Source organism: Pelomonas parva (assembly GCF_043555835.1).
Taxonomy (GTDB): Bacteria; Pseudomonadota; Gammaproteobacteria; order Burkholderiales; family Burkholderiaceae_C; genus Pelomonas; species Pelomonas parva.
Genome location: NZ_JBIGHV010000011.1, coordinates 1 through 54,637 on the forward strand (window position 1 = coordinate 1; position 54,637 = coordinate 54,637).

50 protein-coding genes and 3 pseudogenes (1 of these 53 cut by a window edge) are annotated in these 54,637 nt (G+C 68.4%); 27 read left to right on the top strand and 26 right to left on the bottom strand.

The window, feature by feature from the left end; translation table 11 throughout:
* The first annotated feature begins 86 nt into the window (after positions 1-86).
* From istB to ACG00Y_RS24315, 4 genes and pseudogenes are all read left to right on the top strand, one after another.
* Positions 87-911 (top strand): IS21-like element helper ATPase IstB, encoded by an 825-nt coding sequence (gene istB, locus ACG00Y_RS24300; protein ID WP_394483440.1) that lies wholly within the window; start codon positions 87-89, stop codon positions 909-911.
* A gap of 213 nt (positions 912-1,124) precedes the next feature.
* A complete protein-coding gene (locus ACG00Y_RS24305; protein WP_394483442.1) occupies positions 1,125-1,871 on the top strand; it encodes a site-specific integrase in 747 nt (248 codons plus the stop codon).
* Positions 1,872-1,959: 88 nt separating this feature from the next.
* The gene (locus ACG00Y_RS24310) at positions 1,960-3,207 is read left to right on the top strand and encodes a tyrosine-type recombinase/integrase (protein ID WP_394483444.1); all 1,248 of its coding nucleotides are present in this window, start codon (positions 1,960-1,962) and stop codon (positions 3,205-3,207) included.
* Positions 3,208-3,379: 172 nt separating this feature from the next.
* Positions 3,380-4,312 (top strand): annotated as a pseudogene (locus ACG00Y_RS24315) (IS91 family transposase); the annotation flags it as partial.
* An 839-nt stretch (positions 4,313-5,151) separates the two neighbouring features.
* On the opposite strand, the gene ACG00Y_RS24320 reads toward ACG00Y_RS24315, so the two are convergent.
* Complete coding sequence (locus ACG00Y_RS24320; RefSeq protein ID WP_394483446.1) at positions 5,152-6,624, bottom strand: MFS transporter; 1,473 nt, start codon at positions 6,622-6,624, stop codon at positions 5,152-5,154.
* Between the two features lie 100 nt (positions 6,625-6,724).
* Between ACG00Y_RS24320 and ACG00Y_RS24325 the strand changes: the two genes are divergently transcribed.
* The 5 genes and pseudogenes from ACG00Y_RS24325 to ACG00Y_RS24345 all read left to right on the top strand — a co-directional run.
* Positions 6,725-7,342, top strand: a complete 618-nt coding sequence (locus ACG00Y_RS24325) for a TetR/AcrR family transcriptional regulator (protein WP_394483448.1) — start codon at positions 6,725-6,727, stop codon at positions 7,340-7,342.
* A gap of 259 nt (positions 7,343-7,601) precedes the next feature.
* Positions 7,602-8,186: a TetR/AcrR family transcriptional regulator gene (locus ACG00Y_RS24330; protein ID WP_394483450.1), complete on the top strand. Its 585-nt coding sequence runs from the start codon at positions 7,602-7,604 to the stop codon at positions 8,184-8,186.
* Between the two features lie 109 nt (positions 8,187-8,295).
* On the top strand, positions 8,296-9,159 hold the full coding sequence (locus tag ACG00Y_RS24335) for an NAD(P)-dependent oxidoreductase (protein WP_394483452.1): 864 nt from the start codon (positions 8,296-8,298) through the stop codon (positions 9,157-9,159).
* 21 nt (positions 9,160-9,180) lie between these two features.
* Positions 9,181-10,398: an MFS transporter gene (locus ACG00Y_RS24340; RefSeq protein WP_394483454.1), complete on the top strand. Its 1,218-nt coding sequence runs from the start codon at positions 9,181-9,183 to the stop codon at positions 10,396-10,398.
* Between the two features lie 12 nt (positions 10,399-10,410).
* A pseudogene (locus ACG00Y_RS24345) lies at positions 10,411-10,597 on the top strand (EamA family transporter); the annotation flags it as partial.
* A gap of 36 nt (positions 10,598-10,633) precedes the next feature.
* Here the strand turns inward: ACG00Y_RS24345 and ACG00Y_RS24350 are convergent.
* Entirely contained in the window at positions 10,634-11,542 is a 909-nt protein-coding gene (locus ACG00Y_RS24350; protein ID WP_394483457.1) for a LysR family transcriptional regulator, read from the bottom strand.
* Between the two features lie 106 nt (positions 11,543-11,648).
* Between ACG00Y_RS24350 and ACG00Y_RS24355 the strand changes: the two genes are divergently transcribed.
* Positions 11,649-12,545, top strand: a complete 897-nt coding sequence (locus tag ACG00Y_RS24355) for a DMT family transporter (RefSeq protein WP_394483459.1) — start codon at positions 11,649-11,651, stop codon at positions 12,543-12,545.
* Here ACG00Y_RS24355 and ACG00Y_RS24360 read toward each other — a convergent pair.
* The gene (locus tag ACG00Y_RS24360) at positions 12,539-13,015 is read right to left on the bottom strand and encodes an ImmA/IrrE family metallo-endopeptidase (protein WP_394483461.1); all 477 of its coding nucleotides are present in this window, start codon (positions 13,013-13,015) and stop codon (positions 12,539-12,541) included. The two genes, ACG00Y_RS24355 and ACG00Y_RS24360, sit on opposite strands and share 7 nt — an antisense overlap.
* A gap of 309 nt (positions 13,016-13,324) precedes the next feature.
* Between ACG00Y_RS24360 and ppk2 the strand changes: the two genes are divergently transcribed.
* Both ppk2 and ACG00Y_RS24370 read left to right on the top strand, forming a co-directional pair.
* Positions 13,325-14,221, top strand: coding sequence for a polyphosphate kinase 2 (ppk2, locus tag ACG00Y_RS24365; protein ID WP_394483463.1), 897 nt, complete (start codon positions 13,325-13,327; stop codon positions 14,219-14,221).
* A 20-nt stretch (positions 14,222-14,241) separates the two neighbouring features.
* On the top strand, positions 14,242-14,610 hold the full coding sequence (locus ACG00Y_RS24370; RefSeq protein WP_394483465.1) for a glutaredoxin family protein: 369 nt from the start codon (positions 14,242-14,244) through the stop codon (positions 14,608-14,610).
* A 67-nt stretch (positions 14,611-14,677) separates the two neighbouring features.
* Here the strand turns inward: ACG00Y_RS24370 and ACG00Y_RS24375 are convergent, their stop codons facing one another.
* From ACG00Y_RS24375 to ACG00Y_RS24405, 7 genes are all read right to left on the bottom strand, one after another.
* Positions 14,678-14,965 carry a hypothetical protein gene (locus ACG00Y_RS24375; protein WP_394483467.1) on the bottom strand — a complete coding sequence of 96 codons (288 nt, stop codon included), beginning with the start codon at positions 14,963-14,965 and terminating at the stop codon, positions 14,678-14,680.
* Positions 14,966-15,261: 296 nt separating this feature from the next.
* Positions 15,262-15,897, bottom strand: coding sequence for an L-threonylcarbamoyladenylate synthase (locus ACG00Y_RS24380; protein ID WP_394483469.1), 636 nt, complete (start codon positions 15,895-15,897; stop codon positions 15,262-15,264).
* Entirely contained in the window at positions 15,897-16,760 is an 864-nt protein-coding gene (locus ACG00Y_RS24385) for a 3',5'-nucleoside bisphosphate phosphatase (RefSeq protein WP_394483471.1), read from the bottom strand. The genes ACG00Y_RS24380 and ACG00Y_RS24385 overlap by 1 nt, the downstream gene beginning before the upstream one ends.
* Before the next feature lie 22 nt (positions 16,761-16,782).
* A complete protein-coding gene (locus ACG00Y_RS24390; protein WP_394483473.1) occupies positions 16,783-18,693 on the bottom strand; it encodes a methyl-accepting chemotaxis protein in 1,911 nt (636 codons plus the stop codon).
* A gap of 15 nt (positions 18,694-18,708) precedes the next feature.
* The gene (locus ACG00Y_RS24395) at positions 18,709-20,523 is read right to left on the bottom strand and encodes a bifunctional diguanylate cyclase/phosphodiesterase (RefSeq protein WP_394483475.1); all 1,815 of its coding nucleotides are present in this window, start codon (positions 20,521-20,523) and stop codon (positions 18,709-18,711) included.
* Between the two features lie 124 nt (positions 20,524-20,647).
* Positions 20,648-22,369, bottom strand: a complete 1,722-nt coding sequence (gene recJ / locus ACG00Y_RS24400; protein WP_394483477.1) for a single-stranded-DNA-specific exonuclease RecJ — start codon at positions 22,367-22,369, stop codon at positions 20,648-20,650.
* On the bottom strand, positions 22,366-23,241 hold the full coding sequence (locus ACG00Y_RS24405; protein ID WP_394483479.1) for a hypothetical protein: 876 nt from the start codon (positions 23,239-23,241) through the stop codon (positions 22,366-22,368). Before ACG00Y_RS24405 ends, recJ begins: the two co-directional genes overlap by 4 nt.
* Positions 23,242-23,303: 62 nt before the next feature.
* On the opposite strand from ACG00Y_RS24405, the gene ppk1 reads away from it, so the two are divergent.
* Together ppk1 and sixA are read left to right on the top strand one after the other, a co-directional pair.
* Positions 23,304-25,352, top strand: coding sequence for a polyphosphate kinase 1 (ppk1, locus tag ACG00Y_RS24410; protein ID WP_394483480.1), 2,049 nt, complete (start codon positions 23,304-23,306; stop codon positions 25,350-25,352).
* Positions 25,353-25,361: 9 nt separating this feature from the next.
* Entirely contained in the window at positions 25,362-25,823 is a 462-nt protein-coding gene (sixA, locus tag ACG00Y_RS24415; protein ID WP_394483482.1) for a phosphohistidine phosphatase SixA, read from the top strand.
* Positions 25,824-25,831: 8 nt separating this feature from the next.
* Here the strand turns inward: sixA and ACG00Y_RS24420 are convergent, their stop codons facing one another.
* The 3 genes from ACG00Y_RS24420 to ACG00Y_RS24430 all read right to left on the bottom strand — a co-directional run bounded on the left by ACG00Y_RS24420 (position 25,832) and on the right by ACG00Y_RS24430 (position 27,940).
* The gene (locus ACG00Y_RS24420; protein WP_394483484.1) at positions 25,832-26,098 is read right to left on the bottom strand and encodes a BrnA antitoxin family protein; all 267 of its coding nucleotides are present in this window, start codon (positions 26,096-26,098) and stop codon (positions 25,832-25,834) included.
* Positions 26,099-26,114: 16 nt separating this feature from the next.
* A complete protein-coding gene (locus ACG00Y_RS24425; RefSeq protein WP_394483486.1) occupies positions 26,115-26,384 on the bottom strand; it encodes a BrnT family toxin in 270 nt (89 codons plus the stop codon).
* Between the two features lie 62 nt (positions 26,385-26,446).
* On the bottom strand, positions 26,447-27,940 hold the full coding sequence (locus tag ACG00Y_RS24430; RefSeq protein WP_394483488.1) for a Ppx/GppA phosphatase family protein: 1,494 nt from the start codon (positions 27,938-27,940) through the stop codon (positions 26,447-26,449).
* Between the two features lie 50 nt (positions 27,941-27,990).
* Between ACG00Y_RS24430 and ACG00Y_RS24435 the strand changes: the two genes are divergently transcribed.
* Both ACG00Y_RS24435 and ACG00Y_RS24440 read left to right on the top strand, forming a co-directional pair.
* The gene (locus ACG00Y_RS24435; protein ID WP_394483490.1) at positions 27,991-28,863 is read left to right on the top strand and encodes a dienelactone hydrolase family protein; all 873 of its coding nucleotides are present in this window, start codon (positions 27,991-27,993) and stop codon (positions 28,861-28,863) included.
* Between the two features lie 21 nt (positions 28,864-28,884).
* Positions 28,885-29,673, top strand: a complete 789-nt coding sequence (locus tag ACG00Y_RS24440; RefSeq protein ID WP_394483492.1) for a ZIP family metal transporter — start codon at positions 28,885-28,887, stop codon at positions 29,671-29,673.
* Between the two features lie 18 nt (positions 29,674-29,691).
* Here ACG00Y_RS24440 and ACG00Y_RS24445 read toward each other — a convergent pair whose 3' ends face one another.
* The 4 genes from ACG00Y_RS24445 to ACG00Y_RS24460 form a co-directional block, all read right to left on the bottom strand.
* The gene (locus tag ACG00Y_RS24445) at positions 29,692-30,126 is read right to left on the bottom strand and encodes a universal stress protein (protein WP_394483494.1); all 435 of its coding nucleotides are present in this window, start codon (positions 30,124-30,126) and stop codon (positions 29,692-29,694) included.
* A gap of 66 nt (positions 30,127-30,192) precedes the next feature.
* On the bottom strand, positions 30,193-31,005 hold the full coding sequence (locus ACG00Y_RS24450) for a sulfurtransferase (protein WP_394483496.1): 813 nt from the start codon (positions 31,003-31,005) through the stop codon (positions 30,193-30,195).
* The gene (locus ACG00Y_RS24455) at positions 31,002-31,904 is read right to left on the bottom strand and encodes a DMT family transporter (protein ID WP_394483498.1); all 903 of its coding nucleotides are present in this window, start codon (positions 31,902-31,904) and stop codon (positions 31,002-31,004) included. Before ACG00Y_RS24455 ends, ACG00Y_RS24450 begins: the two co-directional genes overlap by 4 nt.
* Entirely contained in the window at positions 31,904-33,016 is a 1,113-nt protein-coding gene (locus ACG00Y_RS24460; RefSeq protein ID WP_394483500.1) for an aromatic ring-hydroxylating oxygenase subunit alpha, read from the bottom strand. The genes ACG00Y_RS24455 and ACG00Y_RS24460 overlap by 1 nt, the downstream gene beginning before the upstream one ends.
* A gap of 226 nt (positions 33,017-33,242) precedes the next feature.
* On the opposite strand from ACG00Y_RS24460, the gene xseB reads away from it, so the two are divergent.
* Genes xseB through dxs form a run of 3 tightly spaced genes read left to right on the top strand, consistent with a single transcriptional unit; the run spans position 33,243 to position 36,289 of the window.
* Positions 33,243-33,494, top strand: a complete 252-nt coding sequence (gene xseB, locus ACG00Y_RS24465; protein ID WP_394483502.1) for an exodeoxyribonuclease VII small subunit — start codon at positions 33,243-33,245, stop codon at positions 33,492-33,494.
* A gap of 3 nt (positions 33,495-33,497) precedes the next feature.
* Positions 33,498-34,385, top strand: a complete 888-nt coding sequence (locus tag ACG00Y_RS24470; protein ID WP_394483504.1) for a polyprenyl synthetase family protein — start codon at positions 33,498-33,500, stop codon at positions 34,383-34,385.
* An 11-nt stretch (positions 34,386-34,396) separates the two neighbouring features.
* Positions 34,397-36,289: a 1-deoxy-D-xylulose-5-phosphate synthase gene (gene dxs, locus ACG00Y_RS24475; RefSeq protein WP_394483506.1), complete on the top strand. Its 1,893-nt coding sequence runs from the start codon at positions 34,397-34,399 to the stop codon at positions 36,287-36,289.
* Here the strand turns inward: dxs and ACG00Y_RS24480 are convergent.
* Complete coding sequence (locus tag ACG00Y_RS24480; RefSeq protein ID WP_394483508.1) at positions 36,261-37,145, bottom strand: LysR family transcriptional regulator; 885 nt, start codon at positions 37,143-37,145, stop codon at positions 36,261-36,263. The genes dxs and ACG00Y_RS24480 overlap by 29 nt on opposite strands.
* A gap of 70 nt (positions 37,146-37,215) precedes the next feature.
* On the opposite strand from ACG00Y_RS24480, the gene lysA reads away from it, so the two are divergent.
* The 5 genes from lysA to ACG00Y_RS24505 all read left to right on the top strand — a co-directional run bounded on the left by lysA (position 37,216) and on the right by ACG00Y_RS24505 (position 43,143).
* The gene (gene lysA, locus ACG00Y_RS24485; protein ID WP_394483510.1) at positions 37,216-38,460 is read left to right on the top strand and encodes a diaminopimelate decarboxylase; all 1,245 of its coding nucleotides are present in this window, start codon (positions 37,216-37,218) and stop codon (positions 38,458-38,460) included.
* A 60-nt stretch (positions 38,461-38,520) separates the two neighbouring features.
* Complete coding sequence (locus tag ACG00Y_RS24490; RefSeq protein WP_394483511.1) at positions 38,521-39,651, top strand: HD-GYP domain-containing protein; 1,131 nt, start codon at positions 38,521-38,523, stop codon at positions 39,649-39,651.
* Between the two features lie 115 nt (positions 39,652-39,766).
* Positions 39,767-40,330 (top strand): alkyl hydroperoxide reductase subunit C, encoded by a 564-nt coding sequence (gene ahpC / locus ACG00Y_RS24495; protein ID WP_394483512.1) that lies wholly within the window; start codon positions 39,767-39,769, stop codon positions 40,328-40,330.
* A gap of 139 nt (positions 40,331-40,469) precedes the next feature.
* A complete protein-coding gene (gene ahpF, locus ACG00Y_RS24500) occupies positions 40,470-42,023 on the top strand; it encodes an alkyl hydroperoxide reductase subunit F (protein WP_394483513.1) in 1,554 nt (517 codons plus the stop codon).
* 67 nt (positions 42,024-42,090) lie between these two features.
* A complete protein-coding gene (locus tag ACG00Y_RS24505; protein ID WP_394483515.1) occupies positions 42,091-43,143 on the top strand; it encodes a hypothetical protein in 1,053 nt (350 codons plus the stop codon).
* Positions 43,144-43,160: 17 nt separating this feature from the next.
* On the opposite strand, the gene ACG00Y_RS24510 is transcribed toward ACG00Y_RS24505, so the two are convergent.
* Positions 43,161-43,607 (bottom strand): hypothetical protein, encoded by a 447-nt coding sequence (locus ACG00Y_RS24510; RefSeq protein WP_394483517.1) that lies wholly within the window; start codon positions 43,605-43,607, stop codon positions 43,161-43,163.
* 50 nt (positions 43,608-43,657) lie between these two features.
* A complete protein-coding gene (gene rarD / locus ACG00Y_RS24515; RefSeq protein WP_394483519.1) occupies positions 43,658-44,542 on the bottom strand; it encodes an EamA family transporter RarD in 885 nt (294 codons plus the stop codon).
* 86 nt (positions 44,543-44,628) lie between these two features.
* Between rarD and ACG00Y_RS24520 the strand changes: the two genes are divergently transcribed.
* From ACG00Y_RS24520 to ACG00Y_RS24530, 3 genes and pseudogenes are all read left to right on the top strand, one after another.
* Positions 44,629-44,898, top strand: a complete 270-nt coding sequence (locus tag ACG00Y_RS24520; protein WP_394483521.1) for a MoaD/ThiS family protein — start codon at positions 44,629-44,631, stop codon at positions 44,896-44,898.
* A gap of 3 nt (positions 44,899-44,901) precedes the next feature.
* Positions 44,902-45,972 (top strand): WD40/YVTN/BNR-like repeat-containing protein, encoded by a 1,071-nt coding sequence (locus tag ACG00Y_RS24525; RefSeq protein WP_394483523.1) that lies wholly within the window; start codon positions 44,902-44,904, stop codon positions 45,970-45,972.
* Positions 45,973-46,161: 189 nt separating this feature from the next.
* Positions 46,162-46,701, top strand: a pseudogene (locus ACG00Y_RS24530) (substrate-binding periplasmic protein); the annotation flags it as partial.
* On the opposite strand, the gene ACG00Y_RS24535 reads toward ACG00Y_RS24530, so the two are convergent.
* From ACG00Y_RS24535 to ACG00Y_RS24560, 6 genes are all read right to left on the bottom strand, one after another.
* Positions 46,694-47,461 (bottom strand): pseudouridine synthase, encoded by a 768-nt coding sequence (locus ACG00Y_RS24535; protein ID WP_394483525.1) that lies wholly within the window; start codon positions 47,459-47,461, stop codon positions 46,694-46,696. The pseudogene ACG00Y_RS24530 and the gene ACG00Y_RS24535 sit on opposite strands and share 8 nt — an antisense overlap.
* A complete protein-coding gene (locus tag ACG00Y_RS24540; RefSeq protein ID WP_394483527.1) occupies positions 47,458-47,859 on the bottom strand; it encodes a YchJ family protein in 402 nt (133 codons plus the stop codon). Before ACG00Y_RS24540 ends, ACG00Y_RS24535 begins: the two co-directional genes overlap by 4 nt.
* 8 nt (positions 47,860-47,867) lie before the next feature.
* On the bottom strand, positions 47,868-49,502 hold the full coding sequence (locus tag ACG00Y_RS24545) for a tetratricopeptide repeat protein (protein ID WP_394483529.1): 1,635 nt from the start codon (positions 49,500-49,502) through the stop codon (positions 47,868-47,870).
* A complete protein-coding gene (locus ACG00Y_RS24550) occupies positions 49,499-50,197 on the bottom strand; it encodes a sensor histidine kinase (RefSeq protein WP_394483531.1) in 699 nt (232 codons plus the stop codon). The genes ACG00Y_RS24545 and ACG00Y_RS24550 overlap by 4 nt, the downstream gene beginning before the upstream one ends.
* A gap of 98 nt (positions 50,198-50,295) precedes the next feature.
* Complete coding sequence (locus tag ACG00Y_RS24555; RefSeq protein WP_394483533.1) at positions 50,296-52,572, bottom strand: putative bifunctional diguanylate cyclase/phosphodiesterase; 2,277 nt, start codon at positions 52,570-52,572, stop codon at positions 50,296-50,298.
* A gap of 170 nt (positions 52,573-52,742) precedes the next feature.
* On the bottom strand, positions 52,743-54,637 hold the 3' portion of the coding sequence (locus ACG00Y_RS24560) for a hypothetical protein (RefSeq protein WP_394483534.1). 439 nt of this gene lie beyond the right edge of the window; only the last 1,895 of its 2,334 coding nucleotides appear in the window; the start codon falls outside the window, past its right edge; its stop codon occupies positions 52,743-52,745.

Genomic DNA, 54,637 nt, shown 5'->3' on the forward strand with positions numbered 1-54,637 from the left:
CGGTTCGCGCCCCGGCCAGCACAGATGCCCCAGGTGGTCGTGGTGCTGCCCTCGGCGGCGGTGTACGACGAACTGCTGGAGGCCGCATGAGCGCCGACGCCAATGCATCGGGCGCTGCGGTGCCGCTAATGCTCACCGAGCTGCGCCTGCCGACCATCAAGCGGCTGTGGGCCGAGCTAGCCGCGCAGTCCAACCGCGAGTGCTGGCCGGCCGAGCGGCTGCTGCACACGCTGCTGGGCCATGAGATGGCCGAGCGCGAGACGCGGCGCCTGGCTCGGGCACGGGCCGACAGCCAACTGCCGCCGGGCAAGAGCTTGGCAGAGTTCGACTTCGCTGCGGTGCCGGCCGTCTCCAAGGCCCATGTGATGGCGCTGGCCGAGGCCGACAGCTGGATTGCCCAAGGCCACAACCTGCTGGCCTTCGGCCCGCCAGGTACGGGCAAAACGCATCTGGTGGCGGCCATCGGCCATGCACTGATCGACCGCGGGCTGAAGGTGCTGTTCGTGCGCACCAGCGAGTTGGTGCAGCGTCTTCAAGCGGCCCGGCGCGACTTGCGCCTGCCAGCCGAGTTGGCCAAGCTCGACCGCTTCGACCTGATCATCTTGGACGACCTCAGCTACGCACGTCGCGACCAGGCCGAGACCTGGGTGCTGTTCGAGCTGATCGCCGAGCGCTACGAGCGCAAGAGCCTGGCCATCACCGCCAACGCACCGTTCTCGGCATGGGACGAGGTCTTCCCGGACAAGGCCATGACAGTGGCGGCGGTGGACAGGCTGGTGCATCACTCGACCATCCTGGAGATGAACGTGGACAGCTACCGACGCCGCGGGGGGGGGGGGGGGGGGGGCCCCCCCCCCCCCCCCCGCCCCTCCAACACCATGATCAACGCCCACCCGCATCGCTCAAGATAGTTGACGCTGAACGCTCAGGGTAGTTGACGCCGGACAGGCGCGCATAAGAACTCTCAGGCGGGCACGCAGCAGAAGTACCGGCCGGACTGGCCAACAACGGACGTTGAACTAAACCGCTGACGCGGTGGTCTGCTGGCTGGGAAGCCAATGGAGTCTGACCGGCGTACCTTGACCGATGCGGGCATGTGCCCGAGCCGATCAAGGAGAGCCGTCATGGCTGCTACCACCCCGACCCAGATCAGCCCCCTTCGCCAGCGCATGCTCGACGCGCTGCAACTGCGCGGCATGGCGCCCCGCACTCAAGAGACCTACGTCGACGCCGTGTCTCGCCTGGCGCGGCACTACCACCGCAGCCCCGAACTGCTCAGCGCCGACGAGGTGCAGGCCTACCTGTTGCACTTGCTGCGCGACCGCCACCTCGCCCGCGCCAGCCTGAACCTGTACGGCTGCGCGTTCCGCTTCTTCTACCGCACCGTGCTGGCACTGGACGGCGAGGTCTTCCAGATCCCGCTGGGCCCCGCGCCGCAGGCCCTGCCCGAGGTGCTGGCCCGCGAAGAACTCGCGCGGCTGTTCGACGCGGCCTGCCACGCCAAGGCGCGCAGCTTCCTGCAACTGGCCTACGGCACCGGGCTGCGCGTCTCGGAGCTGTGCCACCTGCGCGTCGAACACATTGACAGCCATGCCGACCGCATGTGCGTCCACGTTGTGCAGGGCAAGGGCGCCAAGGACCGCCTCGTGCCGCTGAGCCCCGACACGCTGGCCGTCGCTCGCGCGTGGTGGCTCGTCGCGCGCCCTCGCTCGTGGCTGTTCGGCACGCTGCGCGATGCCGATCAACCCCTGGACATCGGCATGGCCCAGCGATGGTACCGCCGGGCCTGCGCCCACGCCCGCATCACCAAGCGCGGCGGCATCCACACCCTGCGCCACTATGTCCTGCGCCGAACTATGTCCACCCACTGACGCTGAGTGAGGCTCGCTGCGAGCTGTAAAGCCTGCAGCGCGGGACATAGCTTTTCTCCTTCCAGGCAACCATCCGGAAGGAGTTCTCATGTCCCGCACCATGGATCGCGCGCTGACGCTCGTGCGTTCAGCGCAAGGCCCGATCGCCCCGCACCTTGAGGCGTTCGCTGCCTCGCTCATTGACCAGCAGTATTCGACGTTCTGTGTGCATCACAAGGTCTACCGAGTCGCACAGTTCAGCGCATGGCTGACGCAGCGAAGTCACGGCACTGCGGCGCTTGTTGTCGACGAGACCCTGGCCGATCTCTACCTGCGCGAGGCGCTGAGCGACCGAACTCGCAGCCGAGGGATCGCTCGCTTCGAACTGCAACAGTTGCTGTGCTTCCTGCGCGAGCGTGGCCTGGTTCCAGCCCCTGTATCGGGGCCGGCCGACCCGGTAGAAGAGGCGATCCGCTGCTTTGCGGCGCATCTGCGCGAGGTCCGCGGTCTTGCCGATCGCACGATCGAGCTTTACTGCGAGTTCGCCGTGCAGTTTCTGAGGTCGCGCTTCGGTCGCGACCCCGTGGACATGCGCGCATTGCTGCCTACAGACGTGATCGAGCATGTACAGCGTCAGGCCAAGCGCATGCCGGCGCGTCGGCTCAAGCTGGTGATCACGGCGCTGCGATCGCTGCTGGGTTACGGCCAGATGTGCGGCGAGGTGTTGCCGCAGATCGTCGCCGCCGTGCCTTCCGTGGCGAGCTGGGCCACGACACCGGCGCTGCCGCGCGCGATCTCGGCCGAGCACGCTCGTCTGGCGATCGAGAGTTGCAAGCTGCACACTCCCGTAGGCCGGCGTGACCGCGCCGTGTTGCTGCTGTTGGCGCGCCTGGGGCTGCGCTCCTGCGAGGTCGCGGCGCTTCTGCTCGACGATGTGGACTGGGCCGCTGGCTGCCTGTGTGTGCGCGGCAAGGGCGGACGTGCCGGCTTGGTGCCGTTACCGCCCGACGTCGGCGAGGCGATTGCCGCGTACCTCCAAGATGGGCGACCCGCCAGCGAGGATCGGCATGTGTTCCTGCGTTCGCGTGCGCCCATACGCGCCTTCAGGAACAGCGCCGTAGCCGTGGCCTCGATCGTCAAGCACGCGTTGGAGCGTGCCGGCATCGACGCCCCACACGAGGGAGCACACCAGTTCCGCCATGCTCTGGCGGTCGGCCTGCTCAGGCAAGGTGCCTCGCTGCCCGAGATCGGCGAGTTGCTGCGCCACCGCAGTCCGCAGGTCACGACGGTCTATGCCCGTGTGGACCTCATCGCCCTGCGCGCACTGGCGCCCGCCTGGCCAGGAGGTGCACGATGAACACGCTGCGCGACGCCTTGAGCGACTACCTCGAACTACGGCGCGGCCTGGGCTTCAAGATGCACGACGCCGGCCTGCAACTGCCCAGGTTCGTGAGTTTCCTGGAGCAGTGCGGCGAGCGACGCATCACCAGCGCCCTGGCGTTGCAGTGGGCGCAGCAGTCGACTGTCGTGCAACCCGCCGAGTGGGCGCCCGGCAGGCCGATCTGCTGCCGATCGAGTACTTCCACGTGGTCTTCACGCTGCCGGCACCCATCGCGGACCTCGCGTATCAGAACAAGGCCGAGCTCTACGGCCTGCTGTTCGACATGGCCGGCGAGGTGCTTCAGGTCATAGCCGCAGATGCCAAGCATCTGGGTGCGCGCATCGGCGCCACGCTGGTGCTGCACACCTGGGGCTCGGCGCTGACGCATCACCCCCATGTGCACGGCATCGTGCCGGGCGGCGGACTGGCACCCGACGGCAAGACCTGGGTGGGCTGCCGGCCGGGCTTCTTCCTGCCCGTACGCGTGCTCTCGCGCCTGTTCCGGCGGCGCTTCCTCGAAGGGCTTGAGCAGTTGCATCGCGCGGGGCGGCTGCAGTTCTTCGGCGAGCACGCGGCGCTGCTGAACGCCAAGGCCTTCGCCGACTGGGTCGCGCCGATGCGGCGCCAGGAGTGGGTGGTCTATGCCAAGCGGCCGTTTGCCGGGTCGCAGGCCGTGCTGGCCTATCTGTCACGCTACACGCACCGGGTGGCCATCTCCAACAGCCGCCTCGTCGCCGCCGATGCGCGCGGCGTGACCTTCCGCTGGAAGGACTACCGCGACAAGGGACGCACGCGCCAGAAGACCATGACGCTGGAGCCGCAGGAGTTCATGCGGCGCTTCCTGCTGCATGTGCTGCCCGGTGGCTTCCATCGCATCCGGCACTACGGCCTGCTGGCCAACGGCAATCGGCGCGACTGCCTGGCGCAAGCGCGCACCGCGCTGCAGGCCAAGGTCGAAGTGCCCACCGGCGAGCCAGCGGTGCGAGCGCCGGCCTTCGTCTGCTGGCACTGCGGGCGGCCATTGCTCATCGTCGAGATCGTCCTGCGCGAGCGGCCATTGATCCGGGCACCACCCTCATGAGCATTGGCGCGACGACTCGGCACCAGCAAGCACCGACCCTTGTTCATCGCAAGCCGGTGCGGGGTGGACTTGTATTGTCTGTCGCCGGCCCAGGCGCAGCGACGGTGGCGAACCACGCACCACGGCACTCGGCAGGCCATCGTGCCTGCTCGGACACAGGCATCGCTTCATTCGCGGCCATCGACATGCCGTCAACTGCGCTGAGTCGGCGCGGCCGCAACGCCGAATCGCCATGGCAACGATGCCTCGACAACCGTTGCCACATGCGCCGCGGTTTCCTCCTTTGAGGTTTATCCAACACCTGCCCTCAGGTCGGCCTGGCGCATCGACCTGTCCTGCGCGTCGGGCAGGTGTCGGACAAACCTAAACCACAGCAGACCTCGGTCCAACTACGGGTCCAGGCTGATCAGAGTCGCTCACTGTCCGCATCCTGACCGACAGCTTACTCCAGCACCGGCCACTCAGCGTCACCGGCCTGATTGGCAGCTTTACCCTTGGCACCCGCCGGTCGACTTCTGAGTCCTCGCACCCGCGTGCCGCCTCGAACTTACGCCTGACCGCGCTGCCCACTGCGCAGTGGGCAGCTGGCAGCCGGCTCCCGGCCGCGGCAGGCAGGGAGGGCAGCACCAGCCCCACGGCGACGCCGCTCAGCACGAGGCCTTGCAGCCACTGCGTGAGGTAGTGCGGGTCAACGCCAGGCACGGTCAGGAACCAAACGCTGCTGCAGGCGTACAGCACCGCACCGCCCACCAGAAAACACCGGTGCCCCAGTGACGGTGGTCGCTGCATAGCGGAGCCGGCTGGATGCCGTAGGCCGTTGAAGCTCCATCATCCATCTCCTATTGCGGCAACCTGCGCGGCAGCCACAACCAGGCCACCACCCCCAACAGGAGCATCAGAACGCCGCCTGCACCCACGGCCAGATGCAGTCCTGACACAAAGGCTTCCTTGGCCTGCACCAAGGTAGCCTCCGCGATCCCTGGGTGGCCCAGGGTTTCGTTCAACGTGCCCGCCATGCCCGGGCCGGACAGCCGGAACACCAGTGCCGCTAGGGATCCAAGCAAGGTGATGCCCAAGGCGTTGCCGATTTCGTTGCTGGTTTCTGCAATCGAGCCCGCTGCCCCGGCGCGCTCACTCGGCACCGCCGACACGGCGATCTCGGCCACGAGGCTGAATGACAAGCCGTACCCCACACCCGCGATCACTGTCGAAGCCACGAACGCCATCACGCCGGCCTCGGTCGTCGTGAACAGCAGCAGGAACGCGCCCAGGCTGATCAGGAAGTGCGTGCCAACCAGGGCTGCCTTGCGACCAATGCGCTCGACGATGCGGCTCGTTCCGACGCAGGTGGCCGTGAGCACCACCGCCCCCGGCAAGGCCATCAGCGCTGCCGCGAAGACCTCATGGCCCAGCACCGATTGCAGGTAGATGCCCGACAGATAGCCTGCTGCAGACCAGACCACTAGCGACAGCAGCCCGGTCAGGATGGCGATCGAAAAAATGCGATCCTTGAACAAGCTCAGGTCCAGCAGCGGAAAGGCGATCTTCGTCTGTCGGTGCAGGAAAGCCGCCAGGGCCAGCAGGCCCGCGATCCCGGCGATGGACTGCACCGGCGTAAAGCCCTCCGCAGCCGCGCTCTTGACCGAGTAGGTGAACAGCAGAATGCCTGCGAAGGACAACAGCAGGCTCGGCGCGTCGATGCGGCCATAGGTGGTGCTACGTACTTCGCGCAGCAGCACTGGCGCGGCCAGCAGGAAGGCCAGCACCACCGGCACGTTGATCAGGAACACCACGCTCCAATCGAAGCGTTGCAGCAGCAGCCCGCCAATGATCGGCCCGATGGCAAAGCCCGCCGCGAACGTCGCTGCGAAGATGCCGATGGCCTGCGCCCGCTGCCGCGGATCGGGAAACAAGGCGCTGACGATGGCCAGCCCCGACGGTAGCAACGTGGCGCCGCCCAGCCCCATCAGCGCGCGAAAACCGATCATGCTGCCGGGTGTCGTCGAGTACGCCACGCCCAAAGACCCCAACCCGAAGATCACGGCTCCTGTCATCATCAGCTTCAACCGCCCATAGCGGTCGCCGATGTTGCCGAAAGTGATGAGCAGCGAGCCAACGACGAAGCCGTAGATGTCCAGAATCCATAGTGCCTGATCCGCCGTCGGCAAGATCGCGGAAGTGAGGCGCGGCATGGCGAGGTACAGGACGGAGCCGTCCATCGCTACCAGCAGCACCAAGGCGAGAACCGTCGAAAGCCCCAGCCATGCCTTGCTGCTGGCGGCCTGTGGAATAGAAAGCTCATCGGTGTTCATGGTCATAGTCCGGGTGCGGATGCCACCCGATTGCCTACCGAGCCGCGATCCAATATGCTGAAGTAAATTACTAATAGTAGATTACCTTTGGTATATAGAGATGTCGAGCCCCCAGAGAACCCCTGCCACCTCCAAGGATTCCCCCCGCCGCCGTCTTTCCAGGGATGGGCGGCTGCGCCAGCTTCTCGATGTGTCGTGGCAGTTGATCCGGGCCGAAGGCACCGATGCCTTGACCTTGGGGCGGCTGGCCGACGATGCGGGCGTCACCAAGCCGGTCGTCTACGACCACTTCGGCGCGCGCAATGGGCTGCTGGCGGCGCTGTACCAGGATTTCGACGTGCGCCAGACGGCCGTGATCGACGCGGCCATCGCCGCCAGCAAGCCCACGTTGAAAGACAAAGCCAGCGTCATTGCCAGCAGCTACGTCGAATGCGTGCTTACCCAGGGGCGTGAGATTCCAGGCGTATTGGCCGCACTCAGCGGTTCGCCGGAACTGGCGGCGGTCAAGCGCCAGTACCAGCAGGCGTTCATCGAGAAGTGCCAGGGCATCCTTGCGCCCTTCGCCGGTTCGCAGGGCGTGTCGCTGGCAAGCCTGTGGGCGATGCTCGGCGCGGCCGAGGCATTGTCTCAGGCGGCGGTGGCTGGAGACCTCAGCGAGGAGCAGGCGCGAGGCGAGTTGATGGAGACCATCCTCGCTATGGTCAGGCGCAGCAAGTAAGCCTATCGCGCCTTCGGAAGCTTCTCGCCTCCATGCTCCTGGAGCGCCGCCTTCAGTACCTTCTTGTAGTTGGGCTGCGCACTTTCAAGTCGTTCGCGCCCCTTCTCGGTCAGAACGGGGTCCGCCCCGATGTGAGGTCAGGTGTTTCTATGCACCAGCGTCTTCGACAGTTCGACGATGAGCGATCCGGTTGTTCTTGACGCGCCAGAAGTGGCATCGTACATTAACTGGAACGAGCGTTCCAGTTAATTGATTTGCTATGCGCACCAAAGAGTTCGAGCCTGACGAGATTGCCGATGCCGCCATGAAAGTTTTTTGGCAGCGTGGCTACGCTGCGACCTCGATTCAGGATCTGGTCGATGGCACTGGCCTGTCCCGCAGCAGCCTGTACAGCACCTTCGAAAACAAGCAAGGGCTCTATCAGCACGCTCTTCGCCGCTACCAAACCGTGACCCAGGCCAATGTGGAATTGCTGGCCAGCCCAGAGGCTTCCCCAAAGGCATTGATCCGGCAATTGCTGATGCGGATCATTGAGGATGAGTTGAGCGACCCGCTGCGGCGCGGCTGTTTGGTCGCAAATGCCACACTGGAAATGGCGGGCCAGGATGATGCCGTTGCGGAACTTGTGGCGCACAACTTCCAACATCTGAAAAAGGCATTGGAGAAGCTGATCCAGCGTGGGCAGCAATCGGGGGAACTGTCCGCCGTCAAGAGTCCACGGGCGCTGGCTCGGTTCTTCGTCAATACCATTCAGGGGCTGCGGGTACTGGGAAAAGGCAGTCCCGCGCAGCAGCGGCGTCAATGCCTGTTGGACGTGATCGACGTGGCCCTCGACACGCTGTAGCCATTTACCTGCCCGTCGTCCCGGCGCGCGTCGCAAGGGACGCCGGGTTTTTATTTGCTCTATTTTGGAATGATCGTTCCTGTAAGTTTTGACTGTCAAAGGAGTTCTCATGAGTACGAATCGAGATGTCACCATCGCCGTCCTAGGCACTGGCCTGATTGGCGCGCCTGTTGCACGCAACTTGCACAAGCAGGGATTCACCGTGCATGCCTGGAATCGCACCGCAGCCAAAGCCCAGGCGCTGGTGGCAGACGGCGTTAAGGCGTTCGGCAGCCTTGCCGAAGCGGTGCGCGGTGCTGATGTCATCGTGACCGTGCTCAATGACGGCCCCAGCGTCGAGGCGGCCATGCAGGCGGCGGCACCGGCTCTGGCCAAGGGCTCGGTCTGGGTGCAATTGAGCACGGTAGGCATTGAGGGCACCGACACCCTGGCTACGTTGGCCAAACAGCACGGACTGGTGTTTTATGACGCTCCAGTGCAGGGCACCCGCCAGCCGGCCGAGTTGGCCCAACTGATCATCTTGGCATCCGGCCCTGTCGAGCAACGCTCAGTTGTGCAGCCCGTCTTCGATGCCATCGGCAAGCGCACGGTATGGGTAACCGAGCAGATCGGCGCCAGCAGCCGCCTGAAACTCGCGCTCAACAACTGGGCTTTTGCGCTGACCCACGGACTGGCCGAGAGCCTGGCCATTGCCAAGGGGCTGGGCGTCGATCCCGCGCTGGTGGTGGATGTGGTCACTGGCGGGCCGATGGACAGCGGTTACTTCCAAGCCAAGGCTGCCGCCATTCTTGCGGAGAACTACGCCGCCAGCTTCTCCATCACAAACGCGGTGAAGGACGCCCGGCTGGTGGTCGATGCCGCCGATCAAGCCAGCGTGCAAGTGGATGCAGCGCGAGCGGGTCTTCGGCGTTTCGAGCGGGTGCTGCGAGCCGGTCACGGGGACAAGGATATGGCAGCGTCCTACCTCGCCTGAGTTGATGGGAGCGACGACAACATGAATATCAAACATCACCAAAGCGCTCCGCAAGCGCCGGTAGAAAGCACCGATAGGCTACCCCTTGGCAGGCTGCTGGCGTTCACGATGGCGGGCTTTCTTGCCATCATGACCGAGACCATGCCGGCCGGCTTGCTACCGCAGATCGGACAAGGGCTGGGTGTTTCCGAAGCCTTCGCGGGCCAACTGGTGACGCTGTATGCGCTTGGGTCGGTCCTGGCGGCCATCCCGGTCGTCGCCATCACCCGCAGTTGGAACCGCAGGCCGTTGTTAATGCTGGCAATCGGCGGCCTCTTGGTGTTCAACACCATCACAGCGTTGTCCACCCATTACGGGCTTACTTTGGTGGCGCGTTTCATTGCAGGCATGGCGGCCGGCGTGGTGTGGGGATTGCTGGCCGGCTACGCAAGGCGCCTGGTGGCTCCGCATCTACAGGGGCGCGCTTTGGCGGTGGCAGGTGTCGGCCAGCCCATTGCCTTGTCCATCGGAATTCCGCTGGGCGCGTGGCTGGGCACCTTGTTCGACTGGCGCGACGTGTTCTGGATCATGTCGGCCCTGTCGATGTTGCTCTTGGCATGGGTGCGGCTGGCGGTGCCGGATTTCGCGGGCCAATCGGCCAGGCAACGCATACCGATACAGCGCATCTTCATGATGCCTGGCGTTCGCCCGGTACTGCTGGCGCTATTCGCCTGGATACTGGCGCACAACGTCCTCTACACGTACATCGCCCCCTTCCTGGTATCGGTTGGGCTGGGTCATCGCGTCGATGCTGTGCTCCTTCTGTTCGGCGTGTCTTCCATCGTGGGGATCTGGATCACCGGGTTGCTGGTTGATCGCTGGCTGCGCGCGTTGACGCTGCTGAGCCTGGCGATATTCGCCGTAGCTGCGCTGGTGCTTGGCTTGTCCAGTGCTTCACCGTGGGGCGTCTTGCTCGGAATAGCGACATGGGGGCTGACCTTCGGCGGTGCGCCGACATTGCTGCAAACCGCGCTGGCAGATATGGCGGGCGATGGTGCCGACGTGGCGCAATCCATGCTGGTGACGATCTTCAATCTCGCCGTAGCAGGCGGCAGTGTGCTGGGTGGCGTGCTGCTTGAGCGCGTGGGCCCTCCATCCTTCCCCTGGACGATGGCGGCACTGGCGTTGGTAGGGCTGGTCGTTGTCTGGTCAGCGAATCGGTATGGCTTCCCGCCGCGTCGGCATGTCATCGCATCTTGATCGCGTGTAGCGATGAGCAGAAGCATGACAAATACCTGGCGCGATGTGACGTTGACAGCGCTCGCGCCGGCGATCTGGGGGGGGGGCAAGTTATTTGGTGACTTCGGAATGCCTGCCTGCAGATCGGCCTTTCACGGCAGCACTTTTGTGCGTGCTGCCGGCGGGCGCACTGCTGATTTTTACTACCCGACATTTGCCAGTGAAGGCCAACCGCTATTCTTGTGACACCGTAAGACTAGGAAAGACCGTAGCCACTGGCCGCCAACTCGCGGGCCAGAAAATCAACGATCAGCTGCGTACGCAGCAGGGGCTGGCGGCGCTGCGTACTGACCGCGTGCACGGTCAGTGGCGCGGGCATGCAGTCGCTTAGCAGGCTGGACAGCTCGCCGTTGGCCAGCAGATCGTCCACGATGAAGTGCGGGGTCAGCGCGATGCCCAGGCCACTGCGCAACAGCTCGCGCAGCATCACGCTGTTGTCAGCGCGCAGCTGGCCGCGCACGGCCACGTTGATAGGCCGGCCGTGCAGCATGAAGGGCCAGTCGCTGCCCGTGCTCGACAGCGCGAACACCAGCGCGTTGTGCCGTGTGAGGTCGGCCGGCCCGCGCAGCGGCGGGCTGCTGGCCAGGTAAGCCGGGGCTGCCACCAGCACGCGCGGCACGCGTCCCAGCGCCCGTGCGTGTAGGCTGCTGTCGGGCAGCTGGGTGCCGATGCGGATAGCTGCGTCAAGGCGTTCCGCCACCAGGTCCACATAGCGGTCGGTCAACTGCAGGTCGAGCTGAAGCTCCCGGTGCTCGCGCAAGAACGCGGGCAGCCTCGGCTGCAGCCAGCGCAACGCAAACGAGCTCGGTACGCTCAGGCGCAGCAGGCCGCGCACCGTCTGGCCTTGAGACTGCACACGGGCGAATGCAGCCTCGGCCTCTTCCAGCAACTGAACGCAATCCAGCAGAAAACCTTCACCTGCCGCCGTGAGCGACACCTTGCGGGTGCTGCGCTGCAGGAGCCGGACGCCCAACTGGCTTTCCAGGCCAGCGACCAGCTTGGTCACCGCGCTGCCGGTCACTTCCAACTGGCGGGCTGCGGCGGCAAAGCTGCCCAGTTCTCCAACTGCTCGAAAGGCACGCAACGATTGCAGGCTGGGATTCATCGGATTCCTTCCAGATCGGAAGCAGATTAGTTCTTCGCCTCAACTATCCATGAGTTTCGCTCTTCCAAAGAATATCCCTTCTGAGTGAAGGAACCAGGAGATTGCGATGTCGCCGCTGAAGTTGTGGGAGCGGAGCTGGCTGCTGTTGGCCACGGGCGTGGCGCTGGGGCTGTCGATGCCCTTGGGCAAGCTGGCAGGCGAGGCCGGCGTGGGGGCCTTGAGCTTCGCGCTGATGCCCGCCGGCGGTGCTGCGCTGCTGCTCACCGTGCTGGCCTGGCGCCAGTCAGGTTGGCCTGCGGACCCGGCACGCCTGCTGGGCTTTGGCGCCGTGGCTGGCCTGTTGGGCAATGCCATTCCAAACACGCTGACGGCCTGGCTTTCGCACAGCGCCGGGGCCGGATTGACCGGCTTGGCCTACACGCTGCCGCCGGTCTTCACGCTGGGCCTGATGCTGCTGTTCCGTTGGGAGCGTTGGCAGGAGTTGCGCGTGGTCGCTGTGCTGTTGGGTCTGACCGGTGCCATCTGGCTGGTGTCAGCGCGCGTGCAGGGCGGCACGCTGGCCGTTGGCTCAGCCTTGCTACTCCTCGCGGTGCCGATGGCCATTGGCGCCGGCAATGTTTTCCGTGCCCGCTACTTGCCCCCGGGGGTGTCGCCGCTGTGGATGGGCGCTGCCGCTGCCAGCGGGGCGTTCGCTTGGCTGTTGCCAGCCTGGTTGCTGGCGCCAGCCAGTTTCAGCGCAGTCACCGGGCCAGGTCTGACCTATCTCTTCTTGCAGGTGCTGATGGCGGCCATCGGTCTCACGCTCTTCTTCCAACTGCAGCTGCGCAGCGAGCCGGTGACGATGAGCTTCGTAGGCTACGTCATCGCACTGACCGCCGTGCTGAGCAGCACACTGCTGCTGGGCGAGCACTTGCCACCGCAACTCTTGCCGGCCGCGGCGTTGATCGGCAGCGGCTTCTGGTTGATTCAACGCAAGGTCCCGTCAACGAAGGCGAGTCAATGAACATCCCCGACAAACGCAGGCGCGCGAGCCCGCGGATTGAGCGCTTGAATCCATGTCGACAGCAAAGACCGTGACGGATAGCCCAGCGCCTTGATCGTGGCGGCGATGCAATGGCCGTGGTCGCGGTGATGCTCAACGGCACGCTCCTTGTGCGTCTGCGACCCAGACCGTCCAGCAGTACTGTGACGAGCATCGCGAGCGCTACCCGGGCCCGCCTTGACCAACGATGTGACGGCGTCGGATTGGGCTGCGTCTATCTGCTCCTGCGTCGGGATGATGACCTTCGGTGGCTTCGGGACCTCCGGCGGCGGCTCAGGAAGTAGCAGGGCATCAAACAGCTGTTGCCTGACGAGCTCCAGGGGCAGGTCCAGTTCCATCGAAAGCTGTTCCGCCGTCTTGCCCGCGAAGTACAGGTTGCGGGCAACGTCTCGCGGAAGCAGCAACTCGCGGGCGAAAGTGTTTGCCTGCAACTCAGCGCGCTCCCTCGCGCCATAGGCCTCGACCTTCTGGGCGCCGAAGGTGTCGGCCAGCGCTGGATGAGCTCAATCGTCGATTTCGGCGTGCTGAGTTTCTGACCGTTGATGGCAGTCTTTAGTTCAGCGCTCTGTTTGCGACTTTTAGTGGCGCTAGTCCACCGACGCTTGTTCGTTGGGCAGAAACATGGCGCGGCTGTCGTTTACGACTCTAATGGCCAGGAACACAAGCGCCGTGTTGTCACAGGCCCGCCATGTTGCGCCGCTAGGCTGGCGGCAACGCCGCTGTTGCGGCCGGGAGCCACCGTGAGCCACATCGAAGACGAACTGGTGAAGCGCATTCACCGTGACCTGCAGGACGATTTCGACGAGGAGCTGGAGCTAGAGCTGGAAGACCGCGAGCACGGTGTCATGCCGAGTGACGATGCCTCCGCCGAACGCAAGCGTTACTTCCGCGAGCTGTTCCGGCTGCAGAGCGAGCTGGTCAAGCTGCAGGACTGGGTGCAGCACACCGGCCACAAGGTGGTCATCCTGTTCGAGGGCCGCGACGCGGCGGGCAAGGGCGGCGTCATCAAGCGCATCACGCAGCGCCTCAACCCGCGCGTGTGCCGCGTGGCCGCGCTGCCGGCGCCGAACGACCGTGAGCGCACGCAGTGGTACTTCCAGCGCTATGTGTCGCACCTGCCGGCGGCGGGTGAGATCGTGCTGTTCGACCGCAGTTGGTACAACCGCGCCGGCGTCGAGCGCGTGATGGGCTTTTGCACCGACGAGCAGTACGAGGAGTTCTTCCGCTCCGCGCCCGAGTTCGAGCGCATGCTGCAGCGCTCGGGCATCCAGCTCATCAAGTACTGGTTCTCGATCAGCGACGACGAGCAGCGCGTGCGCTTCCTGGGCCGCATCCATGACCCGCTGAAGCAGTGGAAGTTGAGCCCCATGGACCTGGAATCGCGCCGCCGCTGGGAGGAATACACCCGGGCCAAGGAGGTGATGCTGGAGCGCACCCACACGCCCGAGTCGCCGTGGTGGGTCGTCAAGGCCGACGACAAGAAGCGGGCGCGGCTCAACTGCATCCACCACCTGCTCAGCCAGATGCCCTACCAGGAAGTGCCGCACGCCGACATCGAGCTGCCGGCGCGCGAGCGGCGCGAGGACTACACGCGCAACCCGGTGCCGGACGACATCATGGTGCCCGAGATCTATTGATCTCCACTTAGCATCCGGCCATGAAGTGGCCACCTCTTTCGCTGTTCGTCGTCGTGGGTTTGACCGCGCTCGCCTCCTGGGCATGGCGCAGCCATGTCGCGGCCGAGGACGGCCAGTTGCTGGCGCAGCGCGCGAAGCCCGGCGACATCCGCATGATCTCGTCCGAGACCTGCGGCTGGTGCACGGTGGCACGGCGCTGGATGACGCAGCAGCGCGTGCCGTTCACCGAGTGCTTCATCGAGCGTGATGCGCAATGCTTGGCCGACTACCAGGCGCTGGGCGGCCGGGGCACGCCGACGCTGGTCGTGCGCGGGCAGACCGTGACCGGTTTCGACCGGGCACGCATCATCGGAATCCTGGAACAGGCCGAGCCGAATCGGCAACGCTGACTCAGCAGCGCTGGCGATTCGGCTCGGCGACGGTTTGAGAAGGCGTCATTCGCATGGAGCGCCTGTCTCAGATGCGCTTCGTGCCCGTCTTGGCGGCGGCCAGCGTGCTGTGGCGCAGCAGCGTGGCTTCGCTGTAGCCGACCACGGTCACGCGCGGCAGCTGGGCGACTTCACGGACGGCGTAGCCGGTCACGACGACGCGGGGCAGCTGCACGACTTGCTGGGTGGACTTGCCGGTGATGACGACGCGTTCCAGCTTGACGGTGGCCTGCGGTGCGGCATGGGCGGCAACGGTAAAGGTCAGGCCGGCGACAGCGGCGAGGACGGCAGTGAAGAGGGTGTCTTGCAGGTTCATGGTGGACTCCGTTTGCTGGGTTTCGAACCGCGTGATTGCTTGTTCGATGGAGTCAGTTTCGTCATCACGGCCACTCGCTGCCAGGCGCCTGCGATCAATCGCGGGTCGCGGCGGATGAACTGCAAATCAGGTGGACAAACTGCGGCCGTGACGCTGCCCCTCGCCCAGTCTTGCCCCGCTGAACGCGGACCAGCCTGGTCGGTCCCCCTGGGGGACGAAGCTGTTTGCGGCGTTGAGCCGCAAACAGCTTCAAGCGGGCCGGCTTGGGGCGGCCCGGCGCTCGGCCCGAATACCTGTCAGTCCAGTTGCAAGCCCAGCCGCGCCAGCTCGCCGCGCCCCTGCCGCACCAGCACGGGCTCGTCGCCCTGGCTCAAGTCCAGCACCGTCGTGGGCTGGGCCGGGCAGGCGCCGGCGTCCAGCACGAACTGCAGCTGGCGGTCCAGGCGCTGGCTGACATCGGCCGCGTCGTTCATCGGCTCGGTCTCGCCGGGCGGGATCAGCGTCGTCGACAGCAGCGGCTCGCCGAAGAGCGCCAGCAGGTCCTGCGTGACGCGGTGGTCGGGCACGCGCAGGCCGATGGTGCGGCGGCTGGGGTGGGACAGGCGGCGGGGAACTTCCTTGGTCGCCGGCAAGATGAAGGTGTAGGCGCCAGGCGTGGCGAGCTTGAGCAGGCGGTACTGGCGGTTGTCCACCATCGCGTAGGTGGCCAGCTCGGACAGGTCGCGGCACAGCAGCGTCAGGTGGTGCTTGTCGTCCACACCGCGCACGCGGCGCAGCGCCTCGACGGCGGCCTTGTCGTCCAGATGGCAGACCAGCGCGTAGCTGGAGTCCGTCGGGATCGCGCCCACGCCACCGGCCTGCAGCATCTGCGCCACCTGGCGCAGGAAGCGCGGCTGCGGGTTGTCGGGATGGACTTCGAAGAGCTGGGCCATCAGTGCTGAATCCTCGCCTCAAGCTCGGCCCACACCGGCGTCAGCTGAGCCGCCAGCGGCGGCAGCGCGCCCAGGTCGATGCGGCTCTCGTCGGGGGAATGGAAGTCCGAGCCGCGCGAGGCCAGCAGGCCGAACTCCAGCGCCGTGTCGGCGTACTTCACGAACTCGTGCGGCGCATGGCTGCCGGTGACGACCTCGATGCCGCGCCCGCCATGGCCGATGAACTCGGTGATCAGCGCGTACTCCTCGGTCGGCGTGAAGTCGTAGCGGCCCGGGTGGGCGATGACGGCGACGCCGCCGGCCCGCGTGATCCAGCCGACCGCGTCCTTCAGCGCCGCCCACTTGTGCGCGACGAAGCCGGGCTTGCCCTCGGTCAGGAAGCGGCGGAAGACCTCGGAGATGTCGCCGCAATGGCCTGCGTCCACCAGGAAGCGGGCGAAGTGCGTGCGCGAGATCAGGTCGGGGTTGCCGACGTACTTCAGTGCGCCCTCGAAGGCGCCGTGGATGCCCACCTGGGCCAGGCCGGCGGCCATCTCGCGGGCACGCGCCTCGCGGCCGCCACGCGTGGCGCGCAGGCCGGCGACGATCTCGGGCGCCTCATGGTCGAAGCCCAGGCCGACGATGTGCACCACGCGGCCGGCGAAGGTCACCGAGATTTCGGTGCCGGTCAGATAGGCCAGGCCGCTCGCCTTGGCCGCCGCGATGGCGCGGGCCTGGCCGCCGATCTCGTCGTGGTCGGTCAGCGACCACAGCTGAACGCCGCGCGCCGCCGCGCGCTCGGCCAGCGCCTCGGGCGTCAGCGTGCCGTCCGAAATGACGGAATGGCAGTGCAGGTCGGCGTTGAGCGTGGGGTCGAGGTTCACGCCGCGATTGTGTCAGCCGCCGTCACAGACGAAAGGCCTTGACGGTTTCGTCCATACCCTGGGCCTGGGCTCTGAGGCTTTCTGCCGACGCGGCGGCCTGCTCGACCAGCGCCGCGTTCTGCTGCGTCATCGCGTCGATCTCGCGCACCGCGTCGCCCACCTCGGTGGTCTGCTGGGCTTCGCCGCGGGTCTGCTCGGCCATCGCATGGATGAGGCCGCTCATGTCGCCGACCTTGCCCAGGATGGCCTGCACTGACGCGCCGGCTGCCTTGGCCTGGGCACTGCCGGCCTCGACCCGCTCCACCGACTGGGCGATCAGCGTCTTGATCTCCTTGGCGGCCGTGGCGCTGCGCTGGGCCAGGCTGCGCACCTCGGCGGCGACGACCGCAAAGCCGCGGCCCTGATCGCCGGCCCGCGCCGCTTCGACGGCGGCATTCAGCGCCAGGATGTTGGTCTGGAAGGCGATGCCGTCGATCAGGCCGGTGATGTCGGCGATGCGCTGGCTGGCGGCGTGGATGCCGCTCATCGTGCCGGCCATCGCGTCGACCACGCGGCCGCCGTCCGCCGCGACGGCGGCGGCGGAACCGGCCAGGGCCTCGGCGTCCCGGGCCGCCTGGCTGCTGTGCCGGACCGCAGCGGTCAGGGACTGCACGTGGGACGCGGTCTGCTCTAGCCGGGCTGCGGCCTGCTCGGTGCGCTGCGCCAGGTCCTGGTTGCCGACGGCGATCTCGCCGGCCGCCGTGCGGATGCCGCCGGCGTCGTGGTGGATGCGCTCGACCAGCGCGCGCAGGCGCTGCTGCATGTCGGCCAGCGCCGCCAGCACCCGGCCCAGTTCGTCCTGTCGGCCCTGGGGCACGGGCTGGGAGAGGTCGCCGGCGGCGATGCGCTCGGTCACCGCCACCATCTGCCCCACGGGGACCAGCAGCTGGCGGATGGCGCGCACCATCAGCCGCAGCATCAATGCCAGGGCCAGCGGCAGCAGCACCAGCAGCGCGTTGCGGCGCAGCGCGGCACGCTCGGCGCGGGCGGCCAGGCTGGCGTCCAGCGCCTCCATGACCTGGCCGCTGAGGCGGGCCTGCAGCGCACCGGCCTCGGCGAGGCGGGCGGCGAGCTGGTCCAGCGGGTAGTTCACGTCACGGGCGGCGGCGGCCAGCGTGGTGTCCACCTGCTGGCGCTGAGCCCGGGCGCTGAGCAGCAGCGGCTGCAGCCGGTGGTTGAGGGCACTGTCGTCGGCCTCCAGCGCCAGCCGCAGGCGCAGCTGCATCTGCGCGGCATGCTCGCCGTAGCGGCTGTGCACGGCGGACAGGCGGGCCAGGTCGTCCACGGCGGCGGCGCGCGCCAGCGCGGCCAGCTCCGAGAGCGCGTCCTGCACGCGTGGCGCGGACTGCAGGCCGGCCTCAATGGCGAAGTGGGAGGCCGCGTCCGGGTCCAGCAGCAGGCCGCTGCCGGCGTTCAGCTCGGCGATGGCCGTGAAGGCCGCGTCGGCCAGCGCAGCCTGCGCCGTCAGCAGGCTTGGCACGTCCAGCGGCCCTTGGTTGATGGCCTGCTGCAGCTCGGCATGGCGGCTGCGCAGCGCGGCGACCTGCTCGCGCTGGCGGGCGGCCAGGTGCTCGGGCAGGCCCGTGGCGAGCGTGGCCTCCAGCGACTTCAGCGCGGCTTGCACGGCCTCGGCTGCGGCGACGGCCTGCGGCTTCGCATCCGGCCGGGTGGACAAGGCCTCCGCGGCCAGGCCGCGCTGCGCCTGCAGGCTTGCCAGCAGCGCCTGCCAGGCGCGGTTGGCGGGCAGGGCCTGGTGCTGCTGGTCGGCGGTGGCCAGCTGTTCGGCATAGCCGCGCAGCAGCAGTGCGCAGGGCAGGGCGCCCAGCAGCAGCGACAGGCAGGCGATGAAGATGAGCCGCGTGCGCAGGCTCCAATGGGCGGTCAACAGCTTCATGACGGCGGGCTGTGTTCAGGCCGCGCGCAGCGTGCGCTGCGGCGTGCGGCGGTCGACGAAGTAGCGGCTGCCGCCGGCGCGGCCCTTGACGACGCGCTTGGGCTCGGCCAGCGCGGCGCTGAGCGCCCGCGCGCTGTCGAAGCTGCCCGGCAGGTGCAGCACGGCGCCGGCCGAGAAGGTGGGCAGCGGGTGGAAGCTGGGCTGGTTCTGGCGGTTCAGCGTCACATAGCCGCCGGCGGCCAGGTGTTCGGCCGAGAAGAAGCTGCGCACGCCGGCATCGAAGGCCTCGCAGATGCGCGTCAGCCGCGCCTCCCAGTCGGCGCTGCCCAGCACCATGACGAAGTCGTCGCCGCCGACATGGCCGACGAAGTCCAGCTGCGGGTCGGCGGCCTGGGTCAGCGCGCGGGCGGCCAGGCGGATGATGTCGTCGCCGACGCGGTAGCCGTAGACGTCGTTGAAGGGCTTGAAGTTGTCGATGTCCCAGACCACGGCGGCAAAGCTCTCGCCGGCCTCGATGAGGCGGTCCAGGTGGTTGTCGATGGGCACGTTGCCGGGCAGCAGCGTCAGCGGGTTGGCGTAGCGGGCGGCGTGCACCTGCAGGTCGGACACGGCCTTGAGCAGGTCGGAGCTGCGGCCCGAGCCGAAGTAGGCGCCGTCGCGCGTGACGATGAAGCCGTCCATCAGCAGGCGCTCGTCGAGGTTGGCCAGCGCGTCGCTCATCGCGCGCAGCGGCGTGGCGACATCGAACACCAGCGGGTGCGGGTCCATGACCTCCACGCAGCTGCGCTTGTCGAAGATGTCCATGAAGTAGCGCTCGGTGCTGCGCTTGAGCACGTGCAGCGAGCGCAGCACGCCGATGGGGCGCTGCTGCGCGTCCAGCACGGGGATGGCGAGCAGCTGTTCGTCGCTGTGGAACAGGTCCACCACGCTGCGGCAGTTGGCGGCGGCCGTGACGGTGAGGCCGCGGCGCGCCAGCTGCGCGGCGCTGGTGATGGCGCCCTGGGCCAGCGGCAGCGCCAGGTCGTTCTGCAGCAGGCGCGGCTGGGCGTCGGCGGCCAGGCGCCCGCTCCACTGCGCGCTCAAGGACGCACGCGGCGTGGCACTGGGCCGCGCGAACAGATAGCCCTGGCAGATGGACAGCCCCAGGCGGCGTAGCACGTCCAGGTCGGGTTCCTGTTCCAGCCCCTCGGCGACCACCTCGCAGCCGCTGCTGAGAGCCATCTCGACGATGGAGCGCACGAATTGCTGCTTCAGCGGTTCCTGGGCGATGCCGTCGATAAAGTGACGGTCGATCTTGACGAAGTCCGGCCGCATCTGCATCCAGCGGCGCAGGCTGGCGAAGCCCTCGCCGAGGTCGTCGAGTGCGACGCGAAAGCCACGCTCGCGCAGCGCCTGCAGCGCGTCGTCCAGCCGGGCCAGGTCCTCGATGGGGCGGGTCTCGGTCAGCTCGATGACGACGCGTGACGTGGGCAGTCCCAGCTCGTTCAGTTCTTCGGCCAGCAGGCCGGCATGCTCGCGTGCGCTCAGCAGCGTGTCGGCCGTGACGTTCAGGAACAGCTGGCCCGGCAGGCCCAAGCCCTTGAAGCGCTGGATGGCCCGGCGCACGACCAGGTGTTCCAGCTCGACGAGGCGGCCCAGGCGCGCGGCGGCCTCGAACAGCACGAGCGGCGAATGCAGCGGGCCGTCGGCCGGGCCGCGGGTCAGCGCCTCGAAGCCATAGACCTCGGCGCGGTCAATGGCGATGAGAGGTTGGAAGTGGATGTCGAAGCTGCGTTGCTCGATGAGGCGGTCGAGCGCGTGGGCGAGGGGGTCGGGCGCGTGGTCGCGCATGGAGGGCTCCGGGGTCCGCCGCGCCGCCCGAGACATCCGGGCTGGCTGGCGAGCGGCATTCTTCGGAGGCCCCGTGACAGTCAGGTGACTTGGGCTGGCGGCAAGCGCGGCCCTGCCAACTCCGTCACGCCTGGGCTTCGATCATGTACTGCACCCGCTGCTGGCCCTGCCATTCGTCCAGGCTCAGCCGGTAGGCCAGCGTGGCGCGCTCGGGCAGCATGTCAACGTGGTTGAACCAGATCGCGTCGATGAGCTTGGCGCCCTGGCGCAGGCGCAGCTTGAGATGCTTCTCGCCCACCAGCCGCTGCGAGATGACCTCGAAGCGGTCGCAGAATACCGGCGCCTCGAAGCCCTGGCCCCAGACCTGGGCGTCCAGCAGCCGGGCGGTCTCGGCCGTGGCGGCCTCTAGAGGCAGCGCGCCATCGTGGCGCAGCGTGCGGGTCAGGTCTTGCTCGTCCAGCCATTCCTCGGCGACGCGGGCGAAGGCGAGGGCGAAGCGGTTGATGTCGTCCACCGCCAGCGTGGCGCCGGCCGCCATCGCGTGGCCGCCGAACTTCGCGAGCAGGTCGGGCTCGCGCTTGGCGACCAGGTCCAGCGCGTCGCGCAGGTGGAAGCCGGGGATGGAGCGGCCCGAGCCCTTCAGGTGGCCATCGGCGCCGCGCGCGAAGACGAACGTCGGGCGGTGCACGCGGTCCTTGATGCGCGAGGCGACGATGCCGACGACGCCTTCGTGGAAGTCGGCGTCGAACAGCGCCACGGCCGGCGGCAGCGCGCCTTGCAGCGCGGCTATCAGGCCGTCCAGCCGCGCTTCGGCCATCTCGCGCATGCCGCTCTCGATCTCGCGGCGCTCGCGGTTGATGGTGTCGAGCTGGGTCGCGAGTTCGAGCGCACGCTCGGGGTCGTCAGTGGTCAGCGTCTCTATGCCCAGTGTCATGTCGGCCAGCCGGCCCGCTGCGTTGATGCGCGGGCCTAGGGCAAAACCGAGGTCGAAGCCCTGGGCCTTGGACGCATCGCGCTTGGCCGCGCTGAACAGGGCCATCACGCCGGGCTGCGCGCGGCCGGCGCGCATGCGCTTCAGGCCTTGCGCGACGAGGCGGCGGTTGTTGGCGTCGAGCTTCACGACGTCGGCGACGGTGCCCAGCGCGACGAGGTCGAGCAGGCCGTCCAGCCGTGGCACCTCTGTGAAGGCGCCACGCGAGCGCAGCTCGGCGCGCAAGCCCATCAGCACGTAGAAGGCCACGCCCACGCCGGCCAGCGACTTGCTGGCAAACGTGCAACCCGGCTGGTTGGGGTTGACGATGGCCTCCGCCTCGGGGACGACCGTCGAGCCGTCGACGAGGGCAGGGAGGTGATGGTCGGTCACCAGCACCTTGAGCCCCAGCGCGCGGGCGTGCGCCACACCGGCCAGGCTGGCGATGCCGTTGTCCACCGTGACCAGCAGCGCGGGCGATTGCTCCAGCGCCAGGTCGACGATGGTGGGCGTGAGGCCATAGCCGTGCACCGCGCGGTCGGGCACGACGTAGCCGAGTTGATCCGGCTGCGCGCCCAGCAGGCGCAGGCCGCGCAGCATGACGGCGCAGGCGGTGGCGCCGTCGCAGTCGTAGTCGGCGACGACGACGATGCGCTCGCCGTGCTGGAGGGCGTCGGCCAGCAGGCGGCCGGCTTCGGGCAGGCCCTTGAGGTCGGTCGGCGGCAGCAACTGGGCCAGGCTTTCGTCCAGCTCAGTCGCCTCGCGCACGCCGCGAGCGGCCAGCAGGCGGGCCAGCAGCGGCGCGACGCCGGCCTGCTCCAGCGCCCAGGCGGTGCGCGGCGGGACTTCGCGTTCAACGAGCTTGGGCGAGTTCATAGCGCCTCCAGCACGGCCGCCACATCGGGTGACTGCCAACGGCGCTTGAGCTTCTCGATCAGCGACAGCGGTTGAGCGCTGAAGTGACGTGCAAAGCGTTCGCCGCACAACGTCAGGCCGGTCAGCGCTTCAGCCAGCGGCCCGGCGTCGAGCCGCTGCCAGGCCTCGGCCCAGGCGGCGAGGTCGCCGTTCAGCAGCGGCTCGGTCAGGCGGGCATCGACGGTCACGTCGGCAGGCTTGCCGTTCGAGCGGCCGATATCGCCTATCCACACCGAGTTGATCGCATGCTCGCCGCGCGCCTCGCGCTCCTCGTTCAGTACGTGGCCGTGCATCAGCATCTGCGCCTCGTTCTGCCAGCGGCGCAGCACGCGGCTCTGCGGCAGCCATGGCTCGATGGGCCGGCCGGCGGCGCGTTCGATGCTGGCGGCTTGAAGACCGTCCAGCGCCGTCGCATGGCCGATGACCCAGTGCGTCGCATCCAGCAGCCGCCATTGCCAGCCCTCGCTCTCGGGCCACAGCTCGCGCAGCAGCGCGGCGAAGCGGGCCGCTTCGGACTCCGACAGCTGCAGCGCCGCCGGCGGCAACACGTCCACGCCGTCCGTGCCCACGGCCAGGTGCACCGGCGTCATCAGCGCCCAGCTCAGCTCGGGCCCGGCATCGACCGCCCAGGCCGCCGCGCTGGGCTCGGCCTGGCCACGCAGTGCGGCCAGCGCGATGTGGTGGGGCGGCTGGGGCGAGAACTCGTCGCTGCCCCAGGTCTCGGTCGGGCTGAGCCGGTTCAGCAGCGCGGCCAGGTTAGGCAGGGCCAGGCTGGAGAACGCATGCCGCGCGGCTTCGTCCAGCGCGCCGGCATGGGGAATCATCAGATGCATGAGCGGGATTATCCCGGGGGGCTTTCAAGTGGTTGTCACACAACCTTCATACACTTTTCGCCATGACCGACCCGACTCCATTGAAGCTGCTCAATCGCGAACAAGCCATTCTTGAATTCAACCGGCGCGTGCTCGCCCAGGCTCAGCGCGAGGATGTGCCGCTGCTGGAGCGGCTGCGCTACATCTGCATCGTGTCGAGCAACCTGGACGAGTTCTTCGAGGTGCGCTTCGCCGACATGCTGGAGGCCGCGCGCGACCCGCTCAGCACCGTGACGAGCCAGGACGTCGACCGCGTCGGCCGCGCCGCGCACACGCTGATCGACGAGCAGTACCACGTCTTCAACGAGCAGGTCATGCCGGTGCTGCTGAAGCAGCGCATCGTCGTGCTCAACCACGCCGACCGCGACGAGCCGCAGCGCGCCTGGGTCAGCAAGTATTTCGAGCGCGAGGTGAAGCCGCTGCTGGTGCCCGTGGGCCTGGACCCGGCCCACCCCTTCCCGCAGGTGGGCAACAAGTCGCTGCATTTCATCGCGCGGCTTTCGGGCAAGGATGCCTTCGGCCGCGACAACCGCATCGCCATCGTCAAGGTGCCGCGCGTGCTGCCGCGTGTCATCAAGCTGCCGGCGAATCTCTCCGACGGCCGCCAGGCCTTCGTGCTGTTGACCAGCGTCATCCGCGCCCATCTGGAGGACTTGTTCCCCGGCCGCAAGGTCGAGGCCTTCTCGCAGTTCCGCGTCACGCGCGACTCCGACCTGGAGGTGGACGAGGAGGAGATCGCCAACCTGCGCCATGCGCTGCGCTCCGGCCTGACGACGCGCCACTTCGGCCGCGCGGTGCGGCTGGAGGTGGTCAACAGCTGCCCGGCCGAGCTGTCGGAGTTCCTGCTGGAGCAGTTCGGTCTGCCCAATGCGGCGCTGTACCGCGTCAACGGCCCGGTCAACCTGGTGCGTCTGAACGAGTTGATCGACCAGACCGATGCGCCCGCGCTGCGCTTCACGCCGTATGAGCCGGCCTGGCCCAGTGGCCGGCTGCCGCGCCACAAGTCCATCTTCGAGAAGCTCAGGAAGGGCGACGTGCTGCTGCACCACCCGTTCGAGAGCTTCGAGCCCGTCGTGGCGATGCTGCGCGAGGCCGTCAACGACCCCGATGTGCTGGCCATCAAGCAGACCATCTACCGCGCTGGCGCCAAGTCCGAGCTGATGGACCTGCTCATCGAGGCGTCACGGCGCGGCAAGGAGGTCATGGTCGTCGTGGAGCTGAAGGCGCGCTTCGACGAAGAGGCCAACATCAACTGGGCCGAGCGCCTGGAGGCGGTGGGCGCGCAGGTGGTGTACGGCATCGTCGGCTACAAGACGCACGCCAAGCTGCTGCTGATCACGCGCCGTGAAGGCACGAAGCTGCGCCGCTATGCCCACATCTCCACCGGCAACTACAACCCCAAGACGGCGCGCCTGTACACCGACCTGGGCCTGCTGACGGCCGACAACGACCTGACCGCCGACGCCGATTCGGTGTTCCGCCAGCTCGCGTCGCTGGGCAAGTTCAAGGCGATGCGGCGCATGCTGCTGGCGCCTTTCAACCTGCACAGCCGCATGCTGGAGCTGCTGGGCCTGGTGGAGGCGGCTGCGCTGGGCGGCTACAAGGGTGCGCGCGTGGTCGTGAAGATCAATGCGCTGACCGATGCCGAGCTCATCCACGGCCTGCTGCGCGCGGCCCAGGCGGGCGCCAGGGTGGACCTCATCGTGCGCGGCGCCTGCATGCTGCCGCCGGGCCTGCCGGGTGTCAGCGAGAACATCGTCGTGCGCTCGGTGGTGGGCCGCTTCCTGGAGCACACGCGGGTCTGCTACTTCCGCTGGGCCGAGGGCGATGAGGGCGAGGCGCTCTACCTGTCCAGCGCCGACTGGATGAGCCGCAACATGTTCCGCCGCATCGAAGTGGCGTGGCCGGTGGTGGACCCCAAGCTGCGCCAGCGCGTCATCGACGAGGCGCTGCAGCCTTATCTGCACGACACGATGGACGCCTGGCAGCTCGGGCCGGATGGCCGCTCGGTGCGGGTCAGCGACCACGGCGTCAGCGCCCAGCAGGCACTGATGCGGCGCTATTCGGAATAAGGGGCGCGCATGGACCTGATCCTCTGGCGCCACGCCGAAGCCGAGATCATTGCCCCTGGGCAGGACGACTTGCAGCGCGCGCTGACACCCAAGGGCGAGCGCCAGGCGCGGCGCATGGCGGCCTGGCTGAACCACCGCCTGGCCGCGACGACGCGCGTGCTCGTCAGCCCCGCGCTGCGCTGCCGCCAGACGGCCGATGCGCTGGGCCGCGAAGTGCGCATCGTGCCGTCGCTGGCGCCGGACGCGCCCATCGCGGCGCTCATCGAAGCCTCGCGCTGGCCCAAGGCGAGCGAGCCGGTGCTGATCTGCGGCCACCAGCCGACGCTGGGCCAGTTGGCGGCGCAGCTGCTGGCCGGCGTGGAGCAGGACTGGGCCGTCAAGAAGGGCGCCGTCTGGTGGCTGCGCTGGCGCCAGCGCGATGGCGAGCCCGAGGTGACGCTGCACGCGGTGCAGGGGCCGGACGCGCTTTAGGCGTGGTGTCAGGCTCCGCGCGACTGCCTGGCGACGTACTTCAGCAGCACCCCATCCATGCGTGCTTGCCAGCCATCGCCGGTCGACTTGAAGTAGGCCACCACCTCGGGGCTGTAGCGCACCGAGACGAGCAGCTTCTTGTTCTCGGAGGTGGGCCGGCCGCGTCGAGCCTGAATGGGCACCATTTCCTTGAGCTGCCGTGGCGACAGCGGTTGGGCGTCCGGATCGGCCTTGGCCGCCGCGACGATGGTGCGGTCTTCCTCGACGGAAGGCATGCGAATGGCGGACGGCTTAGATGTTTTCGACATAGTGCTTCACCTCGCGACGAGTGGCAGGACGAAGGCTGATGACCCGGCGAACTTCGCCACGTTCCACAAACGCCACGTAATACAGCGTGTTGGTCTCGGAGGCGAGGGCGATCATGCGCAGCTCGCCGTACTCGAATCGACCATCGATCCATACCAGCGCGGCATCCCAGTCCAGTTCGACTGCCAGTGACAGAGAAACGCCGTGCTTGCTGAGGTTGGCTCTGTCTTTGGCTGGATCGAACTCGATCTGCATTGATTTAATGTAGCTACATTAAATGCCGAAGGTCAACGAAAACCTGCCGCGCGCGGCAGTCGTTACGCCACCACAAGTTCCAGCAAGCCCGTCCGCGCCCAGGCCTCGGCCTCTTCCTTCAGCAGGTAGCGCGTGCGCGCCTGCTCGCCCGACCAGCTCTTGGGCAGGCGCAGTGTCAGCTGCTTGTCCGCACGCTCCAGCTTCGGGGCGCCCGCCACCACCGGCGTGCGCGCGTGGCAGAGGATGACGGCCAGGCGCAGCGCGATCAGCGAGTCCAGCAGGTTGGCGTCGGCCAGTTGCGACTCCAGCTTGCGCAGGCCGCCGCGCTGACCGAGCGCCAGCGTGGCCAGGCGCTGCAGCTGGTTGGTCGAGAAACCGGCCGCGTCCACATGACCGATGAGGTAGGCGCTGTGGCGGTGGTGGTCGTGGTGCGAGACCAGCATGCCCATCTCGTGCAGCGCAGCCGCCCAGCGCAGCTCGCGCAGCGGTTCGGGCAGCGGCTTGGGCACCAGCTCGCGGTAGAGCTTCTCCGCCTTGGTCGCCACGCGCTCGGCCTGCGCCGTATCGACACCGAAGCGCTTCTGCAGCTCGGCGACCGAACCGGCACGTGGGTCGCGCGCGCCGCTGGGCTGCAGGCGCTCGGCCAGGTCGAAGACGACGCCTTGCCGCAGCGCGCCCTTGGTGGGCAGCAGCTCTGCAATGCCGAACTGCGTCAGCAGCGTGTAGAGGATGCACAGGCCGCCTGCCACGACGGGGCGGCGGTCGTCCTTGAGTCCGGGCAGCTGCAGCTTGTCCTGCGAGCCGGCGGCGATGCATTGCGCGATGCACCAGCGCAACGCGTCGGGCGTGATGCGGCCGTCGGTCTGGCCGGTAGCGGCGAGGATGTGCGACACCGCGCCCACGGTGCCCGACGAGCCCAGCGCCTCTTTCCACAGCTCGGGGCGGAACAGCGTCAGCGCCTCTTCAAGTTCGGCGCCGGCAGCGACCTGGGCGGCGCGGAAGGCTTCGTCCGTGTAGGCGCCGTCGGCGAAGAAGCGCATCGACAAGCCGACGCTGCCGACACCGAAGGACTCGGCCAGCAGCGGCTTGCGGCCCTTGCCGAGGATCATCTCGGTCGAGCGGCCGCCGATGTCGATGACCAGGCGCGGTTTGTCCGACGGCTGCAGGCGCGCCACGCCGGCAAAGATCAGGCGTGCCTCCTCGCGGCCGGAGATGACCTCCACCGGGTGGCCCAGCGCGGCCTCGGCCCGGGCCAGGAAGGCGTTGCGGTTGCGCGCCTCGCGCAGCGTCTGCGTGGCGACGGCGCGGACGCGCTCGGGCGGGATGCCGACGAGCTGCTCGCCGAAGGCCGTGAGGCAGTCCAGGCCGCGCTGCATGGCGGCCTCGGTCAGCATGCCCTCGCCGTCGAGGCCGGCGCCCAGGCGCACGCTTTCCTTGATGTAGCTGACGCGCTGGTAGCGGTCGCCGCTGAGGCGGGCCAGTTCCAGCCGGAAGCTGTTGGAACCGATGTCGATGGAGGCCCAGGGCTGGCGGTTCGGGTCGGGGCGCGTCGTCATGGGCGCGGATTGTCGGGGCAAAATTTGACGCTTCTTGCTCAGGAGCCCCCATGTTGAAAGAAGAGATCGACAGCCTCGCACCCGGACGCGACTTCAGCCGGCGGGGTTTCGTGCAGACGGCCGTGGGTACCGTGGGCGGGGGCTTTGCGGCCGCCGTGCTGCCGGTGACGGCGCAGACCATCAGCACCGATACCGCAGGCCTGGAGGCAGGTTCGGTCAGCATGCCGGTGGGCGACTTCAAGCTGCCGGCCTACCGCGCCGCGCCTGCGGGCAGGAAGAACCTGCCGGTCATCCTGGTGGCCAGCGAGATCTTCGGCGTGCATGAGCACATCGCCGACGTGTGCCGGCGCTTCGCCAAGCTGGGCTACCTGGCCATCGCGCCCGAGCTGTTCGTGCGCCACGGCAATGCCGGTGCCTACACGGACATTCCCAAGCTCATCAGCGAAGTCGTCAGCAAGGCGAGCGACGCCCAGGTCAACGCCGACCTGGACGCCGCCGTGGCCTGGGCTGCAGCCAATGGTGGCGATACGTCGAAGCTGGGCATTACCGGCTTCTGCTGGGGTGGCCGCACGACCTGGACCTATGCCGCCCACAACACGAAATTGACGGCCGGCGTGGCCTGGTACGGCCCGGTGGCGCGCAGCTACCACCCGGGCGACAAGACCGCCGTCGAGCGCGCCACCAGCATCAAGGCGCCGGTGCTGGGCCTGTACGGTGCGGCCGACAGCGGCATCCCGGTCGAGACGCTGACGCAACTGGAAGCTGCGCTGAAGGCGGCCGGCCACACGAAGAGCGAGTTCGTCGTCTACCCCGACACGCCGCATGCCTTCCATGCCGACTACCGCCCCAGTTACCGCAAGGCCGCAGCCGACGATGGCTGGGCCAGGTGCCTGGCCTGGTTCCGCAAGCACGGCGTCGCCTAAGAGGGCAGGGACAATGCGCGGATGACCCTTTTCTATATCGTGCTCGCGACCTTCGCGGGCGGCCTGCTGTCGGTACTCGTCGCCGCCAGCCTCACCGTCGGCGTGCTGACCCGCCTCGTGAAGAGCCTCGTCAGCCTGTCGGCCGGCATCCTGCTGGGCACCTCGCTGCTCAACGTGCTGCCCGAGGCCTTCGAGAGCCACACCGCCGCGCCGCAGACGCTGTTCGCCGTGCTGCTGGCCGGGCTGCTGTTCTTCTGGCTGCTGGAGAAGGTGGAGCTGTACCGCCACGTCCACCACCACGAGGGCGACGGCCACCACCACCACCACCATTTCGATGCCGAACAGGCCGGCCGTGGCGGCCTGTCCGTGCTGGTGGGCGACAGCATCCACAACTTCTGTGACGGCGCCATCATCGCGGCCGCTTTTCTGGCGGACACCAAGCTGGGTTTCGCGACGGCGTTGGCCATCGTCGCGCACGAGATCCCGCAGGAGGTGGGCGACTACATCGTGTTGCTGAACGCCGGCTTCAGCCGCGCCAAGGCGCTGCTGTTCAACGCGATCTCGGGCATGGCCTCGGTGCTGGGTGGTGTGCTGGGCTGGCTGCTGATCGGCCAGTTCGAGCTGGCGCTGCCCTATCTGCTGGTGCTGGCGTCCAGCAGCTTCATCTACATCTCGGTGGCCGACCTGCTGCCGCAACTGCAGCAGCGCCTGGCCTGGCGCGAGACCTTCGCCCAGGTCGCCTGGCTGGCCGTGGGCCTGGCCGTGGCCTTCGGAGTGTCCACGCTGCTGCACGGCTCCCACGCGCATTGAGCGCGTCGGCGCCGCCGGCTACTTGACGATCAGCACCGGCAGGTCGATGTGCTTCAGCACCTTCTGCGTCTCGCTGCCCAGCAGCAGCGAGGCCAGGCCGCTGCGGCCGTGGGAGGCCATGACGATGAGGTCCACGCTCTCGGCCTTGGCGTGGTCGACGATGGCTTCCCAGGCGTGCAAGGCCTCGACGGTGTGCCCCTTGCACGACAGGCCCTGCGCCGCTGCGGCCGCGCAGACGTCCTCGACGCGCCGGAGTGCGACCCGCTGCTGCGCGTCGATGAACTCCTGCGGCGGCATGGGCTGGATCTCGGAGACGGCGCTGTAGGGGAAGGGCTCCATGACGCTCAGCGTCAGCAGTTGGGCGCCATGCACCTTGGCCATCTGGACGGCGGTGTCTACGGCATGGCTGGTGATGTCGGAGCCGTCCGTGGGAACGAGGATGCGCTTGAACATTCGGTCCTCCAGTCGTTGCTGAGGACCGCAGTGTGGCCCATCAGACACCGGGCCGCTTGTCGGAGATCAACCCTTTGCGATGGGTCTGGAGGTGTCGGCTGACCATTCGCTCCACGAGCCGGGGTAGAGCACGCCGTCGCCCAGGCCCGCATGAGCCATGGCCAGCAGGTTGTGGCAGGCGGTGACGCCGGAGCCGCATTGGTGGACGACGGTGTCGGCCGCCAGCGCCTGCAGTTCGGCACGCAGCTGGGCGGCGGGCTTGAAGCGGCCATCCGGCCCGAGGTTGTCGCGGAAGAAGCGGTTGCTGGCACCGGGGATGTGGCCGGCGGCCTTGTCCAGCGGCTCGACGTCGCCCCGGAATCGCTCGGCGGCGCGGGCGTCGATGAGGCGCACGTTGCCGAGTTGCTTGAGCAGCGCGGCCGCGCCGATGTGTTGCACGAGCGGCGCGCCGGGCTGCCAGTCGGTGGGCGTGGCGGCGGGGATTTCAGCCGTGCGATCGCCGTCCCAGGCGCCGTCGAGCACGGCGACCTCGGTGTGGCCCAGCCAGCGCAGCATCCACCAGGCGCGTGCTGCGTACATGCCGCCCTGGGTGTCGCAGGTGACGACCTGCCGGCCGGCGCGCAGGCCCAGGCGCCGCAGCAGCGCGGCGAAGGCCTCGCGCTCGGGCAGCGGGTGGCGGCCACGGAAGGCGCCGTCCGGCCCGGTCTTGGCGCCGGCGAGGTCGCGGTCCAGGTGCAGGTAGTGGGCGCCCGGGATATGGCCGGCCGCGTAGGCCCGCTCGCCGGCGGTGGTGTCGGCGAGGTCGAAGCTGCAGTCGAGGATCAGCGGGTCGGCCAGTGCGCGAAGTTCGGCGGGCGAGATGAGCGTGGTGTAGGTCATGACTCGTTGGGGTTGAACTGGCTGTCTTTCGGCGGCGGCGCCACCTTGGCGCGCAGCATCGTCGCGATCAGACCGGCGCCGATGATGAGCAGCATGCCGACGGTGGCTTGCCAGGTCAGCGGGTCCTTGAACAGCAGCATGCCGTAGCCGAAGGAGAAGACGATGCCGAGGTATTGCAGGCAGGCGTTCACGAGCGGCCGGCCAATCGCATAGGCGCGTGTCAGGCAGACCTGGGCGGCGGTGGCGAGCAGGCCCACGGCCAGCAGCAGCGCCGCGCCCCACAGCGTGTGCGTCTGCAGGCCGCCTTCGGTCACGGCGGTGATGAGGGCGCCGGCAAGGGCGCCGCCCACCGAGAAGTAGAAGACGACGCGCAGCTCGGGCTCGCCGGCCCGGCCCAGCGCCGTCACCTGCAGATAGGCCATCGCCGCCAGCATGCCCGACAGCAGGCCGGCCAGGCCGTGCCAGAGCTGCTGCTGGTCCAGCGTCGGGCGCAGGATCAGCGCGACGCCGACGAAGCCCAGCAGCACCGAGGCCATCAGCCGCCAGTCGAGTTTCTGGGCCCCCATCAGCACGGCGCCGCCGAGCAGGAACAAGGCCATCCAGACCGACGACATGTAGTTCAGCGTCATCGCCGTGGCCAGCGGCAGCTTGCCGATGGCGTAGAACCACAGGCACAGCGACGTGACGCCCGAGATGCTGCGCCAGAGGTGCATGCCGGGCAGTTTGGTGGCCAGGCTGATGCCCTGCTGGCGCGTCAGCAGCGCCATGGCCGTCATGCCGACGAGGCCGCGGTACATGACGATCTCGCTGGCCGCGTAGAACTCGCTGGCCAGCTTGACGCAGACGCCCATGGTGGCGAACAGCAACGTCGCCAGCACCATGAGCGCGGGAGCGGGCATCAGAGTGGCGTGCCGATCTCGTGGCGATACCACTCGTGGAAGTGCTGCATGCCGTCTTCCATCGGGCTTTGATACGGCCCGGCTTCGTTGTCGCCGCGCATCATCAGCGCCTTGCGCCCGGCATCCATGCGCTCGGCGATCTCGTCGTCCTCCACGCAGGTTTCCATGTAGGCCGCCTGGTGCGCCTCGACGAAGTCGCGCTCGAAGGCGACGATTTCTTCGGGGTAGTAGAACTCGACGAGATTGACGGTCTTCTGCGGCGACACCGGGTGCAGCGTCGACACGACCAGCACATGCGGATACCACTCCACCATGATGTGCGGGTAGTAGGTCAGCCAGATCGCGCCCGACTCGGGCGGGCGGCCTTCGCGGTACTTCAGCAGCTCGTCGTGCCAGCGCTGATAGACCGGCGAGCCGGGGCGCTCCAGCTCCTTCTGCACGCCGACCGTCTGCACCGAGTGGTGCTTGCCGAACTCCCAGGCCAGGTCGTCGCAGCTGACGAAGCCGCCCAGGCCGGGGTGGAAGGGGCCGACGTGGTAGTCCTCCAGATAGACCTCGATGAAGGTCTTCCAGTTGTAGTTGCACTCGTGGACCTGGACCTTGTCGAGCACATAGCCGGAGAAGTCCAGCTGCGCACGCGGGCCCAATCGCTGCAGCTCGGCGGCGACGTCATGGCCGTTGGCCTCGAACAACAGGCCGTTCCACTCCTGAAGCGGGTAGCGGTTCAGGTGCAGGCAGGGGTCTTGCTCGAAATGTGGCGCCCCGATCAGCTCGCCCTGATGTGAATATGTCCAGCGGTGCAGCGGGCAGACGATGTTGGCCTGCGTGTTGCCGCGCCCGCGCAACATGACCGCCTGGCGGTGCCGGCAGACGTTGGAAAGCAGCTCGATGCCCTGGGCCGAGCGCACCAGCGCGCGGCCTTCGCCCTCCTGTGGCAGCGCGTAGTGGTCGCCGATTTCAGGGACAGCCAGTGCATGGCCGACATAGCGGGGCCCTCGCTGGAAGATGCTGGTCCGCTCGTGCTGGAACAGATCGTTATCGAAGTAGGCGCTCACCGGGAGCTGGGTCTGGCTGCGTTGTAGCGCCGAGACGGTAAGACTCAGGTCGGACATGATCCAGGCGGGTCTTTCAGGGGAATGGGGTGCTGCGTCCCTCCGGCGCATCTCGTTGCCGAGTCGGCCAGGTTGCTTGGTGTGGAGGAGGCGGACCGCGCGCATGCACGGCCGCAGGAAGAGGGTCGGGATTCTACCCAGGGGCCGTCGCAATGGCGGCGCAAGGGCTTGGCGGGTCGGGGATGTCCAGGCCCCGCTGACTACAATCGCCGTTTAGCGTTTCGAGATGACCAAGACCTCCCCCCGCCCCAAGGCAGCCGCGTCAGACGGCAGCGAACCCAGCTACGAGCAGGCGCTCGACGAACTGGAGCGCCTGGTGGCGGCCATGGAGGGGCAGCAGCTGCCGCTGGATCAGCTGCTGCAGAGCTACAAGCGCGGCGCCGAGCTGCTGGCCCTGTGCCGCGGCCGGCTGCAGGCGGTAGAGCAGCAGGTCAAGCTGCTCGACGGCGCAGAACTGAAGGCCTGGGAGGGCTCCTGACAAATGGATGCAAAGGACTTCGACCACTGGGTGGACACGTCCCTTTCGGCCTTCGAGGCGGCGCTGGACGGTCTCGTGCCCGCGTCTGCGCCCGCTGGCCTCGGCGAGGCGATGCGCTACGCAGTGCTGGGCGGTGGCAAGCGGCTGCGGCCGCTGCTGGTGCTGGCGAGCTGCGCGGCCGTCGGCGGCGACCGCTTCGCGGCGATGCGTGCGGCCTGCGCGGTCGAGCTGATCCACGCCTATTCGCTGGTGCATGACGACATGCCCTGCATGGACAACGACGTCATGCGCCGCGGCAAGCCGACGACGCATGTGGCCTTCGGCGAAGCCCAGGCCATGCTGGCGGGTGATGCCATGCAGGCCCTGGCCTTCGACGTGCTCACACCGGACGACGGCATCGCGCCCGCGCTGCAGGCCCGGCTTTGTGCGCTGCTGGCGCGCTCTTCCGGCTACGACGGCATGGCCGGCGGCCAGGCCATCGACCTGGCCAGCATCGGCAAGCAACTGGACGAATGCACGCTGCGCGACATGCATCGCCGCAAGACCGGCGTGCTGTTGCAGGCCAGCGTCGTGATGGGTGCCGCCTGCGGGCCGGCGTCCGCGCAGGCGACGCAGGCCTTGTCGGAATACGGCGCGGCGCTCGGCCTGGCGTTCCAGGTGGTCGACGACATCCTGGATGTGACCCAGGAATCGCACGTGCTGGGCAAGACCGCCGGCAAGGACCAGGACGCCAACAAGCCGACCTATGTCAGCGTGCTGGGCCTGGGTGCTGCGCGCACGCTGGCCCAGGACCTGCGCGCGCAAGCCAAACGGGCACTGGCCGCCACCGGCCTGGCCGACGTCAGCCATCTCAGCCTGCTGGCCGACTCCGTCGTCGAGCGCGTCAATTGAAGGGCATCGCCATGGACTACACGCTGCTGCACAGCATCGACAGCCCGGCCGACCTGCGCCGCCTGCCGCGCACCGACCTGAAGAAGGTCGCCGACGAGTTGCGGGCCTATGTGCTGGACAGCGTCTCCAAGACCGGCGGTCATCTGGGTTCCAACCTGGGCACCGTCGAGCTGACGGTGGCGCTGCACTATGTCTTCAACACACCGGAAGACCGGCTGGTGTGGGACGTGGGCCACCAGACCTACCCGCACAAGGTGCTGACGGGCCGCCGCGACCGCATGCCCAGCCTGCGCCAGATCGGCGGCATCAGCGGCTTCCCGCGCCGTGACGAGAGCGAGTACGACACCTTCGGCACCGGCCACTCGTCCACGTCGATTTCGGCGGCTCACGGCATGGCCATGGCGGCCAAGCTCAAGGGCGAGAGCCGCAAGGCCGTGGCCATCATCGGCGACGGCTCGATGACCGCCGGCATGGCCTTCGAGGCGCTGAACAACGCCGGCGTCGCCCACGGCGGCCTGCTGGGTGACGTGCTGGTCATCCTGAACGACAACGACATGTCGATCAGCCCGCCGGTCGGCGCGCTGAACAAATACCTGGCGCGGCTGATGAGCGGCAGCTTCTACGCCGCCGCGCGCGAAGGCGCCAAGAGCGTGCTGAAGAACACGCCGCTGTACGAGTTCGCGCGCAAGTTCGAGGAGCACACCAAGGGCATGGTCGTGCCGGGCACGATCTTCGAGGAGTTCGGCTTCAACTACGTCGGCCCCATCGACGGCCACGACCTGGACTCGCTGGTGCCCACGCTGGAGAACCTGCGCGACAAGAAGGGCCCGCAGTTCCTGCACATCGTCACCAAAAAGGGTTCGGGCTACAAGCTGGCCGAGGCCGACCCGGTCAAGTACCACGCCGCCGCTGGCAAGTTCGACCCGGCCGTGGGCTTCGTCAAGCCGGCCACGCCGGGCAAGCTCACCTTCACGCAGGTCTTTGGCGACTGGCTGTGCGACATGGCCGAGGCCGACCCGCGCCTCGTCGGCATCACGCCGGCCATGCGCGAGGGTTCGGGCATGGTGGAGTTCCACAAGCGCTTCCCGCAGCGCTATCACGACGTCGGCATCGCCGAGCAGCATTCGGTCACCTTCGCCGCCGGCCTGGCCTGCGAGGGCATCAAGCCGGTTGTCGCGATCTACTCGACCTTCCTGCAGCGCGCCTACGACCAGATGATCCACGACGTGGCCATCCAGAACCTGCCCGTGCTGTTCGCGCTGGACCGCGCCGGCTTGGTGGGTGCCGACGGCGCTACGCATGCTGGCAACTACGACATCGCCTACACGCGCTGCATTCCCAACATGGCCGTGCTGACGCCGGCCGATGAGGACGAATGCCGCCAGGCGCTGTACACGGGTTTCATGCACAACGGCCCGGTGACCGTGCGCTACCCGCGTGGCGCAGGCGCAGGCGTCGTGCCGGTGAAGGCCATGACGGCCCAGGCCTGGGGCAAGGGTGAAGTCAGGCGCCAGGGCCAAGGCATCGCCATCCTGGCCTTCGGCACGCTGCTCTACCCGGCGCTGCAAGCCGCCGAGCGCCTGGATGCGACGGTCGCCAACATGCGCTTCGTCAAGCCGCTGGACGCCGTGCTGGTGGCCGAGCTGGCCCGCACACACGACGCCATCGTCACCGTCGAGGACGGCTGCATCATGGGCGGCGCCGGCAGTGCCGTCACCGAGGCTTTGAACGCCGCCGGCCTGAACGTGCCGGTGTTGCAACTGGGCCTGCCCGACGAGTTCGTCGAGCACGGCGACGTGGCCAAGCTGATGAGCCTGTGCGGCCTGGACGCCGCCGGCATCGAGGCCAGCATCGTCAAGCGCTTCGGCGCCAAGCCTACGGTCGTCCGCGCCGCAGTGCGTTGAGCAAGTCGTCGACCAGCGGCTGCGCCGGTCGATGCAGGGGAATCAGCGCCGACACCCGGTAGGGAATCGAGACGGTCAGCGGCCGCACCGCCAGACCGGATCCCGCGCAAGCTGCCGCAGTCAGCGGATTGACGATGGCCACGCCCAGGCCTGCGCGTACCAGTTCGCAGACGGCCACCGCGCTGTGCGTCTGCAAGCGCAACCGCCGTTGCACGCCGACCGCATCGAACCGGGCATCGATTTCACGTCGGTAGGGGTCGTCCTCGGCCAGGCTGATGAAGTCCAGGCCGGCGAAGTCCTTCAGCGCCAGCCGCCTGCGCGATACGAGCGCATGGCCGGCCGGCAGCACGGCCACTTCGTCGGCCTCCAGCACCGGCTCCACGCGCACGCCGGGCAGTGGCGTCGCCTGCTCGGCCAGGCCCAGGTCGAAGCGTTGCTCGCCCATCCAGGCCTCCAGCAGCGGCGGTTCGGCGGGCGTGATGGAGACGCGCGCAGCGGGGTGCTCGCCCAGCAGAGCCGCCAGCGCGCCGGGCAGCAGCGCATGGCTCAACGCCGGCAGGCTCAGCACGCTCAGTGCCGTGTCCTCGGCCCGCCCCAGCGCCTTGGCCCGCTCGATGACGCGGGCCAGCCCCTGGAAGCTGCGCTCCACCTCGTCGAACAAGGTGCACGCGCGCGCCGTCGCCTTCAGCCGGCCGCGCTCGCGCTCGAACAGCGCGTAGCCCAGCAACTGCTCCAGCCGGGCCAGGTCGCGGCTCAGCGTGGGCTGGGACGTGTACAGCAGCGCGGCCGCGCCGGTGACGCTGCCGGCCGTCATGACGGCGCGGAAGACTTCGATGTGGCGGTGCTGGATATCCATATCAGGAATGGATTGTCCAACGACAAATTGCAATTTGATTGAATGGCCGCCGCCCGGCATGCTGCGCAGCATGACCAAGCCCCTGCCTTCCGCCCTGACCCCCGCCTGCCTGCAAGCCCTGGTTGCCGAACACGGCACGCCGCTGTGGGTCTACGACGCCGCCACCATCCGCGCCCGCGCCGCGTCGCTGCAGCAGTTCGATGTGGTCCGCTTCGCGCAGAAGGCCTGCTCCAACATCCATGTGCTGAAGCTGCTGCGCGAGGCTGGTGTCAAGGTCGATTCGGTCTCGCGTGGCGAGATCCTGCGCGCGCTGGCGGCGGGCTACACCGCCGGCGGCGACGAGATCGTCTTCACCGCCGACCTGCTGGACCACGCGACGCTGGCGACGGTCGTGGAGCACCGCATCCCCGTCAACGCCGGCTCCATCGACATGCTCCACCAGTTGGGCCAAGCATCGCCGGGCCATGCGGTCTGGCTGCGCATCAACCCCGGCTTCGGCCATGGCCACAGCCACAAGACCAACACCGGCGGTGAGCACAGCAAGCACGGCATCTGGCACACCGATCTGCCCGAGGCGCTGGCCGCCATCCGTGAAGGCGGCCTCAAGCTGGTAGGCCTGCACATGCACATCGGCTCGGGCGTGGACTACGGCCACCTGGCCCAGGTCGGCGAGGCCATGGTGGGCCTGGTGCGCCAGACGGTCGCGGCGGGTCACGACCTGCATGCGATCTCCGCCGGCGGCGGGCTGTCGATTCCCTACCGCGAGGGCGACGCCGGCATCGATGTCGACCACTATTTCGGCCTCTGGGACACCGCGCGCCGCGACGCCGAGGCGCTCGTGGGTCACAAGCTGACGCTGGAGCTGGAGCCGGGCCGCTACCTCGTCGCCGAAAGCGCGGTGCTGCTGGCCGAGGTGAGGGCGGTGAAGAACGCCGGCGCCAACAACTTCGTGCTGGTGGACGCCGGCTTCAACGAATTGATGCGCCCGGCCATGTACGGCAGCTTCCATGCGATGACGCTGCTGCCGCGCGATGGCGTGGCGCGGCCGGTGCGGGAGTCGGTCGTGGCCGGTCCCTTGTGCGAGTCGGGCGACGTGTTCACGCAAGCGGCCGGCGGCGAGGTGCTGACACGCGCGCTGCCCGAGGCGCAGGTCGGCGACCTGCTGGTCATCCACGACGCCGGGGCTTACGGCGCGTCCATGTCCAGCAACTACAACAGCCGTCCGCTGGCGGCTGAGGTGCTGGTGGACGGTGAGGCGTCGAGGCTGATCCGCCGCCGCCAGACGGTCGAGGAATTGCTCACGCTCGAAGCTTGATCCGCAGCGGCGCTGCCAGCCGCTGGGCACGTTAGCTCCAAGTCCGGTCATCATCCGGGCATGAAACTCGTTCCAATTCAACAAGTTGGCGGCCATATCAAGGCCGGGGCGACCCTGCCTTTCGGGGTCCGTGACGCCGAGGGCAAGCTGCTGCTGGCCAAGGGCCAATCGGTGCCCAACGAGCAGATGCGCGAGGCGCTGCTGAGTCGCGGTGTCTTCGTCGACATGGACGAGTTGCGCGACGCCTCCAAGCGCGGCAATGACGATGGCACCGGCGGCGAGGACTTCTTTGCGCGCTGGGAGGCGCTGCAGACGCGGCTTTCCGTGCTGCTGCGCGCGCCGCAGGAGCCGCTGTTCCTGGCGCGCGTGAAGGAGTGCGCCGGCCAGCTCATCGCCTGGGCCGAGCGCTTCCCCGACCAGCTGCTGTTCGTCGTCATCCAGCACGACCACAGCCGCCACGAGGTCTACGGCCTGGCCCACCTGCTGCACTCGGCTGCCGTCTGCGCGCTGTTGTCGCGCCGGCTGGGCTGGGCGCCGGAGCGACAGAAGAGCCTGGTCGGCGCCGCGCTGACGATGAACCTGTCCATCATCGACCTGCAAGGCCGCCTGGCCTCGCGCGGCGGCCGGCTGCTGCCGCCGCAGCGCGCGGCCATCGACCGTCACCCGGACGAGGCCGTGGCCTGGCTGCGCAACGCCGGCCTGGACGACACCGAATGGCTGAGCGCCGTCGCCCAGCACCACGAACAACCGGGCGGCGGCGGCTATCCCCAGCACCTCGCCGAGCCGGGCGAGACCTCGCAGCTGCTGCGCCTCGTAGACGTCTTCCTTGCGAAGCTGGCCAGTCGCGGCGGCCGCCTGGGCCTGCCGGCGCCGCAGGCGGCCAAGGCGCTCTACACCGGCAGCAACGGCCACACCTTCGCCGCGCTGCTCGTCAAGGAATTGGGGATGTTCCCGCCGGGCACGCTGGTTAAGCTCGCGAGCGGCGAAATCGCCGTCGTCGTGCGACGCGGCACCACAGGCAACACACCGATCGTCAGCGCCGTTATGAATCGTCGCGGAGATGCCTTAGGCTCGCCGGTCCGGCGCGACACCGCGTCGGCCGAGCATGCGATCACTGGCCTGGTCGCGGCGCAGCAGTTGCGCGTGCAGCTCACGCCGCACAAGCTCTACGACCGCCGCTACGAGGCTTAGTCAATGGCCCTCGATAGCCTGAATCAATAACACCGATTTGATAAAAGTTTTCAACTGAAAACTCTTCGTCGATATAGTTCTACTCATCCCATCCACCCACCCCCACGGAGCACTCATGTCCCTGATCAACACCCAAGTCCAGCCCTTCAAGACCGAAGCCTTCCACAACGGCAAGTTCATCACCGTCAGCGACGAGACGCTGAAGGGCAAGTGGTCCGTGCTGATCTTCATGCCGGCCGCCTTCACGTTCAACTGCCCGACCGAAGTGGAAGACGCGGCCGACAGCTACGCCGAGTTCCAGAAGATGGGCGCCGAGGTCTACATCGTCACGACCGACACGCACTTCTCGCACAAGGTCTGGCACGAGACCTCGCCGGCCGTCGGCAAGGCCAAGTTCCCGCTGGTGGGCGACCCGACCCACACGCTGACCAATGCCTTCGGCGTGCACATCCCCGAAGAAGGCCTGGCGTTGCGCGGCACCTTCGTCATCAATCCCGAAGGCATCATCAAGACGGCCGAGATCCACTCCAACGAGATCGCCCGTGACGTGTCGGAAACGCTGCGCAAGCTGAAGGCTGCCCAGTACACCGCCGCTCACCCCGGCCAGGTCTGCCCGGCCAAGTGGAAGGAAGGCGCTGCCACGATCGCCCCGTCGCTGGACCTCGTCGGCAAGATCTAACAGCCGTGCTGTTTGCGAGGAGCCCGGGAGGGCTCCTTCCTTCCGCAGAGCCTCACGGGTTCTGCTGAAAGTGCCTCCGCCCCTGGGGACCCTTTCAGCAGTGGCCTCTCTCGCCACGCCTCACTGAAAGGACCTCACCATGTTGGACGCCGCACTGAAGACCCAGCTCCAGGGTTACCTGGACCACGTCAAGCTCCCCTTCGAGATCATTGCCTCGCTGGACAACTCGGCCAGCAGCGACGAGATGCGCGAGCTGCTCGAAGAGATCGCCGGCATGAACGACAAGATCTCGTTCCGCGCCGATGGCGTCGACACACGCACGCCGTCCTTCCTGCTGCGCCGCACCGGCACCGAGCAATCGCTGCGCTTCGCCGCCATCCCGCTGGGTCATGAGTTCACGTCCCTTGTGCTGGCTCTGCTGTGGACTGGCGGCCACCCGCCCAAGGTCGAGCAGGCGCAGATCGATGCCGTCAAGGCGCTGGACGTGGACCTCGACTTCGAGATCTACATGAGCCTGACCTGCCACAACTGCCCGGACGTGGTGCAGGCGCTGTCGCTGATGTCAATAGTCAACCCGCGCATCCGAACCACCGTCATCGACGGTGGCCTGTATCAGGCGGAAGTGGAGGCGCGCGACATCATGGCCGTGCCCAGCGTCTACCTGAACGGTCAGCACTTCGTCTCGGGCCGGGTCAGCCTGGAAGAGATCGTCGCCAAGCTCGACACCGGCGCCGCCGCGCGTGACGCGAAGAAGCTCGACGCGGAAGATCCCTACGACATGCTCATCATCGGCGGTGGCCCCGCCGGTGCTGCGGCTGCGGTCTACGCGGCTCGCAAGGGCATCCGCACCGGTGTGGCGGCCGAGCGTTTCGGCGGCCAGGTCAACGACACGCTGGGCATCGAGAACTACATCTCCGTCTCGGTCACCGACGGCCCGAAGTTCGCCGCCGCGCTGGAAGGCCATGTCAAGGACTACAAGGTCGACATCCACAACCTGCAGCGCGCCGAGAAGCTGATCCCTGCCGCGCAACCGGGCGGTTATGTCGAGGTGGAGCTGGCCAACGGCGCCAAGCTCAAAGGCAAGACGGTCATCCTGTCCACCGGCGCGCGCTGGCGCAACGTCAATGTGCCCGGCGAGGCCGAGTACAAGAACAAGGGCGTGGCCTACTGCCCGCACTGCGACGGCCCGCTGTTCAAGGGCAAGCCGGTCGCGGTCATTGGCGGTGGCAACTCGGGTGTCGAGGCGGCCATCGACCTGGCCGGCATCGTCAAACACGTGACGCTGATCGAATTCGGCGCCGAGCTGCGCGCCGACGCGGTGCTGGTCAACAAGGCGCGCAGCCTGCCCAACGTCACCATCATCACCAACGCGCAGACGACCGAGTTCACCGGCACCAACGGCAAACTCGACGGCCTGAACTACACCGACCGCGTGTCGGGCGAGGCGAAGCGGGTAGAGGTGGACGGCTGCTTCGTGCAGATCGGCCTGGTGCCCAACACCGAATGGCTGCGCGGCACGCTGGAGCTGAGCAAGCACGGCGAGATCATCGTCGACGCCAAAGGTGCGACTTCCATCCCGGGCGTGTTCGCGGCAGGCGACGTGACGACCGTGCCGTTCAAGCAGATCATCATCGCGGCCGGCGACGGCGCGAAGGCGGCGCTGGGCGCCTTTGACTACCTGATGCGCAGCTGACGGCACGCCCTGACCCTGCGCCTACACTGACCTGGCAGCGCCCGCCAGTGGCGCGCAGGGAGTGTTCATGTCGCAGGTGTTCACGGGGCTGCAGCTGGCCCTGGTCGGGGCCTTGGCGCTGCTGATGGTGTCGTTGTGGCGGCACCAGCGTCGCACCAAGCGCGGGCAGGACGAACTGCTCAAGGTCTGGGCGCCGCGCCTGGGCTCACACCGGTGGTTCCGGGTCAACGTGTCGCGCCCCGCAGCTTACGCGCGCATCCTCAAGCTGCAGCCGTTCGAGGGCAAGGGCCTGCTCATCGACGAGGGCAAGCAGGTGCGCGTTGTGGCTGTTCTGGGCAACGGCGAACGCCTCGAACGCACGCTGCCCGTTGCCGCCGACGCCATCCGTTGGGTGGGCAATGCCAGCCTGAGTTCGGGCAATCTGCACTGGCTCGCCCTAGGCTATGTTGACGATTCAGTGATGGTCTGTGCCGACACCGGCATGAACGCGCTGCTGTCGCGCGAGGCCACGTCCGACATCCTGCGGGCCCTGCTGCCCGGGCAGCCGCTGGCGGCCGGTGCGCTGCAGGAGTTCGCGCTGGAGAAGAACCGCGCCAGCCTGGCGGTGGCCGTCTTGTTCGTGGGCGTGCTGTGTCTCACGCTGGGCGATATGGCGTTCAGCGAGCATGAGCTGCTGGCGCCGCGCAGCCTTTACATCTACACCGCCTTGCTCGGCATGGTCGGCCTGCTGGCCTACCCGGCCCTGCACCGGTCCCGCGTGCCGGCTCGTGAGGCAATGGTGCTCAGCGGCCTGCTGGCTGTTGCGCTGGGCGGCGGGCTCACCCGGGGCGCGCTGCGGCTGGACCAGTGGCTCGCTGGCGGCGCGGTCGCCACCGCCTACAAGCTCGAAGGCCGGGCCCACCTGACGCCGCTGCAGCCCGGCCCGCCGGTGGTCACGCTGCGGCAGGTGCACGAGTACTGGGACCAGTTCGACCCCGGCACGGTGCATCAGCTGGACATCGTCCATGGCCCGCTGGGCCTGTGGCAGCTCGATCGTCGCCAGCTCAACGCCGTCACGCGGGACTGGTACCAGCGCTCTGAAGGAGCGGCGTCAGCTCCGGCCGGGGCGGCTGCGCAGTGACCCCGGCATCCGCTGCTTCAGCGCAGCGTGTATCCCCGCCCGTCCATGCAGGCCTCGACGGCACGATTGAAGACGCTGGCATCGGCCATAGCGGCCTGCTGCGTCGTCGCCCAGCGGTTGCATTCGCGGGTGTCGGCCTCGAGCTGCACATTGCTCTGCCCGTTGCGCGGGTAGATCACGGGCTCGGCGCGGCTGGGGGCGTAGACCGGCGCGGGCGGAGGCAGCGGGGCGGGCGGCGGTACGTAGACAACGTCGGGGGCGCGTTCGGCCTGGTCCGCCTGACGGGCCAGGGCAATCAAGGGTACCGCCACTGCCAGCCCGACGACGAGTGCGCCCAGCCCCGAACTGCGGTGGTGGTGATGGTGGTGGTGCCGCGCGCCGTAGTAGTGGCGCGGGCCGGCGCTCGCAGCCGCCGTGGCGGCGATGAGTGCGGAGGCGATCAGCGTGCGGGCAAGGGCATTCATGGCGAACTCACGGAGGTGGCCTGCGTCAACGCGGCGCGGCGGGTTTCGGTTTACACCGGCTTGGGCAATGAAGCCGTAACGATGCGTTGGGCCTGCCACAGACCCTCCGCGCTGTAGACCGCCAGTGCGCCCCAGATGAAGCCGAAGGCCACCAGCCGCGTCGCATCCATGGGCTCCTTGAACAGGAAGACGCCCAGCAGGAACTGCAGCGACGGCGACACGTACTGCACCAGGCCCAGCGTCGCCAGCGGAATGCGCCGCGCGCCGGCCGCGAACAGCAGCAGGCTGCCGGCGGTGACCGGGCCGGTGCCGATCAGCCAGGCCCAGTCCACCGCCGTCTGCCCGGCCATGCTGCCGTCCTGCGACCACCAGATCAGCCCGGCGGCGGCCAGCGGCGCGAGGATCAGCGTCTCCAGCGTCAGGCCCTCGATGGCGCCTAACGCGGCGGTCTTGCGCATCAGGCCGTAGAAGCCAAAGCTCACCGCCAGCACCAGCGCCACCCAGGGCAGGCGCCCGCCGGCCACCGTCAGCCAGACCACGCCGAAGGCCGCCAGGCCCACGGCCAGCCACTGCACCGGTCGTGGCCGCTCGTGCAGCAGCGCAAAGCCCAGCGCCACGTTGACCAGCGGGTTGATGAAGTAGCCCAGGCTGGCGTCGATGACATGGCCGTGGCCGACCGCCCAGACATAGGTCAGCCAATTGATGGCGATCAGCAGCGCCGACAGCGTGAAGCGCCGCCACGTCGCGGCATCGACCGCGCGCAGCCATCTCAGGTTGCGCATCACCAGCAGCACGACGGCGACGAAGGCCAGGGACCACAGCGTCCGATGGGCCACGATCTGCAGCGACGGGATGGCGGCGATCTGGCGGAAATAGAGCGGGAACAGCCCCCAGCTCAGATAGGCGCCAAGGGCGTAGAGGACACCGGAATTCATCACGGGCATTCTCGTTGCGGGTTACTCCGGAGGTTTTCGTAGGGGCTCGGCAGTCGAATTGCGCCTGCCTCGTTCGTCGTCAATCCATGGCCCTTGTCGAATTCACCCCTCAGCTGCGCCGCTTCGTGGACGCGCCGTCCTGCCAGTGCGAGGCGGCCACGCTGCGCGAAGCGCTCGATGCCGCGTTCGCTGAGCAGCCGCGGCTGAGGGGCTACATCCTCGATGAGCAAGGCCATCTGCGCGTCAACGTGGTCGTCTTCATCGACGGCCAGCGGGCGCGTGATCTGCGCGGCCTGAGCGACCCGCTGCGGGCCGACAGCCGCATCCATGTCCTGCAAGCTTTGTCTGGAGGTTGAAACATGACTGACCGCGCCTGGGCCGCGACCCGCAAAGGCCTTTTCGAGCTGCGCCGCCGCGCCAGTGGCTGGCAGGTGGAGCGGCTCAGCTTCGTGGCCGACCCCGTCACCATGCTGCTGCCGCCCGACACTTCGGGCCACATGCTGGCCGGGCTCAGCCTGGGCCACTTCGGCGCCAAGCTGCAGGCCAGCGACGACGCCGGCCAGACCTGGCGCGAGGTGGCCGCGCCCAGCTTCCCGCCGCAGCCCGAAGGCGCCGAGGGGCCGGCGTGGAAGCTGGAGCAGGTGTTCGCGCTGGAGCGCGCGGGCGACGCCATCTGGTGCGGCAGCATCCCCGGCGGGCTGTTCGTCAGCCGCGACAAGGGTGAGAGCTGGCAGCTCGATGAGACGCTGTGGGGCGACCCGCGCCGGCTGCAGTGGATGGGCGGCGGCAACCCGGCGCCGGCGCTGCACTCCATCTGCCCGCACCCGACCCAGGCGCAGGAGCTGCTCATCGGCGTCTCCTGCGGCGGCGCCTGGCGCACGACCGATGGCGGCCAGACCTGGGGCCTGCGCGCCAAGGGCATGCGCGCCGACTTCATGCCGCCCGAACTTGAGGGCGACGAGAACTCGCAGGACCCGCACCTGATCGTTCGCTGCCGCGACCAGCCCGACGTGCTCTGGTGCCAGCACCACTGCGGCATCTTCCGCAGCAGCGACAACGGTGCGACTTGGCAGGAGCTGCAGGCCCAGCCGTCCAGCTTCGGCTTCGCGGTCGCCGCGCATCCCCACGACCCGAACACCGCCTGGTTCGTGCCCGCCATCAAGGACGAGCGCCGCATCCCCGTCGACGCCGCGCTGTGCGTGACGCGCACCCGCGATGGCGGCCAGACCTTCGAGGCCTTGCACACCGGCCTGCCGCAGCAGCATTGCTACGACCTCATCTACCGCCATGGCCTGGCCGTGGACGACGACGGCGAGCAACTGATGATGGGCTCGACCACCGGCGGCCTGTGGGCCAGCGGCGATGCGGGGGAGAGCTGGCAGACCGTGTCGGCCCACCTGCCACCGATCTACGCCGTCAAGTTCGGCTGAGGCATTTGCGCCGGGGTCGCTCGACTATCCTCGGCGTCGATGCTCCGACGCCTGCTGTTCGCGCTGACGCTGTTTGTCCCCGTGCTGGCCGCGGCCGCCTGCGCCCGACCTTGGCGTGTGCCGTTCGAGGACTGGCGGCCCTACTCCTTCATCGACGCCAGTGGCTTGCACACCGGCCTGGAGACCGAGATGCTGGCCGCCGTGGCGCGCGAGCTGGGCTGCACCGTGGAGTACATCCCCGGGCTGCCGCGCAACCGCCGCCTGCCGATGCTGGCCGCCGGTGAGCTGGACCTGCTCGTCGCCGCCTCCTACGACGGCCCCGACCCGCCGGGCGTGTCTTGGTTCACGCGGACCTACCGCAACGAGGAGTTCTCGGCCTTCATGCGTGCCGAACCCCCTCGTGCAGGGCCGGTGCCGCAGGCGCTCGCCCAGGTGCTGGACGGTGGCCTGCGGCTGCTGGCGCATCGGGGCCCCAGCGTCGTGCCCATCGTCGACGAGTTCGCCAGGCGCGGCCAGCTGACGCCGTTCGAGGATTACGCCAAGGGCGTGCAGCTGCTGAAGCTCAAACGCGGCGACGTGCTGCTGGGCGAGCGCCTGGCGGTGCTGTTCGCGGCGCGGGCGGCGGGGGTGGACGTGGTGGAGCTGGCGCTGCCCGTGCGGCGCGACGTGGTGGCCTACAAGCTCAGCCGCAAGCGCTTCGACGAGGCCGAGGTGGTGCGCTTCAACGAGGCCATCCTGCGGCTGGATGCGCAAGGGGAGTTGCGGCGGATTCGCAGCCGCTGGCTGGAGCCGGCGGCCAGGCCGCGCCCTGCTGCAGCGCGGCCGAAGGCGGCGCCTCCAGCATCAGCGCCGCGCCGCTGACCGGGTGCCGCAGCGCCAGCCGCTGCGCATGCAGCCACAGGCGGTTGACGCCCAGCCAGGCGGCCACGGCGCGGTTCAACGGGCCCTTGCCATGCGTGGCGTCGCCGAGGATGGGGTGGGCGATGTGCTTGAGGTGGCGGCGGATCTGGTGACGGCGGCCCTGCAGCGGCTCGGCCTCCAGCAGCGCGACGCGGGTGGTGGCGAAGCGCGTGTCGGTGGTGACGGGCCACTCGATGCGCTCCAGCACCTGCCAGCGGGTCTGCGCGGCCAGCAGGGTCTGGCCTGCCGACGGCAGCTCGGGGTCGCGGGCTAGCGGATGGTCGATGAGGCCTTGGTCCAGCGTCGGCCAGCCGCGCACCAGGGCCAGGTAGCGTTTCTCCATGCGGCCCTGCTCGAACATCGCGCCCAGCAGCGACGCGACCTCGGCCGATAGCGCGAACAGCAGCACGCCCGACGTGCCCCGGTCCAGCCGATGCGCGGGCCAGACGGGCTGGCCGAGCTGGTCGCGCAGCAGCTGCAAGGCGGCCTGGTCTTCATGCGCCGCGAGCTGCGTGCGGTGCACGAGCAGGCCGGGCGGCTTGTCGATCGCGACGAGGTGTTCGTCCTGATAAATCGGGGTCAGAGTCAATTTGTCAGGTCGCCATCGACGTAGAACCATGCGCCGTTCTCGCACACGAAGCGGCTCGTCTCGTGCAGCCGGTGGGCGCGGCCGCCGAGCTTGCTGCGGGCGACGAACTCGACGGTGCCGTGGTCGGCATCCTGCAGCGCGCTGCGCTTCACCTCCAGGCCCAGCCACTTCAGGCCGGGCTCGGGCGGCTCCAGCGAAGCGGGGCGGGTGCTGGCATGCCAACTGGCGAGCAGGTAGGGGCGCAGGTCCAGCACGAAGGCAGCGTAGCGCGAGCGCATCAGTGCTTCGGGCGTGGCCGCGATGAGCCTGCCGTCGGCGGCGTGCTGCGCATGCAGGCGGCCGCAGCAGGCGGCGTAGGGCAGGGTGCTGCCGCAAGGGCAGGTGGGAGGCGCGTGCATCCTGGCCGTCAGGCCGGCCCTTGCGTCAAGCGCGCCAGCTGCCGCAGCAGGTCGGCCACGCGCGGTTCGTCGGGGCGCAGCGCCTGGGCGGTGGCGATGCAGTTGCGCGCCTCGGCCTCCAGCGCTGCCGAGCGGCCGTGGCGCTGCACGACGGTCAGCGCCACGGCGGCGAAGTTCAGCAGCACGCGCGCATTGCGGGGCATGGAGGTCTTGGCGCCGCGCAGGCTTTCCAGTGCCGCCTGGTGGTCGCCCGAGGCCATCAGCTGCATGCCGTCCTTCATCGCGTTGGTGGCCTCGCGCCGGGCGGCCGCCGCCAGCTCGCCGCCGCTGGCGCCCAGGCCCAGGCTCTCGAAGGCGCGCTGGGTGCGCTTGAGCAGGCGCTCGTCGTCGTGGTGGTTGTGCGTCAGGTGGTGCAGCAGCTGGGTGGCGGCGTCGGCCTGCTGGGCCTCGATCAAGGTCTCGGCGACACGCGCGGCAATGTCGGCCGCACCGGGCGAGGTTTCGTCCGCGCTCAGCGCCACCAGCTCGGCGGCGAGCCGGGCGGCGCCTGCCGTGTCGCCCAGGGCCTGCAGCGCCCGCACCTGCTCGGCCTTGCCCAGCAGGTGCGCGTCGTGGCTGTTGCTGTAGCGCTGGCTCATCGTGGCGATGAGCTTCTGCGCCTCGGCCGGGGCGCCGGCCTCGGTGTTCAGCTTGGCCAGGCCGAGGAAGGGTTCCAGGTCCTCGATGGCGCTGTGCTCGGTCAGCTTGAGGGCCCGCGAGAAGGCCCGCTCCGCCATGTCGCGCTGGCCCTGCGCCTGCGCCGCCACGCCCAGGGCCGACTGGCGGTGGGCGGAGTTGGGCGACAGGTTGACGGCGCGCTCCAGCACGGCCACCTGCTGCTGGCCCTCGCCCTGCGTGTGCAGCACACCGGCCAGCTCGTCGTAGGCCTCCAGGTATTGCGGATGCTCGCGCACTGCCTCCTGCAGCAGCGCGCGGGCGCCGTCCAGGTCGTTGAGGTGGACGCGCACCTGCGCCAGCCCGAGCTTGGCCCAGGCGATGGGGCCTCGCTGCAGCACGCTCTCGTAGAGGGCTTGCGCCTTGGGCCAGTCGCCCAGCTTCTGGTGGAGCAGGGCCTGCAGGCGCAGCACCTCGGCCAGGCTCTTGGTGCCGGCGGCCAACTGTTCGTCGCAGAGCTGCAACGCGCGCTTCCAGTCCTGCGCCTTCATCGCCGCAGCGATGCCCGCCAGCGCCGACTTGCGCTCCACCAGCTTGAGCAGGCGCGTCTGCAGCAGGCTCTCGGTGATGGGCTTGAGCAGGTAGTCGTCGGGCGCGTCCTCGGCGGCGGCCGAGACCATGACGCTGGTCTTCTCGGCGGTGATCATCAGCCACACCGTGGCCGGGCCTATCCAGTTCTTGAGGCGCGCTTCCTCCAGCAACTGCTGGCCGTTCTTGCCGGGGCCCAGGTTGTAGTCGCACATGACCACGCCGTAGGGCTTGGCGGCGAGCATGGCGGTGGCCTCGCGGCCGTCCCTGGCGGTGTCCACGCGCTGGGCACCGCAGCGCAGCAGCAGGCCTTTCAGCACCGTGCGCATGGCCTCGAAGTCTTCGATCAGCAGGAAGTCCTTGCCGGCCAGCGGGTCCTCGTGGGGAGAGATCGTCTTCATGGCAGCTCGACGATGAAACGGCCGCCGCCCAGGTCGCTACCCGAGCCGCCACCATTGGCCAGCCTGGTGCTGCCGGTGCGCTCGCCGCGGCGGTGCAGGCCGGCGGCCAGGCGTGAGAAGTACAGGCCCAGGCCGGTGCTGCCGGTGCGCGTGTCTATGCCTTGGCGCGACGGGAAGCCCTGTTCCAGCATGAAGGCCGGGAAGCCCTGGCCGTCGTCGGCCACCTCGATCTCCAGCCCGCGCTCGGTGACGTGCATGGACAGCCGCACCGTGTGGCTGGCGTAGCGCACGGCGTTGAACAGCGACTGCATGACGACGCTGCCGATCAGGTCGTGGTCGAAGATCCAGTCCGCCATGTCCGCCTGGATGTCGCATTGCAGGTCCAGCCCCTTGAGCGCCACCAGCGGGCGCACGCGGCCCAGCAGTTCGTCGGCGAACTCGTCCAGCGCCACGGCGGCCGGCTCGAAGGGGTACATGCCTTCCTCGATCTTGAAGATGGCCATCAGCTGCACCAGGTTGCCGTTGACGCGCTGCGTCTCGTACAGCGCTTGGGCGGTGGACAGCGCGGCGGCGGAGGGCTGCCCGTCGTCCGTCTTGGCCAGCTGCTGCAACGCGTCCTCCAGATAGGCCGCAATGACGCTGACCGAGTTTTTCATGTCGTGGGCGGCGGCGGCCACGAAGGTGGAGATGTCCATGGCTCGCGCCTTTGCTGCTTCGGCTGCTGGGCAGGAGGCGTGCCTGGCACAGGGCCAGCTCCTGGGCTGGCCAAAACTCTACATCGCCGCGCGACCTCTCAACCGCACCTTCCGTCGGGAAAGCTGTGCAGCAACTCCGTCAGCGGCAGCGGCCGGCCCAGCAGATAGCCCTGGCCGAAGCCGCAGCCGATGGCCTTCAGCACCTCCAGCTGGGCGGCGCTTTCTATGCCCTCGGCGATGACCTCCAGCTGCAGGTGCTGGCCCAGGCCGACGATGGTCTGGGCGATGGCGCGGTCGCGCTCGCCGCTGGGCAGGTCGCGCACGAAGCTGCGGTCGATCTTCAGCGAGCTGATGGGCAGGCTCTTCAGCATGGCCAGCGAGGAGTGGCCCATGCCGAAGTCGTCCAGCGAGATCTCAAAGCCGATCTCGCGCAGCTGGTGCATGACGCGCCGCACCTGCTCGGGCTGGCGCATCAGCATGCCCTCGGTCAGTTCCAGCACGACCTGCGAGGCCGGCGCCGCCAGCCGGGCCGACATGGCACTCAGCATCTCCGGCAGGGCGCTGCTGGTGAACTCCGACGCCGCCATGTTGACGTGCACCTTCAGTCGCGCCAGCGGCCCGCCCTTGAGCGTGGCCAGGTCGTGCAGCGCGCGGCTCATGACCCAGCGGCCGATGTCGATGATGAGGTCGCTGCGCTCGGCAATGGGGATGAAGATGTCGGGCGACACCATCTCGCCGCCAGGCTTGCGCCAGCGGATCAGCGCCTCCACGCCGTGCAGCAGGCCGCCCGGCGTGCCGATGTCGACGATGGGCTGGTAGACCAGGTGCAGCTGGTCGGTGCGCAGCGCCTCGCGCAGCTCCGCCTCCATGGCCAGGCGCTGGGCCAGCTTGGCGCGCTGCTGGGCCAGGGTGTCGGGGCTGGTGGTGGAGACGTTGCTGCCGTTGCGGCCGTTCTGCTTGACGCGGTACATGGCCGCGTCGGCGCTGCGCAGCAGCTCGGGCCCGGTCTGGCCGTTGTCGGGGAAACGGCTGACGCCCACGCTGGCCGAGACGGTCAGCGCCATGCCCTCGTACTCGACCGGCGTCGTTGCGGCCGTCAGCACGGCATCCACCAGGCTGGCCAGCGCCTGCTCGTCGCCGTTGTCGGGCACCAGCACGGCGAACTCGTCGCCGCCCAGTCGCCCCACCCGCGCTGGCGGCGGCGCCAGCGTCTTGAGGCGGCGGGCGAACTCCTGCAGCACCGCGTTGCCGGCTTCATGGCCGAAGGCGTCGTTGATGGGCTTGAAGCGGTCCAGGTCGATGAACATCAACGCGAAGCGCCGGCCCTCGCGGTGGCTCTGTACGCAGTGGCGGTTGAGCTGCGCATAGAAGTGGGCGCGGTTGTCCAGGTCGGTCATCTCGTCGATCTGGGCCAGGCGGTGGATGACCGCCTCGGTCTCCAGGCGCTGCGCTGTCTGGGCGATCAGCGCGCCGATGGTGGTCGACACCTTGGGCAGCTGCGCCTCGGGCTGGCGCGACAGGCTGCTGTAGAACTCCAGCACGCCGGGCCGGTGCTGCTCGCCGCTTTCCGACACATAGGTGACCGGGAACACATAGCCCGACCACAGCCCGCACATCTGTGCGCTGCGGCGGCGCAGGAAGCGCGGGTCGGTGCTCATGTCCTCCACCCACTCGGCCTCGCCGGTGGACCAGACGCGGCCCACCAGTCCCTCGCCGGGCGCCATCGTCAGCGCGGCGCTGACGACGCTGAACTGCTCCAGCTCGCGGTCCGGCGGGTGCCAGAAATGCCGGCAGTACAGGCTGCGCCCCGGTTCCTCGCCCGGCTCCATGCTCCAGTAGGCGCCCCACTCCCAGCCGAGGTTGCGGCAGATCAGCTGGATGACGTTGGTGATCGCATCCTCCAGCGTGTGCGTGCCGATCAGGTACTCCGTCAGCGCATAGCCCAGGCGCTCGCGCACGGCGGCCAGCGTCAGGCTGGTGATGTCCTGCAGCATGCCGTGGCGCCAGCGCGGCCGGGCCGGGTCCGGCGGCAGCGGCGTCACGCGCAGCCAGCGCATGCCGCGCGCCAGGCCCAGCACGCGCACGTCGAGCGGCTGCTGCGCCTGCAGCGTCGCACCCGTCCACAGCCGCGTCAGTTCTGGCAGGTCGTCTTCCAGCACATGGCCCAGGCACTCCTCCAGCGTCTTGGCGGGGCGGGCGGGCATCTCCAGGTACTCCGCCGCCATGGGCGACAGCAGGCTGCGGCCGGTCTGCGGGTCATACCACCACTGGCCGAAGCCGGCGGCGCGTTCCAGTTCGCCGGTGGCCACGGCGGCATCCATCGCGATGGCTTCGTGAAGTCGCTGCGGCCCCAGCGGGAGGGAAATGGCCTGCATGCGGGAGACCCTTTGACTTTTCATGTGCCGCGGTGGTGCGCAAGTCGCATGCCAGGGTTTGAGGGGGAGAGCGCTGGAAACACGCTGTGAGTCGGGGCGTGCGAGGCACCGCCGCACTTGACTGGTGCGGCGGATTCGGTGCGGCAAGCCCTACATCGGCGTCGCGGTTCTCAGGAGCCTTGGCGCCTGAACAGCAACGCGGCCTTGACGGGGATGCCGTTGACGCCGTCCATGTAGACGAGCGCGAGGTACTCGCCGTCCGGTCCTGTGAATGCGCCCATGACGCGATTCATCTCGACGAGGGTCTGGCCGCCGGATCTCACGTCCAGCGGGCCGATTCCCTGCGCGGCGCTGACATCCGTGCCGAAGGAGATGCCGGAGAAGCGGCCTGCCACTTGGATGCGCGCCGTCGCGCTGCCGACGTTGGGGCTGCCGATCGGATATTGGTCGAAGTAGACCGTCACGCTGGCCGAGTCGATCAAGCCGGGTGGGAGCTGTGCGGAGCCGCTGCCGCGTTCGGCCGTGACCGCCGTGGCGGCCACCAGCTGGTACTGGGCGGTGCCGACTCTGGGCGCGATGGTCGCGGGCCGAACGACAGCGTAGGGCTGTGAACGCTGCACCAGGTTGCCATCCACCGCATTGCCGCTGCTGACGGTGACGCGGCCAATGCTGGCGTGCTCGTTGCCGGCCAGGTCGAATGCGGGGCCGGAGAACCGCACGGCGGACAGCACCGACGTCAACTCGCCAGAGGCACCGAAGCTGACCTCGTCCCTGGGAACGCCCATGAACAGGCTTTCGTTGTTGTGGCTGAGGAAGACGAAATGGTTGCCTGCCGCGGGCTTGGGGTTGATGCCGGCGCCGGGAGCGCCTGTGGTGGCGCAGCCCTGTGCATCCGGCGCGGCGTCCGGCGCCGTGAACGCCAGCGCGGCGTAGAGGCCGCCAGTGGGCAGGCCGATGGACAGATGAGCGACCGCCTTGCGCGCACCGGCTCCAGCGGGCCGCACGGTCAGCTTGGCCGTCGTGCCGGCCGGGAACAGCGCCGAGACGGGGACGTTCAGGTAGACCTCGTTCTCCGCGTCGAGCTGCAGGCCGGCGAGTTCGGGGTGCTCCAGCGCACCCTGGGAGCGCAGGCGGACGACCTCGCCGCCTGAGGTCCTGATGCCCACATCGGCGCCGATCTGCACGTTGCCGAGGTACAGCGCGCTCAGCGCCGTGTCGGCCGTCAGTGTCAGGTCGGGCCCGACATCGTTCCAGTTCAGCGGCGTGAACGTCAGCTTGGTGCTGCCTGCCAGGCTCAGTCGGCGGCTGCCGCAGGCGGGGATCTGCGAGACGGGTTTCGCGGCGGCGTACATCCTGCCGCTGGTGGACAGGATGCTCGGGTTCTGCACGAACAGGCCTCCGCCTGACGGGAGCGTCACGATCTCGACCCCGCCGTTCCAGCGCCCGATGCCGATGTCGCCGTCAGCAAAGACCTCGGCCACGCTCGCCGTGTACAGCTCGTTGCGGCTCGTCTTCGCATCGCCCTCGCCATAGGACACCAGCGCACCGCGCTGGTTGAAGTGCGTGCGCCCCTGGCGCTGGCCGATCAGCCTGAACTGGTCGTCCGGCATGGGCGCCAGGCCCGCCCCTGAAGACACGCCCTTGGGCATGGCGTCAGCCACCGTGGCTGCCGTGGGCAGGATGTCCTTGCCGTACAGGATCAGTCCCTTGATGCGCAGTTTGTCGTCTGCGGTCAGGCTCGTCACGTCCACGTAGTCCACCGTGCCGCCCGCCATGGCCGGGCCCAGGCGGTCGTCCTCGGTGTCCACGAAGGTGAGCCGATGCAGCCCATCCAGCGCCGCCGACAGGTCGGTCGTGGCCGACGCCGCTTGCAGCCGGCGCCAGAAGCCGATGAACGCGCCGTTCACCAAGGCATGGGCGACGTCGTCGGCCTTGGGCGCGGTGGCGCCGGGTGGCTGCGTGAGGTCGATGCGAAGGAAGTCCGTCAGGCTGGCCACGCCGAGCTCACCTGCCAGCGTGAGGCCGACGGCGCGCACCTTGGCCGGCGACCAGTCCGGCGTCGTGG

Bases quoted from the DNA above. Each gene is read 5' to 3' on its own strand.
- ACG00Y_RS24470 (WP_394483504.1), top strand. From the start codon at position 33,498: ATGGATGCAAAGGACTTCGACCACTGGGTGGACACGTCCCTTTCGGCC.
- ACG00Y_RS24550 (WP_394483531.1), bottom strand. From the start codon at position 50,197: ATGGACATCTCCACCTTCGTGGCCGCCGCCGCCCACGACATGAAAAAC.
- ACG00Y_RS24555 (WP_394483533.1), bottom strand. From the start codon at position 52,572: ATGCAGGCCATTTCCCTCCCGCTGGGGCCGCAGCGACTTCACGAAGCC.
- recJ (WP_394483477.1), bottom strand. From the start codon at position 22,369: ATGAACTCGCCCAAGCTCGTTGAACGCGAAGTCCCGCCGCGCACCGCC.
- ACG00Y_RS24425 (WP_394483486.1), bottom strand. From the start codon at position 26,384: ATGCAGATCGAGTTCGATCCAGCCAAAGACAGAGCCAACCTCAGCAAG.
- ACG00Y_RS24490 (WP_394483511.1), top strand. From the start codon at position 38,521: ATGAAACTCGTTCCAATTCAACAAGTTGGCGGCCATATCAAGGCCGGG.
- rarD (WP_394483519.1), bottom strand. From the start codon at position 44,542: ATGAATTCCGGTGTCCTCTACGCCCTTGGCGCCTATCTGAGCTGGGGG.
- ACG00Y_RS24435 (WP_394483490.1), top strand. From the start codon at position 27,991: ATGTTGAAAGAAGAGATCGACAGCCTCGCACCCGGACGCGACTTCAGC.
- ACG00Y_RS24330 (WP_394483450.1), top strand. From the start codon at position 7,602: ATGCGCACCAAAGAGTTCGAGCCTGACGAGATTGCCGATGCCGCCATG.
- ACG00Y_RS24545 (WP_394483529.1), bottom strand. From the start codon at position 49,502: ATGAAGACGATCTCTCCCCACGAGGACCCGCTGGCCGGCAAGGACTTC.
- ACG00Y_RS24520 (WP_394483521.1), top strand. From the start codon at position 44,629: ATGGCCCTTGTCGAATTCACCCCTCAGCTGCGCCGCTTCGTGGACGCG.
- ACG00Y_RS24480 (WP_394483508.1), bottom strand. From the start codon at position 37,145: ATGGATATCCAGCACCGCCACATCGAAGTCTTCCGCGCCGTCATGACG.
- ACG00Y_RS24340 (WP_394483454.1), top strand. From the start codon at position 9,181: ATGAATATCAAACATCACCAAAGCGCTCCGCAAGCGCCGGTAGAAAGC.
- lysA (WP_394483510.1), top strand. From the start codon at position 37,216: ATGACCAAGCCCCTGCCTTCCGCCCTGACCCCCGCCTGCCTGCAAGCC.
- ACG00Y_RS24510 (WP_394483517.1), bottom strand. From the start codon at position 43,607: ATGAATGCCCTTGCCCGCACGCTGATCGCCTCCGCACTCATCGCCGCC.
- ACG00Y_RS24440 (WP_394483492.1), top strand. From the start codon at position 28,885: ATGACCCTTTTCTATATCGTGCTCGCGACCTTCGCGGGCGGCCTGCTG.
- ACG00Y_RS24540 (WP_394483527.1), bottom strand. From the start codon at position 47,859: ATGCACGCGCCTCCCACCTGCCCTTGCGGCAGCACCCTGCCCTACGCC.
- ACG00Y_RS24380 (WP_394483469.1), bottom strand. From the start codon at position 15,897: ATGGCCCAGCTCTTCGAAGTCCATCCCGACAACCCGCAGCCGCGCTTC.
- ACG00Y_RS24525 (WP_394483523.1), top strand. From the start codon at position 44,902: ATGACTGACCGCGCCTGGGCCGCGACCCGCAAAGGCCTTTTCGAGCTG.
- ACG00Y_RS24355 (WP_394483459.1), top strand. From the start codon at position 11,649: ATGTCGCCGCTGAAGTTGTGGGAGCGGAGCTGGCTGCTGTTGGCCACG.
- ACG00Y_RS24505 (WP_394483515.1), top strand. From the start codon at position 42,091: ATGTCGCAGGTGTTCACGGGGCTGCAGCTGGCCCTGGTCGGGGCCTTG.
- ACG00Y_RS24335 (WP_394483452.1), top strand. From the start codon at position 8,296: ATGAGTACGAATCGAGATGTCACCATCGCCGTCCTAGGCACTGGCCTG.
- ahpF (WP_394483513.1), top strand. From the start codon at position 40,470: ATGTTGGACGCCGCACTGAAGACCCAGCTCCAGGGTTACCTGGACCAC.
- ACG00Y_RS24350 (WP_394483457.1), bottom strand. From the start codon at position 11,542: ATGAATCCCAGCCTGCAATCGTTGCGTGCCTTTCGAGCAGTTGGAGAA.
- ACG00Y_RS24455 (WP_394483498.1), bottom strand. From the start codon at position 31,904: ATGCCCGCTCCCGCGCTCATGGTGCTGGCGACGTTGCTGTTCGCCACC.
- ACG00Y_RS24430 (WP_394483488.1), bottom strand. From the start codon at position 27,940: ATGACGACGCGCCCCGACCCGAACCGCCAGCCCTGGGCCTCCATCGAC.
- ACG00Y_RS24460 (WP_394483500.1), bottom strand. From the start codon at position 33,016: ATGTCCGACCTGAGTCTTACCGTCTCGGCGCTACAACGCAGCCAGACC.
- ACG00Y_RS24370 (WP_394483465.1), top strand. From the start codon at position 14,242: ATGAAGTGGCCACCTCTTTCGCTGTTCGTCGTCGTGGGTTTGACCGCG.
- ahpC (WP_394483512.1), top strand. From the start codon at position 39,767: ATGTCCCTGATCAACACCCAAGTCCAGCCCTTCAAGACCGAAGCCTTC.
- ACG00Y_RS24445 (WP_394483494.1), bottom strand. From the start codon at position 30,126: ATGTTCAAGCGCATCCTCGTTCCCACGGACGGCTCCGACATCACCAGC.
- ACG00Y_RS24395 (WP_394483475.1), bottom strand. From the start codon at position 20,523: ATGCGCGACCACGCGCCCGACCCCCTCGCCCACGCGCTCGACCGCCTC.
- ACG00Y_RS24420 (WP_394483484.1), bottom strand. From the start codon at position 26,098: ATGCCTTCCGTCGAGGAAGACCGCACCATCGTCGCGGCGGCCAAGGCC.
- ACG00Y_RS24305 (WP_394483442.1), top strand. From the start codon at position 1,125: ATGGCTGCTACCACCCCGACCCAGATCAGCCCCCTTCGCCAGCGCATG.
- dxs (WP_394483506.1), top strand. From the start codon at position 34,397: ATGGACTACACGCTGCTGCACAGCATCGACAGCCCGGCCGACCTGCGC.
- sixA (WP_394483482.1), top strand. From the start codon at position 25,362: ATGGACCTGATCCTCTGGCGCCACGCCGAAGCCGAGATCATTGCCCCT.
- ppk1 (WP_394483480.1), top strand. From the start codon at position 23,304: ATGACCGACCCGACTCCATTGAAGCTGCTCAATCGCGAACAAGCCATT.
- ACG00Y_RS24405 (WP_394483479.1), bottom strand. From the start codon at position 23,241: ATGCATCTGATGATTCCCCATGCCGGCGCGCTGGACGAAGCCGCGCGG.
- ACG00Y_RS24325 (WP_394483448.1), top strand. From the start codon at position 6,725: ATGTCGAGCCCCCAGAGAACCCCTGCCACCTCCAAGGATTCCCCCCGC.
- ACG00Y_RS24375 (WP_394483467.1), bottom strand. From the start codon at position 14,965: ATGAACCTGCAAGACACCCTCTTCACTGCCGTCCTCGCCGCTGTCGCC.
- ACG00Y_RS24310 (WP_394483444.1), top strand. From the start codon at position 1,960: ATGTCCCGCACCATGGATCGCGCGCTGACGCTCGTGCGTTCAGCGCAA.
- istB (WP_394483440.1), top strand. From the start codon at position 87: ATGAGCGCCGACGCCAATGCATCGGGCGCTGCGGTGCCGCTAATGCTC.
- ACG00Y_RS24450 (WP_394483496.1), bottom strand. From the start codon at position 31,005: ATGACCTACACCACGCTCATCTCGCCCGCCGAACTTCGCGCACTGGCC.
- xseB (WP_394483502.1), top strand. From the start codon at position 33,243: ATGACCAAGACCTCCCCCCGCCCCAAGGCAGCCGCGTCAGACGGCAGC.
- ACG00Y_RS24390 (WP_394483473.1), bottom strand. From the start codon at position 18,693: ATGAAGCTGTTGACCGCCCATTGGAGCCTGCGCACGCGGCTCATCTTC.
- ACG00Y_RS24320 (WP_394483446.1), bottom strand. From the start codon at position 6,624: ATGAACACCGATGAGCTTTCTATTCCACAGGCCGCCAGCAGCAAGGCA.